Here is a 54370-nt window from a genome sequence, read left to right as displayed (position 1 = left end):
CCGCTCCCACTCCGCATCCGTTAGATCACCCCGCCCCATGCTCGAACCAACGAGCAAGGCAGGCGATAGTCACATGATCGGGCGGACAAGTCCTACACGACCTGGCTGAACATCGTCTTCCTGCTCCTGGCCGGGGCCTTGTCGGTCCGCTTCCTCCGCACCGGCGGCGCCCCGATGCTACGGATGATGGGAGGGAGTCCGGAGGCGGGCGACGACCACCAGTGACGGGCAAGGGGCATGCGCGAGAAGTCGGCTGGGCCGACTTCTCGCGCAGTGGTGTTCAGGTGTCGGGGAGTTCGCCGGTCTTGATGGCGGTGACGATGCTGTGCCCGCAATGGTCGCGGCCCGCACAGGGAAGGTGCCGGGCGATCGCTCCACGGATCGCCCGGCACCTTTCGTTCCGGCCCTGCTCAGTGCTGGTGGCCGCCCGCTTCCTCGGTGTGCTCGGTGGCGGGCGCGGCCGGGGCGGCGGCGGTGGCGGCCGGAGCCGGGAGGCCGTCCGTCGACAGGGTGAAGGCCGCGGTGCGGACGGTGTCCTGGTGCTTGAAGTCCAGGAAGAGCCGGTAGCTGCCGGTGCTCGGGGCGGTGGTGGTGAAGCCGATCTCCGGGCCCGGGGCGGTGGTGTCCGGGTGGACGTGCAGGTAGGCGAGGTCGCCGGCGCGCAGCGCGACGAGGTGGCCGTACGCGCCGAGGTAGGGCTGGAGGTCGGTGACCGGCCGGCCGTCCTTGGCGACGCTCAGGGTGAGCCGGCCGCTGTGCCCGGGGGTGAGGTCGCCGCCCAGGGTGACGGTGTAGCCGTCGACGGTGACGGTCCGTCCGGTCTGCGGGAGCGGGGCGGGCCGCAGGTCGCCCGCGGCGTGGAGGTCGGCGCCGAGGGTGAGGCCCTCGGCGGCGCCTGCCGGGGTGAAGTCCGCGAAGACCCGGTACTCCCCGGCGGTGGGCACGGCGGTCGGGGCGCTCCAGGTGCCGTCGGCGGCCAGCGTCGGGTGCAGGTGCTGGAAGGTCGACAGGTCGCGCGGGGCGACGATCAGGTGCAGGTCCTTCTCGTGCTGCCGCTGGTAGGCGGTGACGGGCTCGCCGTCCGTGCCGAGGATGCGGAAGCGCAGGTCGGTGGGGGAGCCGGCGGTCACGAAGGGGGTGTCGACGCTGAGCGTGTAGCCGCGTTCGGAGATCTGGAGCCCGCCGGGCAGGTGCTCGGCGGGGGCGGCGGAGGTGCCACCGCCCGCGTCGTGCCCCGCGTGCCCCGCGTGCGCGGCGGGCTTGGGGGAGGGCCCGCCGCCGGCGGCGTGGCCGACGCCGAGGGCGAGGCCGAAGGCGGCGGCGAGTCCGGCGGTGAAGGCGGTGATGCGCAGCGGGGTGTTCATGGCGGGTTCTCCTCGGGCGGTGGTACGGACGGAAGCGGGAGGGCTCAGGCCCGCATGAGCCGGGCGATGGCCTGGGAGGCCTCGGCGACCTTGGCGTCGGCCTCGGCGCCGCCGCCCGCGATGGCGTCGTGGACGCAGTGGGCGAGGTGGGAGTCGAGCAGTTGCAGGGCGACGGACTGGAGGGCCTTGGTGGCGGCCGAGACCTGGGTCAGGGTGTCGATGCAGTAGGTGTCGGTGTCGACCATGCGCTGGAGGCCGCGGATCTGGCCCTCGACGCGGCGCAGCCGGCGTAGGAGCTGGTCCTTGTCGGAGTGGTAGCCGGCCATGGGGCCCTCCTCGGGATTCCGGCGGGGAAGTGGGCGGGCGGGGACTGCGCGGCCCCGGCTCGATGCTCCGAGTGAATACCCCTTGGGGGTATAAGTCAAGCGGTGGCCGGCGCCCTGAAAAATACCTCCTGGGGGTACCGCCAATGCTTGCCATCGATACCCCTCGGGGGTATAAATGAGCTCAGCACCGCCTGATACCCCAGCTGGGTATGAGGTAATGAAGGTCCGGGATCACTGGCACGAGGAGCGACGATGACTACGCAGGCACCCGCCTCCGCGGAGGTGGAACTCTCGATCGGCGGAATGACGTGCGCCTCCTGCGCGGCCCGGATCGAGAAGAAGCTCAACCGGATGGACGGCGTCACGGCCAGCGTCAACTACGCCACCGAGAAGGCGAAGGTCTCCTTCGAGGGCGGTGTCGAGGTCGCCGACCTGATCGCCACGGTCGAGGCCACCGGCTACACCGCGGCGCTGCCCAAGCCCCCGGTCACCGAGGGCGCGGGCGGCGAGCACGCCGAGCCGGCCGACGAACTGGCCCCGCTGCGCCAGCGGCTCTTCACGGCGGTGGGGCTCGCGCTGCCGGTGATCGCGATGGCGATGGTGCCGGCCCTCCAGTTCGACAACTGGCAGTGGCTGTCGCTGACCCTCGCTGCGCCGGTCGTCACCTACGCCGCCTGGCCGTTCCACCGGGCCGCGTTCACCAACGCCCGGCACGGCGCCGCGACCATGGACACCCTGGTGTCGCTCGGCACCGGCGCCGCGTTCCTCTGGTCGCTGTGGGCGCTGTTCTTCGGCGACGCCGGGATGCCGGGCATGCGGCACGGCTTCGAGTTCACCATCGCCCGCACCGACGGCTCGTCCAACATCTACCTGGAGGCGGCGGCCGGCGTCACCGCCTTCATCCTGGCCGGCCGCTACTTCGAGGCGCGCTCCAAGCGCACCGCCGGGGCCGCGCTCAAGGCGCTGCTGGAACTGGGCGCCAAGGACGTGACGGTGCTGCGCGGCGGCGCCGAGGTGCGCGTCCCGGTCGCGGACCTCGCCGTGGGCGACCGCTTCGTGGTCCGGCCGGGCGAGAAGATCGCCACCGACGGGGTGGTGGTGGAGGGCGCCTCGGCGGTGGACGCCTCGATGCTGACCGGCGAGTCCGTCCCGGTCGAGGTCGGGGTCGGGGACGGCGTCACCGGCGCCACCGTCAACGCGGGCGGACGCCTGGTGGTCGAGGCCACCCGGGTCGGCGCGGACACCCAGCTGTCCCGGATGGCCAGGCTGGTCGAGGACGCGCAGAACGGCAAGGCCGCCGCGCAGCGCCTCGCGGACCGGATCTCCGCGGTCTTCGTGCCGATCGTGATCACCCTCGCGGTGGCCACCCTCGGCTACTGGCTGGGCACCGGCGAGGGCTGGACCGCCGCCTTCACGGCAGCCGTGGCCGTACTGATCATCGCCTGCCCGTGCGCCCTCGGCCTGGCCACCCCGACCGCCCTGCTGGTCGGCACCGGCCGCGGCGCCCAGCTGGGCGTCCTGATCAAGGGCCCGGAGGTCCTGGAGTCCACCCGCAAGGTCGACACCATCGTCCTGGACAAGACCGGCACCGTCACCACCGGCCAGATGACCCTGCTCGCCGTCCACACCACCGACACCACCACCGAGGCCGAGGTGCTGCGCCTGGCCGGCGCCCTGGAGCACGCCTCCGAGCACCCGATCGCCCGGGCGGTCGCCACCGCCGCCGCCAAGGCCGGCGAACTGCCCGCCGTCGAGGGCTTCGAGAACGTCCCGGGCCTCGGTGTCCAGGGCGTGGTGGACGGCCACGCCGTGGTCGCGGGCCGGGAGGCCCTGCTGAACGAGTGGTCGCAGCAGCTGCCCGAGGCGCTGGCCGAGGCCAAGCGCACCGCCGAGGCGGCCGGCCGCACCGCGATCGCGGTCGGCTGGGACGGCGAGGCCCGGGCCGTGCTGGAGGTCGCCGACGCGGTCAAGCCGACCAGCGCCGAGGCCATCGGCAAGCTGCGCGCCCTGGGCCTGACCCCGGTGCTGCTGACCGGCGACAACCGGCTGGTCGCCGAGGCCGTGGCGGCCGAGGTCGGCATCGGGCCGGAGCACGTGATCGCCGAGGTCATGCCGCAGGACAAGGTCGACACCGTCAAGCGGTTGCAGGCCGAGGGCAGGGTCGTCGCGATGGTCGGCGACGGCGTCAACGACGCGGCCGCGCTCGCCCAGGCCGACCTGGGCCTGGCGATGGGCACCGGCACCGACGCCGCGATCGAGGCCGGCGACCTGACCCTGGTCCGCGGCGACCTGCTGGCCGCCGCCGACGCCATCCGGCTCTCCCGCAGGACGCTGAGCACCATCAAGAGCAACCTGTTCTGGGCCTTCGGCTACAACGTGGCCGCCCTGCCGCTGGCCGCGGCCGGTCTGCTCAACCCGATGATCGCGGGGGCCGCGATGGCCTTCTCCTCGGTCTTCGTGGTCGGCAACAGCCTCCGGCTGCGCCGCTTCCGCTGAGCCACCGCTGCGCCGCTCCGCCGGTCCGCCGCAGGGCCGAGGCCCCGGAACCCCACCGCCAGGGTTCCGGGGCCCCGCCGTGTCCCGGACCGGCGGGAACCGGGGCCCGCTCGCGTACCGGCGGCCCGCAGGCGGACCGGGGCCCGCCGCACCAGGCCGTCGGGGACCCTGGCCGGCCGAGGCGGACCGGCCGGGAGTTAGAGTCCGAACCATGGACGAAGACACCGAGTTCCGGCACCGGATCGCCGGCCTCCTGCCGGACGACGCCGCCCAGGGGGTCGAGGACTGCTGGGCGATCGGGGAGCAGGAGTGCGGGATCGAACTGCTGGTCGAGGGCCTGCTGGCCCGCCAGATCCCGATCGGCGGCACGGACCGGGCACGGATCTCCGTGCTGGCCGAGGAGTGGGGGCAGCGCGAGCGGCTCACCCCCGGCCTCCTGCGCTGCCCGGGCGACGGCGCGCCCTCTCCGGTACGGCTGCTGGACGGCGAGCGCGACGAGGCCGAGACGGTGACGGGCTGGAGCGAGCCGGAGCTGGTCGGCCTGGTGCTGGTGCCGTGGGTCGGCTGCACCCGCTGCGGCCGGACCCTGCTGCGCGCCCACGGCTGGGAGGCCTGGGACGACTACTCGTACCTCGCCGAGCACTACGTGATCAGCACGCCGGCCGGCGACCGGGCCGAGCGGATCCTCCCGCCGGACGCCGCCGCAGCGGCCTTCGCCGAACTGCTCCACGGCTGCCCGGCAGAGACGCGCTAACCCTGCTCCGGCAGCTCCACCGCCTGCCAGCGGTACGCCGCGTCCTCCTGCCACACCTGCAACTCGCCCTCCACCACCGCCGCCAGGCACAGCCGCCAGTCGTCGCCCATGGTCAGCGCCACCCGGGTGGCCGGGCGCAGCGTCGGCCGCCACCAGCGCGGCCGCCGGGAGGCGCCGCCGGCCGGCAGCCGCAGCCGTACGCCGCCCGCGCCGGCCAGCGCCAGCGTCGGGCCGCCGCGGTGGCCGACCATGGCGATGCCGAGCGAGGGCTCGCCGTCGCCGATCTCGGTTCCCGCCCCGGCCGCGCCGAGGGTGTGCAACTGGACCGAGCCGTCCGGCCGCAGCGTGGCGGCCTGCGTCCCGGCGGAGGTGCGGGCCAGCGCCCCGGCGCGCAGCGGGCCGGGCGGGCCCACCGGGAGGGGCCGTCCGGCGCCTCCGGGCCGCCAGCTCAGCACCCGCTCGCGGTGCTCGACCAGCAGCAGCCAGGCGCCGGGCCGTTCCTCCTCGGCGGCGAGCACCCGGTCGGCCGGGCAGCCGGGGTGCTCCTGGCCGGTGAGGGTGCGGCCGGGCGCCCAGCGGTAGGAGCGCAGCGCGCCGCCGGCCGCCGTCCAGACGGTCATCTCCCCGGCCGAACCGACCGCGCCCGCCAGGCCGTTGACCCCGCGTGCCGCCTCCCACCAGCCGCCCGCCGTACCGACCCACAGGGTGCCGCCGCGGTCCTCGGCGCAGACCACCAGCTCGCCCTGCGGCCCGGCCCAGCCGGCCGTCAACTCCCTTACGGAGGACGGGCCCTGGCCGGACGGCAGCCGTCGGCCGAGGTGGCCGGGGCCGGCCAGCGCGGTGCCGTCGGCGCCGCCGGTGACCACCAGCGGCCGCCCGGCCGGGTCGGGCAGCACGGCCAGGCCCGCGGTACGGGCCACCGGCCGGTGGGCGCGCAGCAGTTCACGTCCCCGGGCGGCCCACGGCCCGAGCGGGGAGGGGCGGCGGTCCGGTTCGCGGGCCAGCGGCTCGCAGGCCCAGCGCGCCAACTCCTCGCTGTAGCCGGCCGCCAGCAGCTCGGCGCGGGCCTGCTCGGCGGCCAGCCGGTGGTCCAGCCGGCCGTGGTCGGGCAGCAGCAGGACGCGGACGAGGGTGCCGACCGCGAACAGGTCCTTGGCGGTGGTCGGGAAGCCGCCCACCTGCTCGGCCTCCGGCGGGACGTGCCCGGGGGTGAACACCGCGACGGTCAGGGTGTGGTCCAGCGGGGCGAGGAAGGTCAGGTCGATCAGCTTGACCTGCCCCTGGTCGTCCACCAGGACGTTGGCGGGGGAGATGTCGCGGTGCACCCAGCGCTTGCGGTGCAGTTCGTCGACGATCCGGCAGAGCCGGGTCAGCACTTCGGCGACCGCCGGCGGGCCGCCGCGCTGGCCGCGCGCCCAGGTGTGCAGCGGCGCGCCCTCGACCCAGGGCGAGATCTGGTAGCCCAGCAGCGCGCTGCCGGGCGGGGTGCCGGGCCGGTGCGGGGAGGGGCCGAGCAGGAAGCTGGGCACCACCAGGTCGTTGACGCCCAGTCGGTGCGCGTTGTGCGAGACGTCGTCCCAGCGGCCGAGCCAGCGCCGCACCTCGGCCGGGTCCCGCTCCAGCATGATCTTCGCGGCGACGAGTTCCTTGCGCCCGTTGTGCCCGGTGCGCACCGCCCGCCACACCTCGGCCTCGCCGCCCCGGTGGTGGAACTCCAGGAGCTCGTACTGCTCGGGGTCGAACTCCGGCCCGAACCGGAGGCCGGGCACCCAACGCGACTCGGACACACGACCCCCGACGCTTCTGACCGCTGGTGACGCGCTGTTGGCGCGCTGCTGCTGTGCTGTGGTCCTGCTGTTGATGTGATGTCCAGGATAGTGCTCTCTCCTGTTCGTCCGTCCGACCGAGGGCCTATTCTGATGGCGCTCGAGCAACATCACGACATGACGTCAACTCATGATCGCTCAACGTCAGTTGATCATGAGATGGGTGGTGTCCGAACTCAGGGGGACGGTGCATGGCACTGATAGCGGTGCTGCTGGTCGTGATGGCGCTGGTCGGTGCGGTCGCCGTCGTCCTGGTCCGCCGGCGGGCGCTGGACGCCGCGGCGGTGGCGAAGGCCCTGGCGGCGGCCGCCGAACGGCTCGCCGCCGGACAGGCGGCCCAGGCCCGCCGCCGCTACGCCCGGCTGGCCCGCCGGCTCGCCGACGCACCCGAGGAACTGCGCCCCCAGCGCGGCCTCGCGCTGCTCGGCCAGGCCGAGGCCACCATCCCCACCGGCGACCAGCAGGCCACCCTCGCCCTGCACCGCGAGGCCTACCCGCTGCTCGCCGACCCGGCCCGGCAGCTGCCCCGGTGGAGCCTGCGCCGCCTCGCCGAGGAGCGGATGACGGCCTCCGACGGCGACCTCGGCCCGCTGTTCGCCTTCCTCCAGGCCACCGCCGCCGGCACCGAACCCGGCGAGGAGGCCGAGGCCGCCGCCCGTACCGTCGACTGGTTGCAGCGCCGCTGCCGCGACGGCGCCCCCGACCAGCGCGAGCACGTCACCGCCCGCGCCCTGGCCGCCCTGCCCGGCCGGGACTGGCCGGTGCTCGCCCGGGCCGCCCTGCTGAGCGCCACCGATCGGGCCGCCGAGGCCGAGGCCCTGCTCGCCGCCGCGGCCCCCGCCGGAAGCGGTGAACTCTGGTTCCGCTGGGGCGCCCAGCTCTACACCCTGCACCGCGACGAACCCGCCGTCACCGCCTTCGACGAGGCACTGCGCCGCGGCCCCGGCGACCCCTCCCCGTGGGGGCGCGGCCCGGCCCTGCGCACCGACGGCCTGCTCTTCCGCGGCCTGGCCCGCCAGCGCCTCGGCGCCACCGAGGAGGCCTGGGCCGACCTCGCGGCCGCCACCGGCGAGAGCCCGACCGACCCCCGCCCCCGCTACGCCCTCGGCCGGCTCGCCCTGCTGCTCGGCGCCGACGAGCAGGCCCGGGAGCAGTTCACCGCGGCCCTGACCGTCCAACCCGACTTCGCCCCGGCCCGGTTCGGCCTCGCCCTGGTCCACGAACGGGCCGAGCGCTTCGCCGAGGCCGCCGCCGACTACCGGGCCGGCCTCGGCGGGGCCCCCGCCTGGCGCCCCGCCAGGGTCCGGCTCGGCGCCGCCCTGCTCGCCGCCGGGCAGGCCGAGGAGGCCGAACCGATCCTGCGCGCCGAGGCCGACACCGAACCGGGCACCCGCTGGACCGCCGTCGCCGCCTTCCACCACGGCCTCGCCCTCGCCCGCACCGACGACCCGGCCGGCGCCCTCGCCCGCTGGGAGGCGCTGGACGACGAGGACCTGGACCCGCGCCGGGCCCTGGCCCGCGACCGGCTCGCCCGTACCCGGCTGGCCACCGACCCGACGGCCGCCCGCGAACTCTGGCAGCGGGCCGCCGCCGAGCACCCGGCCGCCCCCGGCTACCGCACCGCGCTGCGCGAGGCCGCCCTGCGCGAGGCCGCCCACCTGCTGGTCGCCGGCCGCGACCACGCCGAGCCGCGCCGCCGGGCCGCCGCCGCGCTCGCCCTCGCCGACACCCTGCCCGGCGCCCTCACCCACCGCCAGGCCCGGCTGCGCGCCGCCCTCGCCCTGACCGAGGGCACCCCGGAGCCGGTCGCCACCCTGCTCGACGCCGGCAGCGGCCTGCGCGACCGCTACCACCTGGCCGCCGTCGCCCTGCTGGCGGGCCGTCCGGCCCGGACGATCGCCCTGCTCGGCCCGCCCGACCCGGCCGGCGACCCGGCGACCGCCCGGCTGCGCGCCCTGCTCGCCGAACGGGCCGGCAACTGGGCCGCCGCCCTGGACTGGTACCGGCACTTCCTGGCCTCCGGTACGGCGGCGGGCACGGCGCCGACCGGCGACTGCGCGCTCTGCGACCGCCCCGCCGCCGCCACCTGCGGCGGCTGCGGCCGCGAGGCGTGCCCCGACCACCAGCACGCCCCCGAGGCCGCCGCCTCGCCCCGCTGCGTCCACTGCGCCGCCCCCGCGCTGCGCGCCGTCCTCGACTGCGCCCGCCGGGCCGGCACCCCCGAGGAAGCCGAACCCGTGCTCGCCCGCTGGGCCGAGGCTTTCGGCGACGGCGCCGCCGGCGCGCCCGTCCGGACCGACCTCGCCCTGCTGCGCGCCGAACTCGGCCGACCGGACGAAGCGCTGGCCGGCCTGCCCGAGGACGCCCGGGAGGCCCGCGCCGCCGTCCTGGTCCGCCGGGCCGGCGCCGCCCTCGCCGCCGACCGGCCCGGCCCGGCCGCCGTCGACCTGCGCGAGGCCCTCCGACTGGCCCCCGGCCAGGAGCGGGCGGCCGGCGCCCTCGTCCTGCTCGCCGAGCACGAGGCCCACCAGGCCGCCCTCGACGGCCGCCACCGGGAGGCCTGGGACGGCTACCGCGCGCTGCTGCTCGACGACCCGGCCCACCCCCGGCTGCTGCACGCGCTCGGCCTGGCCGGCTACCGTCTCGCGGCCGGCGCCGACACCCCCGACGAGGAGGTCTGGGACTGGACGCTCGGCTGCCTGGTCGCCGCCCTGCACCAGCCCGACCTGTGGGCCGAGTCCGCACGGATCACCGGCCGCACCCCCGAACCCCAGCGGCTGGCCGCCGCCCGCACCGGGCTGCTCGACCGGCTCCGCGACGACCTGCGCGCCCTGGACCGGGCCGCCGGGCTCAGCGGCGACGAGGTCACCGCCTGGACGCTGCGCCTCGGCATGGAGACGCACTGCGCGGACGCCTTCGCCCAGGAGGACGTCCGGATCACCCTGCCCGGCCGCCCGGCCCGCCGCCTCGCGCTCGGCCCCGCCCTCGACCGGCTGCTCCGCGCCGAGCCCGGCCCGGCCGGCTGGGCCGAGGCCTTCGAGCAGGCCGTCCGGCCCTGGCGGCGGCCCGCCGGCCTGGAGGCGCCCGCGCCCGTCCGGGCCCTCGGCCTGTTCGGCGACCTCGGGCCGCAGCGCTACCTCCAGCTCCAGGGCCGGCAGGCCGCCGCCGTCGCCGCCCTGGACGCGGTGCCCGAGCAGCGGCGCGGCGAGGACTGGCGGGCGCTGCTCGGCGAGTCCCTGGTCAGCCAGGCCCGCGAGCACCACCGCAACCAGGACTGGCGCGAGGCCCTGGACAGCCTCACCCGAGCCCGCTCCGTCCCCGGCGCCCGGCTGCCCGCCGACGCCGCCGCGATCGCCGCCGAGTCCGGCGTACGGGCTGCCCGCGCCCTGCTCAAGAACAGCCTGGACGACCAGGCCGGCGCCGCCGAACTCCTGGAGAAGGCCCTGGCGTTGGCCCCCGACGACCCCGAGGTGCGGGGCGACCTCGGCGCCACCTACGCGCAGTGGGCACGCAAGATCAACAACGAGGACAAGGACTACCCCCGCGCCCTCGCCCTGCTGGAGAAGAGCATGGAGCTGGCGCCCGGCGACCCGACCGCCCGGCACTTCCTGGAGGCCGCCCTCGGCAACCGGGCCGGCCAGCTCAGCCGCCCCGACGCCACCGACGCGGAACTGGAGGAGGCCGCCGAGGCCTGGCGGGCGCTGATCGACCTCAACCCCGACCCGGACCACCGGCTCGGCCTCGCCTTCGTGCTGCGCCACCTCGCCCGCTCGGCCGCCTTCGCCGACGACCGCCGACGGGCCGTCGAGCGGATGGCCGAGGCGCTGCGCGCCGACCCGGAGTGGGAGGGCGCGGTCGACCAGGAGGCCCCGCGCCGGGTCTCGGTGATGCTCGCCAACCACGTGCTGGACGCCATGCAGGACCAGCCGTTCACCGCCCAGGCCGCGATGCTCCAGAAGGCCAGGTCCTACGACGACTCGGCCGACATCCGCCGGCTGATGGTCAGCGTCTGGCGCGGCGAGGCGATCGGCCACTACGAGGCCCGCCGCTACCCCGAGGCGGTCCGGCTGCTGGAGGAGGCCCTCGGCCTGTCCCGCACCCCGGAGGACACCGGCAAGCTGCACCGCGAACTCGGCATCGTCTACGGCTCGTTCGCCGTCCAGCGGGCCAACGCCCGGCAGCTGCGCGAGGCCCGTGACCTGGCCCGCAAGGCCGTCGAGTACAGCCCGGACGACGCCGAGCTGCGGGCCATGCAGAGGCGGATCAACTCGCTCTACTGACGGCAACCGCACAGCAGTTGGCGTCGTCCTAGACCGTACGTCGCAGTCCGCAGTCCGCAGTCCGCAGTCCCCAGCCCGCAGCCGCAGCCGGAGCCGCGGCCCCGCCGCCACCCGGGGCCGTCCCCGCCACCGTGAGGAGAGAGACCGCCCGCCATGCCACTGCACGAACCGTCGCCGTACGAGGTCCTGGGCATCCCGCTCACGGCCGGCGTGCGCGAGATCAACCTCGCCGTCGGACCGGCGATGCGGGCCGGCCGGTACAGCCGCCAGCAGATCCAGGAGGCCGCCGCGCTGCTGCGCAACCCGGACCGGCGCCTGGAGGCGGACCTCCAGCAGCCCCTTCCGCCGGAGCCGGTCGACCAGGCCGCCGAACTGCTCGCCCCGGCGCTGGCCGAACCGCTGCTGGTGATCGAGCGCCCGCCGCTGCCGCCCGCCGGCCTGTCCGTCCTCCACCGGGCCGAGCTGGCCGCCGACTTCGCCGAGCCCGCCCCCGGCGGCGCCGACCCCGAACCGCCCGTCCCCGCCCGCTACGCGGCCGACCTGTCCGTGCTGCCGCAGATCGAGGTACCCGAATGACCGACGCACCCGCCGACGCGTCCACCGAAGCGCCCACCACAGCCCTGCCCGACGGCCACCGGCCGCTGGAGGTCCCGCCCGGCATCGAGGAGGTCGACCTGGAGCAGGCCTTCGGCCGGCTGCTCTTCCGGGCCTCCCTGCTGGGGAGCAAGCTGACCGAGCAGAAGCAGGCCGCCCGGGCCGAGCAGCGTGAACTGCTGGGCATCCTGGTCGAGGTGGACGACGCGCTCGCCGCCCTCGGCCTGGACCGCGAGCTGGTGGCGCTCGGCCGCGGCGCCGGCCTGGAGGCCACCCGGCGGCGGCTGCTCGGGCAGCTCGCCAAGGCCAAGGTGCGGCCGATGCGGCTGGAGGGCATGACGGCCGACCCGGACCTCACCGAGATCGTGGGCACCGAGCCCCGGTCCGGGGTGGCGCCGGAGACGGTGGTGCGGACGGTGGTGACCGGGTTCTTCTGGGGGGACGAGGTGCTGCGCCGGGCCCAGGTGGTGGTCGCCGCACCGGAGCCGGACCCGGAGCCGGGACCCCGGGAGCCGGTGGGGGACTACGTGCTCCCGGAGCCGGCGGACGCCGCACCGGGGGTGCCGGGGGCCGTCGCCGCCGAACCCGCGGTGCCTGGGACACCCGAGGCACCCGAGATGCCCGAGACACCCGAAGCCGGCGAGGACGACCCGTCCGCCGCCGTCACCGCCGCCGTCACCGCCATCGCCGCGCCGGTCACCCGCGCCCAGCCCAAGGCGGCCCCGCCCCGGGCCCGCCGCCGGGAAAAGGCCGTGGCCAAGCAGGCCAAGCAGGCCAAGCGCAAGAAGTAGCCAGGACCACGAGGGGCAAGAGGGGAACGACATGTACCGCACACTCGGCATCGACCTGGGGACCACCAACTCGGTGGTCGCCCACCTGCGCCGGGGCGAGCCGGAGATCATCTTCAACCGGCAGAACCAGGAGGCCACGCCCTCCGTGGTCGGCAGCGGCCGCAAGGGCGAGCTGCTGGTGGGCTCCACCGCGCGCAGCCGGATCGCCATCGACGGCGCCAACGTGATCCGCTCGGTCAAGCGCTTCATGGGCCGCAAGTTCAAGGACCCGCAGGTCCAGGCGGCCCTGAAGGAGGTGGACTACAAGGTCACCGCGGGCACCGACGGCGACGTCAACGTCTGGTTCAACGGCCGCTCGTACACCCCGATCGAGATCTCCGCGATCATCCTGCACCGCCTCAAGGAGGACGCCGAGCAGCGCTTCGGCGAGCCCTTCCCCCGGGCCGTCATCACCGTTCCCGCGTACTTCGGCGAGCGGCAGGTCGCGGCCACCCAGGAGGCGGGCCGGATGGCCGGCCTGCACGTGCTGCGGATCATCAACGAGCCGACCGCCGCCGCCCTCGCGTACGGCATCACCTCGGAGGCGGGCGACGAGGGCAGGACCGTCCTGGTCTACGACCTGGGCGGCGGCACCTTCGACATCTCGATCCTGCTGCTGGTGCCCGGCTCGGTCTCGGTGCTCGGCATCGAGGGCGACAACCTGCTCGGCGGCGACGACTTCGACCGCGGGATCACCACCGCGCTGCTGGAGGACATCCGCGAGGAGTACGGCTCGGAGTACCAGCCGGACCTGCGCGACCGTCCGAAGATCGCCGCCACCGCCGAGACCATCAAGATCGAGCTCTCCAACCAGGAGTCCTCCGAGGTCATCCTGCCGGGCCTGGGCGCCGGGCAGCTGGTGCTGGAGACGGAGTTCGAGCGGGCCCGCTTCGAGGAGCTGATCGAGTCCCGGATCGAGCGCACCATCGAGCTGACCCACAAGGCCATCATGCAGGCCAACCTGACCGTCGGGGACATCGACGAGGTGGTGCTGGTCGGCGGTTCGACCGCGATCCCGCTGGTCGCCCGCCGGCTCGGCGAGGTCTTCGGCCCCCGCCGGATCCGGCGCGGCGTCAACCCGATGCAGTGCGTGGCGCTCGGCGCGGCCGTGCAGTCGGCGCTGGTCGGCGAGGTGGAGTGCCCCGAGTGCCGGGCCCCCGGCGACCTGTCCGCCTCAAACTGCGCCAACTGCGCCACAAGCCTGCTCGGCGGCGCCCGGGTCTCCTGCCCGACCTGCCACATCCCGGTCGACGCCGACGCCGCCGCCTGCCCCAAGTGCGACCAGGCGCTGGACGGTTCGGGCGGCGGCGCGACGATCCCGCGGCAGACCGGCACCACCGCCGTGGTGCACGGCGGCAACTGCCCGCGCTGCGGCACCCCGGCCGCCCCCGGCGTCACCGCCTGCGAACTGTGCGGCGAGGCGCTCAACTCGGCCGCCCCCGGACACACCAAGGTGGCCACCACCGCCGCCGAGGACGTCGGCCTGCGCTGCGCGTCCTGCGGTGTGGTCAACCCGCCCGGCTGCGAGGTCTGCCCGGGCTGCGGCGAGCTGGCGCAGGTCACCAACCCGTTCGACATCACCCCGAAGAACCTCGGCATCGAGCTGAACGACGGCCGGCTCGCCGTCATCATCCCCAAGAACACCAGCTACCCGACGAGTTCACCGGTCAGCCGGGAGTTCGTGGTCTCCGGCAGCGGCCGGCAGCGGCTGGAGGTCGCGGTCTACGAGGGCGAGCACGAGATCGCCCAGCAGAACGAGCTGATCGGCCACCTCACCCTGCGGCTGCCCGAGGGCCTGGGCGGCCGCACCCCGGTGGAGGTCTCCTTCGGCCTCGACCGGGACCGCACCATCACCCTGTCGGTGCGGATCCAGGGTGGCGCCGAGAAGACCGTCAAGCTGGAGCGGGTCACCCTCGACCCCGAGCTGAAGGTGCAGGTCGAGGAGCAGCAGCGGCAGATCGAGACCTTCACCGACCGCTGGGGCGGCGAGCTGACCGAGGCCGAGATGCGCGAGGCCCAGCGGCTGATGGACACCCTGGACGACCTGGCGGCCGGGCAGACCCGCGGCCAGTCCGTGGACGCCGCGCTGGAGCGGGCCCAGCAGCAGCTCAAGGCCCAGCGCTGGGTGCGCGGTTCCGAGGCGTACCTGAGCCTGTTCATCCACTACTGCGAGAAGCACCTCGACCCGAGCGACCTGGACCGGCTGCGGTCGGTGGCCGCCGAGCTGCGGCTGCGCCGCGAGGCCGCCGACTGGGAGGGCGCGGTGCGCGCGGCCCAGAAGGCGGACGAGCTGTGCGACGCGCTCGGGCACACCATGCGGATGCTCACCATGTGCAACGTCTACGTGACGCAGAACATGGTCTCGCCCGCGCTGGCCCAGCTGATCATGGCCGAGCTGCGCGGGCTGGACGCGGCTGTGGAGGCGCCGAACATGGCGGACGTCAACACCCACATGTCGAACCTGCTGGCCCTCTACGCGCAGGCGCAGCGGGAGCTGGGCAGCGAGCCGGCCCAGGAGTCGCTCGGCCCGGTCCGGCCGGAGGAGGCGGGGCCGCGATGAGCGCCGTGGAAGCCGTGGAAGCCGGGGAAGGCGTGGAGGCCGGGGAAGCCGTGGGAGGCGTGGAAGCAGTGGAGGCCCCGCAGCCCCTGGGGGCGCCCGAGGTGCCCTGTCCGCTGTGCAGGGTGCCCGCGGACCCGGGGACCCTGCGCTGCCCGTCCTGCCGGGAGGACCTGTCGGTGCTGTTCCGGCTGCGTTACGCCGGACGGATCGACTACAACCGGGCGCTGGAGGCCCTGACGGCCGGTGACGGGGCGCTCGCCCTCGGGCTGCTGCACCGTGCGGTGGCCGCCGAGCCGGGGCTGCGTCCGGCCCGGGAGCTGCTGGGATCACTGAGCGTCGCCGCTCCGGCGGTCCCGGCGCCGGAGGGCCGGGAGGGCGGTCGGGAGGGCGACACTCCCTAGGACGGGCCAATCCGGCGTGCGGCGGACCGGATCGCTTGTGATCGTAAGCGAGTGTGATCGTCACACTTCGAACCGCCCTGCTCACAAGGAGCGACGCAATGCGTATGCGTACCACCCTCGCCGCCACCGCCCTGACCGCGGCGGCGGTCCTCGCCGGAACCGGGACCGCCTTCGCCGGCAGCGCCACCGCCAACGGTGCCGCCATCGGCTCGCCCGGCATCCTGTCCGGCAACGTGATCCAGGTCCCGATCAACCTGGAGGCCAACGTCTGCGGGAACTCGATCAACGTCATCGGGCTCCTCAACCCGGCGTTCGGCAACATCTGCATCAACCAGTGACCCCGCGCGCCGGGGCCGTCCGTCGAACCCGACGGGCGGCCCCGGCGCCGTGTCGGTACCCCCGTTCGGGGGTGGCGGAGCGGGGCACGGGCCGCGACCATGGTCCCTGTCCCGCACCGCCGTCCCCAGGAGCCAGCCCGTGCCGACCACGCCGATCCCGCGCAGCTACGCCTCCGGCACCTCGGACGTCCCGCTGCTCGGCGACACCATCGGGGAGAACCTCGACCGCGCGGTGCGCGCCTTCCCGGACCGCGACGCCCTGGTCGACCGGGCCACCGCCCGCCGCTGGACGTACGCCGAACTCGCCTCCGACGTCGACGCGTTGGCCCTCGGCCTGCTGGAGCTCGGGATCGCCAAGGGCGACCGGGTCGGCATCTGGGCCCCCAACTGCGCGGAGTGGACGCTCACCCAGTACGCCACCGCCAAGCTCGGCGCGATCCTGGTCACGGTCAACCCGGCCTACCGCGCCCACGAGTTGGAGTACGTGCTGAACCAGGCCGGGATCCGGCTGCTGGTCGCCGCCGAGCGCTTCAAGACCTCCGACTACGCCGGGATGATCGAGGAAGTGCGGCCCCGCTGCCCGGAGTTGGAGCGCTTCCTGCTGCTCGGCAGCCCCGACTGGGACGCCGTGACCGCCGCCGGGAGGCGGGCCGACCCGGCCCGACTCGCCGAGCGCCAGGGCGAGTTGTCCCCGGACGACCCGATCAACATCCAGTACACCTCCGGGACGACCGGCTTCCCCAAGGGCGCGACCCTCTCGCACCACAACATCCTCAACAACGGCTACTTCGTGGGCGAGTTGCTCGACTACACCGAGCAGGACCGGATCTGCGTCCCGGTGCCGTTCTACCACTGCTTCGGCATGGTGATGGGCAACCTGGCGGCCATCTCGCACGGCGCCTGCACGGTCATCCCGGCCCCCTCCTTCGAGCCCGGCGCCACCCTGGCCGCCGTCGCCGCCGAGCGCTGCACCTCGCTCTACGGCGTACCGACCATGTTCATCGCCGAACTGGCCGACCCGGACTTCGACCGCTACGACCTCGGCAGCCTGCGCACCGGCATCATGGCCGGCTCGCCCTGCCCCAGCGAGGTGATGAAGGAGGTCATCGGGCGGATGGGCATGACACAGGTCTCCATCTGCTACGGCATGACCGAGACCTCGCCGGTCTCCACCCAGACCCGGGTCGACGACCCGGTCGAGCGGCGGGTCGCCACGGTGGGCCGGGTCGGCCCGCACCTGGAGGTCAAGGTCGTCGACCCGGCCACCGGCCGGACCGTCCCGCGCGGCGAACCCGGCGAGCTGTGCACCCGCGGCTACTCCGTCATGCTCGGCTACTGGGGCGAGCCCGAGCGCACCGCCGAGGCCGTCGACGCCGCCCGCTGGATGCACACCGGGGACCTCGCGGTGATGGACGAGGACGGCTACCTCGCCATCACCGGCCGGATCAAGGACATGGTGATCCGCGGCGGCGAGAACCTCTACCCGCGCGAGATCGAGGAGTTCCTCCACGCCCACCCGGACATCCTCGACGTCCAGGTGATCGGCGTCCCGGACGCGAAGTACGGCGAGGAGCTGATGGCCTGGATCCGGATGCGGGAGGGCGCCGAGCCGCTCACCGCCGAGACCGTCCGCGCGTACTGCGCCGGCCGGCTCGCCCACGTCAAGGTCCCGCGCTACGTGCACGTGGTCGAGGAGTTCCCGATGACGGTCACCGGGAAGATCCGCAAGGTCGAGATGCGGGCGGAGGCGCAGCGGATCCTGGGGCTCTGACGGGCCCCCGGGGCCCTGGCAGGTCCCCGGAGGCCGTACCGGTTCGCTCGTTCGGCCCTCGGCACGGGTGCGTCCGGGGAGCGCGGTGGTCCGCCCGGCGGGAGAGTGTGATCATGCCCCTCGACGTCACAGTGGAACGCCTGATCCCCCTCCCGCCCGCCACGGTCGCCGGCTACGCGATGGACTGGCGCCACGACGCCGCGTGGACCCGGGGCATCCGCGACGCCACCCTCACCCGGGAGGCCGACAGCGGCGGCTTCGGCGTGGGCGCGGAGGTCACCCGGACCGCGCACTTCCTGGGCAGGTCCTTCTCGTACGTGCTGCGGGTGACGCGCCACGATCCGCCGACGGTGCTCGACATGGTCTCCGTCGCCGGGCCGATGCCGATGCGGGTCACCTACACCTTCGAGCCCACCCGCAGCGGCACCTTCGCCCGCATCCGCGTGCGCGGCGGCTTCCGCCTGGCCGGCCCGCTGGCGTCCCGCCGGGTCCGGGCCGCGCTCACGGCGGACCTGCGCGCCCTGGAGGAGCGGCTCGGCCGCTGACCGCGTCCGCCCGCGCCGCCCGCCCTCCCTCCGGCGCCCGCCGTTTCCCTTCCTCCGGTAGGGTGCGCCGACGTCGAAGCCGGACCGGGAGAGGTGTGGGGCATGAGTTCGTCGCCGAGGGCGGCCGGTCCGGGGGAGCTGCGGCGGCACCTGGGGGTGTTCGACGCCGTGGTGATCGGGCTGGGCTCGATGATCGGCGCGGGCGTCTTCGCCGCGCTGGCGCCCGCCGCCGGGGCCGCCGGCTCCGGGCTGCTGGCCGGGCTGGCGCTGGCCGGTGCGGTGGCGTACTGCAACGCGACCTCCTCGGCCCGGCTGGCCGCCCGCTACCCGCAGTCCGGGGGCACCTACGTCTACGGCCGGGAGCGGCTCGGCGACTTCTGGGGGTACCTGGCCGGCTGGGGCTTCGTGGTCGGCAAGACCGCCTCCTGCGCCGCGATGGCCCTCACCGCCGGTTCCTACGTCTGGCCCTCCCAGGCCCACGCCGTCGCGGTCGCCGCCGTGGTGGCGCTGACCGCCGTCGACTACGTCGGGGTGCAGAAGGCCGCCTGGCTGACCAGGGCGATCGTGGCCGTCGTCCTGGCGGTGCTGGCCGCCGTCGTCACCGCCTGCCTGACGAGCGGTGAGGCCGGCACCGGCCGCTGGGCCCTCGGCGCGGACGCCGGCCTCCACGGCGTGCTCCAGGCCGCCGGCCTGCTGTTCTTCGCCTTCGCCGGGTACGCCCGGATCGCCACCCTCGGCGAGGAGGTCCGCGACCCGCGGCGCACCATCCCCCGGGCGATCCCGCTGGCCCTCGGCATCACCCTGGTGGTCTACGCCGCCGTGGCCCTCGCCGTCCTGGCCGTCCTCGGCCCCGACCGGCTCGCCCACAGCGCCGCGCCACTGGCCGACGCCGTACGGGCCGCCGGAGCCCCCGCCCTCGCCCCGGTGGTGCGCGCCGGTGCGGCGGTCGCCGCCCTCGGCTCGCTGCTCGCCCTGATCCTCGGCGTCTCCCGCACCACCCTGGCGATGGCCCGCGACCGCCACCTCCCGCACGCCCTCGCCGCCGTCCACCCCCGCTTCGGCGTCCCGCACCGCGCCGAACTGGCCGTCGGCGCGGTGGTCGCGGTGGCCGCCGCCCTCGGCGACGTCCGCGGCGCGATCGGCTTCTCCTCCTTCGGCGTCCTCGCCTACTACGCCGTCGCCAACGCCGCCGCCTGGACCCTCACCCCCGCCGAGGGCCGCCCCCCGCGCGCCGTTCCCGTCCTCGGCGCCGCCGGCTGCCTCGTCCTCGCCTTCGCCCTCCCCGCCGCCTCCGTCGTCCAGGGCGCCGCCGTCCTCGCCCTCGGCGCCGCCGCCTACCTCGCACGCAGGGCCCTCACCCGGGCCTGAACGCCGGGGCGCCGGGGGACCGAGGGAACCGGGGACCTGGTGAACGCCGACGGCCGGCGAGGGCTTCCGCCCTGCGCCGGCCGTCGCGGTCGGTACGGGTTACCGTGCGCCCCATTCCCGGTCGGTCGGCACGATCTCGCGGCCGAGCGGCATCAGCGAGATCGGGATCATCTTCAGGTTCGCCCACCCGAAGGGGATCCCGATGACGGACAGGAACAGCGGAATGCTGGTGATGAGATGCCCGAGCGCCAGCCACCACCCCGCGAAGACCAGCCAGATCACATTGCCGACACAGGACGCCGCCCCGGCATCCGGTCGCTCCACCGCCGTCCGCCCGAACGGCCACAGGATGAAGCCGGCAATGCGAAACGAGGCAATGCCGAACGGGATGGTAATGACGAGTACGCAGCAGATGATTCCGGCGAGCACATAGGCGAGAGCCATCCAAATGCCGCAGAAAAGCAGCCAGATGACGTTGAGGACGAATTTCAGGGCGCTCATGCTCGGTACCTTCTCACGGCTGATGGCGTTGCACTACGACCTGCCATGCCCGCCCGCGAACACGTCTACGCCCTTAGGGGTCGATCCTCAGGGACCGGTCGGGGTGGGCCGGCGAGCGCGGGGTCCGTCCATGGGGCAGGCGGGACGTCCCACGTGACCTCGGCGTGCCCGGCGGGACGTGATGGGCGGACCGTCTCGTGTCGACCCGGTCGGGCGGGGAGTCGGGAGAATGCCGAAAAGGGGCGGACACACGTCGTGTGTCCGCCCCTTTTCGGCATTCGTGGTAGCGGGGACAGGATTTGAACCTGCGACCTCTGGGTTATGAGCCCAGCGAGCTACCGAGCTGCTCCACCCCGCGTCGGTGGACCTGACTGTACGGCATCGGCCGGTGATCACAAACTCGGGGCCGGACGGCGGTGGCCTGGGGGTCCCGTGGGTGGGTTGTCCGTGACGGTCGCGGAGGGTTGCGGGACCTCGCCGAAGCCTTCGTCGTCGCACAGGACCCTGGGATCACCCGCGCCTGCCGGTCCGCCGGGTCGCGGGCTCCGGAGCGGATGGGCGATCCTGGTCGCGCCGCTCCGGTCGGCCGTGGGACCCGGCAGGCGGGCCCGGCCCCCGGACGAGGAGTCGACATGGAGACACGACCAGTCGGGGCGAGAAGTTGCCTGGTGACCGGGGCGAGCGGCTACATCGGCGGCCGCCTGGTGCCCGAGCTGCTCGCCCGCGGACACCGCGTCCGCTGCCTGGTGCGCAATCCCGGCCGGCTGCGGGACCAGCCGTGGCGGGCGGACGTCGACATCGTCCCCGGGGACGTGAGCCGACCCGAGACCCTCGCAGCGGCCTTCGACGGCGTCGACGTGGCCTACTACCTGGTGCACTCCCTCGGCGCCGGACCGGCCTTCGAGGCCACCGACCGCGCGGCCGCCCGCGCCTTCGGAGCCGCCGCCGCGGCCGCCGGCGTCACCCGGATCGTCTACCTCGGCGGTCTCGTCCCCACCGGGGTGCCCGAAGCGGACCTCTCGCCCCATCTGCGCTCGCGTTCCGAGGTCGGCCGGATCCTGCGCGGCAGCGGTGTGCCCACGGCCGAGCTGCGCGCGGCCGTGATCATCGGCTCCGGCAGCGCCTCGTTCGAAATGCTCCGCTACCTCACCGAACGCCTGCCCGCGATGGTCACGCCGCACTGGGTCTCCACCCGGATCCAGCCGATCGCCGTCCGGGACGTCCTGCGCTACCTGGCCGGTGCCGCCGGTCTGCCGCCGGACGTGAACCGCACCTTCGACATCGGCGGCCCGGACGTCCTGACGTACGCGCAGATGATGCACCGCTACGCCCGGCTCGCCGGACTGCGCCGACGCCTCATCGTCCCTGTGCCGGTCCTCACCCCCCGACTCTCCAGCCTCTGGGTCGGCCTCGTGACCCCGGTGCCCGGCTCCATCGCCCGTCCGCTCGTCGAGTCCCTGCGCCACGAGGTCGTCTGTGGCGAACACGACATCGCCCGGTGGGTGCCCGACCCACCGGAGGGCCTGACCGGCTTCGACCGGGCCGTGTCCCTCGCCCTGCGCCGGATCAAGGACGCCGACGTCGCCACCCGCTGGTCATCCGCCTCCCTGCCCGGCGCCCCCAGCGACCCGCTGCCCACCGACCCCGACTGGGCCGGCGGCAGCCTCTACCAGGACCTCCGGGAACGCACGGTGGACGCCTCGCCCGACGCCGTCTGGCGGGTGGTCGAAGGCATCGGCGGCGACAACGGCTGGTACTCCTTTCCGCTCGCCTGGGCCCTGCGTGGGTGGCTCGACCGCCTGGTCGGCGGCGTCGGCCTGCGCCGCGGCCGCCGCGACCCGGCCCGGCTGCGGGTCGGGGACTCCCTCGACTTCTGGCGGGTCGAGGAGATCGAACCGGGCCGGCTCCTGCGCCTGCGCGCCGAGATGCGGCTGCCCGGCCTGGCCTGGCTCGAACTGTCCGTCACACCGGACGGCGAGCACCGCACGCGCTACCGCCAGCGGGCGCTCTTCCACCCGCACGGCCTGGCCGGCCAGGCCTACTGGTGGTCGGTCGCGCCGTTCCACGCGGTGGTGTTCGGAGGCATGGCCCGCAACATCACCGAACGCGCCCGCCAGGAGCCGTGACGCCGCCCGCGCCCGGTGTCCCACAGGGCCTGGCAGGGGAGCACCTTGAAAACCGGGTCAACCGCCTCGCAGTGACGGGCGGTTGACTTCGCGCGGTCCGGTCCGGGGCGGGTTCCGCGGCGCGGCCTCAGCCGAGCGGACCGGCGGGTCCGTCCGGGCTCTTGTCGAGCGACAGCGGTGGTCGCGGGACCGCCCCGGCGGCCTGCGGCGGCTCCGGGTCGCTCTGCTCGATGCGGCTCAGCAGCCGGGCGACGGAGTCGGTGCGTTCCCGTAGGAGGGCGACCCGGGCCGCGTCGGTCGGCTCGGCGAGTTCGTCGACGGGCAGGACCGGGATGCCCCGGCTGCGCGCGGTGGCGATCAGGCTCTCGCCGGCCCGGTCGGCGACGACGAGCGCCGCGGCGGCGAACGCGCCCGCGTCCAGGGTCTTCTGCCGGCCGAGCAGGCCGCGGTGGACGATGCGGGCCGGGACGGTCAGTTCGTCCAGGCGCTGGTCGTCCGAGGCGCGTTCGAGGGCGGCGAGGACAACGGTGGTCAGCGCCTCGCCGGCCCGGGTGACGACCCACTTGCGGCCGGGCACCGGCGGGAGGAACTCGCGGATCCGGTCCACCTCGTGCTCCAGCGCGGTGGTGGTCAGCACCTCGAAGGCGTTGCTGGTGCGGATCTCGACGACCTTGTCCCAGTCGATCTCCTCGCCGTCGAAGCCGACCTGCGACGGCCCCAGGTGGACGGCGCCGAGGCCGTCCAGGAGCCCGAGCAGCTTGTGCACCACGGCCGGGGTCAGCGGGTGGCGGCCGATCAGGGTGCCCACGGACAGCTTCCACGGCGCGGTGGCGGGCACCTGCGGCGGTGCGACGGAGGTGAGCGCCGTGTGCGCCCACCGGCCGCCCGCCGCCGCTCCCCGTCCGCCCCGCTGGACGGCCTGCCGCCCGGCCTCGCCCAACCCGGCCGCCGCCCCCGCGGCCGCCTCGGCGGCCGCTCCGACCAGCCGTCCCAGACCGCCCACCAACTCGCCCCCGCGCACGCCCCGTTCCTCTCCTCGTACCGCTGTCCCCGAAGGTGGCCATGCTACGGGCCCGCGCTCCGTGCCCGGTCAGGCCGTCCCCGGTGACATCCGTCATGACCTTCCGGCCACAAAGCTCACTGACACCGGGGCGGCCCGGTGCGGCAGGCTCGAACCACGGGAGCCCGCACGGCGGGACGAACGCGGGACGAACGCGGGACGGACAGGGGAGCGGACATGAAGGTACTGGTGGCCGGGGCCGGACTCGGCGGGCTCTGCCTCGCGCACGGGCTGCTGCGGGCGGGCGTGGACGTCCGGGTCCACGAGCGGGAGGACGGCCCGCACAGCCGCTACCAGGGTTTCCGGATCGCCCTGAACGCCCATGGCCTCGCCGCTCTGCACGCGTGCCTGCCGGAGCGGTTGCACGCCCTGCTGGCGGCCGTCTCCGGTCCGATGGCGGGTGAGCGGCGGGTCGTGGACCAGCGACTGCGGGAGATCCGCCGGCTCGGCGTCGCGGACGAGGGCACGGCCGTCGACCGCCACGTGCTGCGTCAACTGCTGCTGGCCGGGCTCGGCGACCGGGTGGAGTTCGGCAGGCCGGTGACCGGTTACACCGAGCGGGCGGACGGCACGGTCGAGGCGCACTTCGGCGACGGCGGCAGCGCGGTCGGCGACCTGCTCGTCGGCGCGGACGGCGTGGGCTCCGCGGTGCGCCGCCAACTGCTGCCCGGGGCACGGGTGGTGACCCTCCCCGGCAGCGCCGTCCTCGGGCGCACCCCGCTCACCGAGCGGTCCGCCGCCCTCGTCCCCGGCTTCGGCACCGTCGTCCAGGGCGCCGGGGCCCACGGCACCCGGGTGAGCATGCTGCTCGGCCGGATGGAGTTCCGCCGCCCGCCGCGGCTCGCGGCCGCCGAACTGGCCCCCGACGTCCGGCTGCCCGACACCGAGAGCTATCTGCGCTGGGTGGTGATGCCGGCCGAGCCCCTCCCCGCCGGGCCGAGGGACTGGGCGGCGGTCAGGGGCGATCTGCTCGACCTGCTCGACGGCTGGCACCCGGACCTCGTCGACCTCGTCCACCGGGCCGACGTCGTCAACAGCGCACCGCTGAGTGCCCGTTACGCCGAGCCCGTGCCGCACTGGGCCGGCAGCCGCCGGGTCACCCTGCTCGGGGACGCGATCCACACCATGCCGCCGAGCGGCGGCCAGGGGGCCAACTCGGCCCTGCGCGACGCCGCCCTGCTGGCCCGTACGCTCACCGCCGTCCAGCGGGGGAGGGCCGAACTCCCGGACGCCGTCGGGCGGTACGAGCGGCGGATGCTCGAGTACGGCTTCGCCGCCGTCGCCGACAGCGTGGAGCGCCTGCCGGACTTCACTCCGGCGCGCTGAACACCGCCCGGGTGACCGGGCGGCGCGGGGGATGCGCGGGCCGCCGCGCCCACCGGGGTCACCAGAGGCGGCGCTCGGCGGGGGAGCCGTGGCCGGTGCGGAGCCGGCGGACGAGGGCGCGGCGCAGCTCGCGGTCGTGGTCGGTCTCGACGGGGAGGTCGAGTTGGACGATGTCCACGCCCGCGGAGCGGAGCAGCCCGATACGGGCGGCGACGGTGGCGGGCGAGCCGGTGTAGGCGGCGGTGAGGGAGCGGCGGACGTAGGCGGCGACCTGCTCGTCGCCGTGGGCCGGGTCGGAGCGGCCGCGTTCGCGGTCGCGGTCGAGTTGGACGGCCTCCCGCCAGCGGCCGGCGGCGCCGCCGGAGGTGAGGCGCAGGGCCTCGCGGCGCAGCCGGCGGACGCGGTCGCGGGCCTGCTCGTCGGTGTCGGCGAGCACGACGGTGAGGTGCCGCCAGATCCGCAGGGTCCGGCCGTGGGCGGCGGCCGCGGCGCGGGCCTGGGCGATCCGGCGCCGGGTGTCGGGAAGCGGCAGCGGGCTGACGGCGTAGACCTCGGCGTAGCGGGCGGCGAGGTCGAGGCCCTGCGGGGACGAGCCGCCGAAGGAGAGCAGCTCGCCGCCCGGTCTCGGGTGCAGGCCGGGGCGGGCGGCGGTCACGGTGTAGAACTCGCCCTTGTGGTCGATGTCCCGGTCGGTGTGCAGGTAGCGGGTGAACAGGTCGAGGTACTCCTCGGCCCGGCGGTAGCGCTCCGCCTTGTCGAGGTGGTCGCCGTCGCGGGCGGTGTCGAGGTCGCTGGAGCCGATGATGACGTGGGCCGCCGCCCGCCCGCCGGAGAGGCGGTCCAGGGTCGCCAGGGAGCGGGCGGCGACGGTGGGCGCGGTGGTGCCGATCCGGTGGGCGACGGCGACGCGCAGCCGGGTGGTGGCGGCCAGCGCCCAGGAGGCCACCAGCCAAGGGTCGGGCCAGGAGCTGGACTGCACCACCAGGGCGCTGTCCAGCCCGTCCTCCTCGTTCTCGCGCGCGGTGCGGGCGACGTACGCGGGGTCGGCGGTGCGGTCGCGGCCGTCGGGGGCCCAGCGCAGGGCCTGGCGCTCCTGCGGGGTGTCGCCGGGGACGGGTGCGGCGCGGACCCCGCCGCGGATCTCCAGGGGCACGGGCTCTCCTCGGTGGAAGGGGCGGGGCGGGTCAGCGGGCGGCCGGGCCGAGCCGGGCGAGGGTGTCGAGCAGCTTGGCCCGGCTGACGAACACCTCGGGCGGCAGCGACACGTACAGCTGGATGGTGGTGACGCCCGGGCGGTGGTAGGCGAGGATGCGCTCGCGGCACTCCTCGGGGGAGCCGCTGACGAAGAGCCCGTCGACGACCTCGTCGGGCAGCGCCTTCTGGGCGCCCTCCGGGTCCCCCTCGGCCCAGCGGCGGTGGGTCTCGGCGAGCAACTCGCCGTGGCCCAGCCACTCGTGGAACTTCCGGTACGGCTCGCGGTTGAGGATCCAGGCGAGGAAGGGCCGGGTGGCGCGGTGGGCGTAGTCGGTGTCCTCGGTGGGGCAGACGAAGACCTTGACCACCAGTTCCTTGCCGGGCGGCTGCGGGCCGACGGTCTCCAGGATCTTCGGCACGTCGTGCGGGAACAGCAGGTTGGTGATGGCGCCGTCCCCCTCGGTGAAGCCGAGCCGGAGCATGTTGGGCCGCAGCGCGCCCAGGATCACCTTGACCGGCTCGGCCGGCGGGTGCGGCAGCCGGTAGCCGGTGATGTCGAAGGTGTCGAAGCCGCCGGTGACGTACTCGCCGCGCAGGGCCCGGGTGACGAAGCGCAGGACGTCCCGGGTGCGCTTGAAGGGCTCGTCGAAGGGGATGCCGTTGATGTCGGTGACGTGGGCGGGGACGGAGGCGCCGATGCCCAGCAGGACCCGTCCGGGGGCGAGTTGGGCGAGCGTCGCGGCGGTCTGGGCGAGCACGGCCGGGCCGCGGGTGTGCACCGGGACGATGCCGGTGGCGATCCGCAGCGACGGGGACCACGCGGCGGTGGCGGCCAGCGGGGTGAAGGCGTCGGTGCCGCCGCCCTCGGCGCTCCACACGTCGGTGTAGCCGAGCTCGGGCAGCCGCTCGACCAGGAAGCGGTGCCGGTCGATGGTCAGGCCCGGCAGGGGCAGGGTGATGCCCCACTTGGGCGGTTCGGCCTCGGGGTGGTGGTGCGGCGGGTGCGGGGTGGTCATCGGGGTGGGTGTCCGTTCTGTGGGACTCGGGGGCGGGGAAGCCGGATTCAGCGGACCCACACCGTGGTGAGGTCGAGGAACCAGGACTGCGGCTGCACGAGCCCGTGGACCTTCGGCGAAAGCGCCCGCGGATTGCGGTCGTTGACGACGAAGAGCCAGGGCGCGTCCTGGGTGACGAGGGCGAGGGCCCGGCGGTAGCCGGCCTGCCGGGCGCTCTGGTCGGGGTCGGCGGCCGAGGCGGCGAGCAGTTCGTCGACCTGCGGGTTCGCGTAGTGGCCGGTCCAGAACGGGCTTCTGGAGCCGACGAACAGCGGCAGCAGCGCCTCGGACTGGAACAGCGTGGTGGACTGGGCGACGGCGTCGGAGCCGAGCGCCACCTGGCCCTTGGCCTCGGCGCCGATCAGGGTGGTCCAGTCGGTGGTGCGCAGCTCGGCCCTGATGCCGACGGCGGCGAGGTCGCGCTGGATCGCCTCGGCGATCGGTACCGGGAGCAGGTTGCCGCTGCCGCCGGTGGGGACGGTGACGGAGGTGGTGAAGCCGTTCGGGACGCCGGCCTCGGTGAGCAACTTCCGTGCCTGGGCCGGGTCGTAGGAGTAGGTGTCCCCGGCGGGGTCGTAGGCGGCGGTGGCGCGCGGCGCGGCCTGGTAGGCCGGGTCGGCGGTGCCGTGCAGCAGGGTGTCGGCGATCGCCCTGCGGTCGATGGCGTAGTTGGCGGCCCTGCGCACCAGCGGGTTGTTCCAGGGGGCCTTGGAGGTGTCCAGGATCCAGTACCAGAGGTGGTCGTAGCTGTTGGTGGCGACCGTGACGCCGTCGGCCCGGAGGCTGTCGAGGTCGTCGGGGTTCGGGTACTCGATCCAGTTCGCGCCGCCGGAGCGCAGGGCGGCGGTGCGGGCGGCGGCGTCCGGCAGCGCCTTGACCACGAGCCGGTCCAGCCTGGGGGCGCCGCGCCAGTAGTCCTTGTTGGCGGCGAGCTCGATCTGCTGGCCCTCGGTCTGCGAGACGAAGGCGAACGGGCCGGTGCCGACCGGGTGTTGGGCGAAGTTCGCGGTGCCGGCCCTGCGGACGGCGGTGGGGCTGGCGATCAGGACGTGGGCGAGGTCCTCCGGGAAGTGGCCGTTGGGCCGCTCGGTGACGAGTTCGACGTGGTCGGCGTCGGTCTTGCGGTAGGACACGATGTCGCCCGCGTACTCCGCGGCGGCGGCGCCGAGGGCGTCGGTGTACTCGGGGCTGCCCTTGTCGAGGTAGCGCGCCAGGTTGAAGACCACGGCGTCGGCGTCGAAGGGGGTGCCGTCCTGGAACCTGACGCCCTTGCGGAGGGTGAACGTCCAGGTCCTGCGGTCGGCCGCGACTTGCCAGTCGGTGGCCAGGGCGCCGGTGACGACCGGCGGTCTGTCGGTGCCCTGGAGCAGCTCGTAGCGGGTGAGGCCCTCGTAGAGCTGGAAGGAGACCAGGCGCTTGCCCTCGAAGCCCGCGCCGCCGATCACGGTGTCGGTGTTGGGCAGCTTGCCGGTGGCGCCGATGACCAGCGTCCCGCCGCGGCCGTCGCCGCCGCCCGCCCCGGTGCCGCCGCCGTCGGTTCCGGCGCAGCCGGTGGCCGCGGCGAGCAGGGCGACGGCGGCCGGCAGGGCGACGGCTCTGGAGCGGGTACGGGCGGTGCGCGTCATGGCGGGTCCTCGTCGGTTCGGTGGTTCGGTGGATCGTGGTTCGGCGTGCGGGGAGGCGGCGGTCAGGTCGAGGGCCGGGTGGTGCCGGTGGCGGCTTCCAGCAGGGCGCGGGTGTACGGGTGCGCGGGCGAGTCCCAGAGGCGGTCGGCGGGGCCCTCCTCGACCACCCGGCCGTGCCGCAGCACCAGCACCCGGTGGGCGAGCCGGCGTACGACGGCGAGGTCGTGGGAGATGAACAGGTAGGCCAGGCCGGTGCGTTCGCGCAGCTCGGTGAGCAGGTCGAGCAGCCGGGCCTGCACGCTGCGGTCCAGGGCGGAGGTCGGTTCGTCGCAGACCAGCAGTTCGGGCCCGGTGGCCAGGGCCCGGGCGACGGCCACCCGCTGGAGTTGCCCGCCGGAGAGCTCACGCGGGTAGCGGTCGGCGAGCGCGGGCTCCAGGCCGACCCGGTCGAAGAGCCGGGCGACGGCCGCGGCGCGCTCGGCGCGCGGGGTGCCGTGCAGCCGCAGCGCGAAGGCGACCGCCTCGCCGGCCCGCAGGCCGGGGTTGAGCGAGCCGCGCGGGTGCTGCGGGACGTACTGCAGTCGGCCCCGCAGCGCGCGGTCGGCGCGCCCGCGCAGCCGGTACGGGTCCCGGCCGGCGAAGCGGACGGTGCCGGAGTCGGCGGCGAGCAGGCCGAGGGCGAGGCGGGCCAGGGTGGACTTGCCGGAGCCGGACTCGCCGACCAGGCCGACGGTCTCGCCGGGCGCGACGGCGAGGCTGACGCGGTCCAGGGCGGTCCGGTCGCCGTAGCGCTTGCCGACGGCGTCGAGGGTGAGCAGGGCGGGCGGGGCCGGGTTCATCGGCGTACTCCCGGGTCGGCGGCCACCAGGGCGGCGGTGAAGGCGTGGCCGGGCTCGCCGAGCACCCGCTCGGCGGGCCCGAGTTCGACGACCCGGCCGGCCCGCATGACCGCCACCGTGCCGCCGGTCCGGCGGGCGGCGGAGAGGTCGTGGGTGACCAGCAGCAGCGCGATGCCGCAGTCGGCGCGCAGGGTGGCGAACAGGTCCAGGATCCGGCCGCGGACCAGGGCGTCCAGCGCGGTGGTCGGCTCGTCGGCGATCAGCAGCTCCGGGCCGCAGCAGATCGCGAGGGCGATCGCGGCGCGCTGGCGCAGCCCGCCGGAGAGCTCGTGGGGGTACGCCCGGGCGACCCGCTCCGGGTCCGGGACGCCTGCGGTGGCGAGCAGCCCGGGGACGGCGGCGCGGGCGGCCCGGCGGCCGTCGGCGACCCCGTGCCGGCGCAGCACCTCGGCGAGCTGCGGGCCGACCCGGCGCAGCGGGTCGAGCGAGGCGCTCGGGTCCTGCGGCACGTAGCCGATCCGCCGGCCGCGGACGTCCGAGAGCGCCCGTTCGCCGAGCGCCCGCAGGTCCGTTCCGGCCAGCCGGACGCCCCCGGTGACGGCGGCGCCCCGACCGGGCAGGCCGAGCACCGTCCGGGCGACGGTGGTCTTGCCGCTGCCGGACTCGCCGAGCAGCACCAGGGCGCCGCCGGGCCGCAGGGTGAGGGAGACCCCGTCGACGGCCCGGACGCCTCCGGGGTAGTCGACGGTCAGGGCGTCGACCTCCAGCAGCTCTCTCATGCGCCCACCTGCTTCGCGGCTCGTCGCGGTGGCGTCGGGACGGCCCGCGGCAGGTGGGCGGCGGCGTCGCCGATGCGGGTGCGCAGCGCCTCGCCGAGGGTGTTGAAGACGACCGAGACCGCGAGGATGACGAGGGCCGGCAGCACCGCCACCCAGGGGTGGGTGAGCAGCGCGGGCCGCAGCTCGTCCAGCATCGCGCCCCACTCGGCGGCGGGCGGGGCGACCCCGAGCCCGAGGAAGGACAGCCCGGCGGCGTACACGACGGCCAGCCCGACCAGCGAGGAGGCGTACACCAGCACCACCGGCGCCACCACGGGCGCGACCTGGCGGAGCACCAGCGCACCCCAGCCGGCGCCGCTGACCCGGGCGGCCTCCAGGTACTCGGCGGACCGGATCCGCCGGGTCTCGGTGAACGCGACCCGGGCGACCGCGGGGGTGAGCACCACGGACAGCGCGAGCACGGTCGCACCCAGGCCGGGGGTGAGCAGGGAGGCGACGGCGATCGCCAGCAGCACGCCCGGGAAGGCGTACAGCACGTCCAGCGTGCGCAGCAGGGCCTGTTCGGTGAAGCGGCCGCCGAGGCCGGCCGCGATGCCGAGCAGCGTGCCGGCGAGGGTGGCGACGGTGACCGGCACGAGTGCGCCGATGAGCGAGGCGCGCCCGGCCCAGATCAGCCGGCTCAGCAGGTCGCGGCCCTGGCCGTCGGTGCCGAGCGGGTGGCCGGGGCTGCCGGGGTCGAGCAGCCGGTCCGCGAGCCGTCCGGCGGCCGGGTCGTACGGGGCGACCAGCGGCGCGGCGAGGGCGAGCAGGACGAGCAGGACGGCGAGGGCGGCGGGGACGACCAGGCCGAGGTGGCGTCCGACGAGCGGGTGCGACGTCATGTCAGGTCCTCACCCGGGGGTCGATCGCCGCGTGCGCCGCGTCCACCAGGAGGTTGACGCCGACGAACGCGACCGCCACCACCAGCACCCCGCCCTGCACCAGCGGCAGGTCCCGGGCGGAGAGCGCGTCGTACAGCAGCCGGCCGACGCCGGGCCAGGTGAACAGGGTCTCCACGAAGACCACTCCCTCCAGCAGGTAGGCGAGTTGCAGGCCGCCGATGGTCAGCAGCGCGGGGGAGGCGTTGTGCACGCAGTGCCGCAGCACGGCGGCCGGGCGCAGGCCGCGGGCGCGCAGCGAGTCGGCCAGCTCACCGGCCAGGACGGTGCCCAGTGCGGCCCGGAACACCCGCGCGGTGAGTCCGAGCGGCACCAGTGCGGCGGCGACCGCCGGGAGGACCAGGTGACGGGCGAGGTCGCCCGGGCCGCCGGAGCCGAACGCGTCGTGGGTGCCGCCGGCCGGGAGCCAGCGCAGCCCGACCGCGAAGACGGCGATCAGCAGCAGCGCCACCGAGTACTGCGGGGCGGACACGGCGAGGGTGGAGAGCGCGCCGGAGATCCGCCCGCCGGGGCCGCGCGGGCGCAGCGCGCCGACGGCGCCGAGCGCCACCCCGCCGGCCAGGACCAGGGCGAACGCGGCCGCGGTCAGGGTGAGCGTCTGGCCGAGGGCGGGCAGCAGCAGGTCGGAGACCGGGCGCTGGCCGGAGACGGAGGTGCCGAGGTCGCCGGTGAGCGCGTGGCCGAGCCAGTCGGCGTAGCGGACCGGCAACGGCTGGTCCAGGCCGAGCCGTTCGGTGAGCCGGCGACGGGCCTCGGGCGGAGCGCCCGGGCCGAGGAAGGCGGCGACCGGGTCGCCGGGGACGAGTGCGACGGTTGCGAAGACGACGGCGGTGACGCCGAGCAGGGTGGGGACGGCCAGCAGGAGCCGGCGCAGCAGGAACCGGGTCACCCGTCGGCCCTCCGGGGCGGGGCGCCGGACGGGCCGGCGGCGGGCCGGTGGGGCGGGGCGGGCATGGCGCTGCTGCTCCTTCGGGACTTCGGGACTTCGGGACTTCGACTTCGTGACTTCGTGACTTCGGGAGTCCTCGGACCGGCGGCGGGGACGGTGGTGCCGCCACCTCCGCTTCGGCGAACGGGAGTTCGGCACGGGCGCGGCGGCCGGCGCCGGGCGCCGGGGCGACGCTGCGAGGGCCGCGGCCGCTGGGAGGAGCGTTGCGGACGCACGGCCCGGACAGCCAGTCAGCTCCTGATGCTGTTACTCCGGCTCACAGCATCCGGGGTGGCCCGCAGCGCCGCTGCCCGGGCCGCGCAGGCCCGGTCCCGTCCTTGACCTGCACAAGGAACCGGACCTAGGGTTCCCGCATGGCTATTCGGCGGACCGACTTCACCTTGGTCGGGATCGGCGGCTCGTGGCACCGCAGGTGCTTCGACGAGCTCTGTCGACCGCGCGCGACGCGCTGACCGCCCTGCTCCGCACCCGCCGCGGTCAGCGCCCTCTCCTCACCCGGATCCACACCCGACGCCCGTCCGCGTCGCCGGCCGATCCCTGTCGCAGCGTGCCGCTCCGCACGCGACGTCCGGCAGCGGACCGCGTCGCGCACCGCGTCGCACCCGCGTTCACGGGGGCCGACCGGCCACCAGCTAGGGGGACCGCAGAGCCATGCCCAACCACAGACGTCCTGCCTCCGTTCCCGGAGGTACCCGATGGCAGCAGTGAGCACCTTCGCCGCCCCGGCCGGCCCGCGCGGCCGCCGGTACCCCGCCCGCCGCGGCGCCTGCGGCGGCACCGGCCCGGGAGACGCCCCCGTCACGGGAGCGCCCCCGCTGCACGCCGAGATCGACAATCCGCTCGACCTGATCGCCGGCCACCAGCTGCTGGCCGAACCGGCACCGCCCGGCGCCGGCCGCGCCGGTGCCGGGTGCGGCTGCGGCCACCCGATGTGCGTGGACGAGGACCGCGACCGCACCGCGCTCGCCCGGGTCTTCTTGGTCGAGCGGCACTCGGTGACCAGCGCCGGACTGCGCAGCCTGCTGGCCACCGCGCCCGGACTGACGGTGGTCGGCTCCGCCGGGGACCCGCTGCGCGCCGTGCCGGCCGTGCACCGCACCGCCCCCGACGTCATCCTGCTCGGCCGCGGCGCGAGCCTGGAGGAGGACCTCGCGGCCGTGGTGGCGCTGCGCGGGCCGGACGGGGCGCCCGACGCCCGGGTCCTGCTGCTGCGCCGCGCCGAGTCGACCGCCGAGGCGAGCCGGATGCTGCTGGCCGGGGCGGGCGGCTGCTTCCCGCTCGACCTGGCGGGGGAGCGGATCATCGGCGCGGTCCAACTCGCGGCCGCCGGCGGGTCGGTGTTCCTGCCGGCTCCGCCGTCGGCCCGGATCCACGCGGCGGCTCCGGCGCGGCACGTGGGTGAACTGCCGCCGCAGCAGGCCGGGTTGACCGAACGCGAGCGGGAGGTTCTGGTCAAGCTCGGACAGGGGCTGAGCAACGCCGAGATCGGGCGCGAACTCGCCCTGGCCGAGGCCACCGTGAAGAAGCACCTCACCCAGGCGATGCGCAAGATCGGGCAGCCGGACCGGCTGCGTGCCGCCCTGTACGCCCACCGGCACGGGCTCGCCGGGTAGTTCCCACCTCCGTCACGCACACCGCCCGAGGGCGGGTCCCGCCGGTCCGCGGGGCCCGCCCTCGGGCGTGTCCGGCCGCCGTCGTGTCCGGCCGCCGTCGGGTCCGCTCTCGGTCGTGTCCGCCTGCGTCGCGTCCGGCCGTCCGCTCGCCGCGGGGCGACCTTCGGAGCATCCGCACGGCGACGATCGGCGCCCCGGCCGGCGCCGTTCGGGGCTACCGGGGCGCCCGGGCCGCTTCGTAGCGTGGCGGGAACGACGACGACACGACGGTCCGAAGGATCGTTCAGCCGAAGGGAGATGGCCCGATGGGCGGTGTGTCCGACGGGACCGGCGGTCCGACCGGCGCCGGTGACGGGGCGGGTGTCGAGGCCGGTCCGGTCACGGCGGTGCTGGCCGCCGCGTCGATCCGACGAGCCGGCCCCGGTGCGGAGCAGCCGAGGTCCCCGTACCGCACGATGACGGACGCCGAGCGGTCCGCGCTCTGGCGGCAGCGCCTGCACGAGGCCGAGGCCGGGCTGACCCGGTACCTGGTGTCGCGCGGGAACGAACCGCACCTCACCGACTGGTTCGTGCTGCAGTCCGAGCTCTTCGCCGACCTGCCCGAGCCGGACGCCCCGGCCGTCGAGTGGCAGCGGGTGTTCTTCCGCGACCAGGCCCTGATGGAGCGCTTCCTCGTCCTGCGCTACGGCGAGGAGGTCCTCGGCCACTGGGCCCGGTCCAACGCCGAGGTGCACCGCGAGGTCGAGCCCGACCTCGGCCGGGGCGCCGCCGACCCGATCCACCGGATCGCCCGGCAGGCCGAACTGTACGGTTCCGACTACGAGTTCGACGACGACGCGCCACCCGGGCGCGAGCACGCGGCGCTCACCATCACGCACTGCGCGATCTGGGACTACCGCGAGAAGGCCCGGCGCTCGGGTGTCCGGCTGACCCTCGCCTCGCCCTGCACCTACTGCACCGAGGCGCTGTCCGCCAACATCCGCGCCAAGGGCTACCGGCCCGCGCACCGGCTGACCCACGGCCCGACCGGCCACGGCTGCCGCTGGGAGTCCACCGCCACCACCCAGTCCACCGGCACCACCGAGCCCGCCGCCACCGCTGAGCACGTCACCGTCGAGCCCGCCGAAGCCGCCGGGCCCACCGAAGCCACCGAGCCCGCCACCATCGCCGATCCCACTGCCACCGACGACCCCGGGGAGTCCTGACATGTGCGGTATCACCGGCTGGATCGACTGGGACACCGACCTGCTCCACCAGGCCCGGACCGTCCGGGAGATGACCGCCACGCTGGCCTGCCGCGGCCCGGACGCCGACGGCGTCTGGCTCTCCCGGCACGCCGCCCTCGGCCACCGCCGGCTCTCCGTGATCGACCCGGACGGCGGCGCCCAGCCGCTCGCCGACCGCCCCGGACCGGACGCCGCGGCCGTCCTCACCTACAACGGCGAGCTGTACAACCACCGCGAGCTGCGCACCGAGCTGGAGGCCCTCGGACACGTCTTCCGGACGCGCTCGGACACCGAGGTGGTCCTGCGCGCCCACCTCCAGTGGGGAAGGGAGGCGCCGACCAGGTTCAACGGCATCTTCGCCTACGCCCTGTGGGACGCCCGGCGCGAGGAGCTGCTGCTGGTCCGCGACCACCTCGGCATCAAGCCGCTCTACTGGCACGCCCACCGCGGCGGCGTGCTGTTCGGCTCCGAGCCGAAGGCCGTCCTCGCCAACCCGCTGTTCCGCGCCGAACTGGACGCCGAGGGCGTCGCCGAACTGTTTGCCCTGCCCGCCGCGCCGAGCGCGGGCCACGGGATCTTCCGCGGCCTGCACGAGGTCCGGCCCGGCCACCTGGTGGTCGTCACCCGCGCCGCCACCCGCGAGGTCCGGTACTGGCGGCTGGAGTCCGCCGAGCACCGGGACGACGCCGCGACCACCCGGGCGACCGTCCGCGAGCTGCTCGCCGACGCCGTCGAGCGCCAGCTGGTCAGCGACGTGCCGCTGTGCACCCTGCTCTCCGGCGGCGTCGACTCCAGCGCCGTCACCGCCCTGGCCGCCGCCGCCCGCGAACGCGCCGGGCAGGGGAAGATCACCAGCTTCTCGGTCGACTTCCCCGGCAGCGCCGACCGCACCCCCGACGCCTGGCGGACCACCCTGGACGCCCCCTACGTGGCGGCCGCCGCCGAGCACATCGGCACCCTGCACACCACCGTCCTGGTGCCCGACGACGACCTGCTGGACGCCCGCGACGCCGTCCTGCGCGCCCGCGACCGCCCCGGCTGGGGCGAGATGGACGCCTCCCTGCACCTGCTCTTCCGCGAGGTGCGGCGGCGCTCCACCGTCGCCCTCTCCGGCGAGGCCGCGGACGAGATCTTCGGCGGCTACCCGTACTTCCACGACGCCGACGCGCTCGCCGCCCCGACCTTCCCGTGGCTGCACGGCAGGGCGACCCCGGCGGACCTGCTGCGCCCGGACGTCCGGGCCGAGGTGCGCCCCGAGGAGTACACCGCCGCCGCGTACCGGCGCTCGCTCGGCGAAGTGCCGCGCCTGCCCGGCGAGCCGGCCGCCGACGCGCGCACCCGCGAGGTCTTCCACCTCGCGCTCACCCGCTGGCTGCCCCCGCTGCTGGACCGGGTGGACCGGGTGTCGATGTCGGTCGGCCTGGAGGTACGGGTGCCGTTCTGCGACCACCGCCTGGTGGAGTACCTGTGGAACGTCCCGTGGGCGCTCAAGGCGCCGGAGCGGCGGGCCAAGGGGCTGCTGCGCGACGCCGTCCGGGACCTCCTTCCGCCGCAGGTCGCCGACCGGCCCAAGAGCGGCTACCCGTCCACCCCGGCCGTCCGCTACGCCGAGGTGCTCACGGCCCGGGCTCGGGAGCTGCTGGCCGACCCGAACGCGCCGGTCTTCGAGCTGGTGGACCGCGACGTGGTCCGCCGGCTGCTCGCCGAGGGCCGTCCGCTGCCCAGCCCGCGCACCGCGCCGAACCCGGTCGGCGGCCTCGACCACCTGGTCCAGGTCGACGAGTGGCTGCGCGCCTACCGGGTGGGGCTGCGATGAGCGGCGCCCTCACCCGGGCCGCCCGGCAGGCCGCCCAAGCCGGCGCCCGGCACGGCGCCGAGCCCGCCGCCCCGCACGTCACCGAGGAGGACTTCCGCACCGCCTCCCGGGGCTGGACCAGCGGGGTCGCGGTGGTCACCACCCGCGCGGGCGAGGAGGTCTTCGCCAAGACGGTCTCCTCCTTCAGTACCCTCTCCCTCGACCCGCCGCTGGTCACCGTCGCGGTCGGCCGGCACAGCCCGCTGGTGGCGGCAGTCCGGACCACCGGACGGTTCGGCCTGTCGATTATGACGGTCCGTCAGGAATGGGTCGCCCGACGGTTCGCCACCCCCGGAGCCGGTCGCGCGCTCGGTGACTTCACCGCCACGGGCGCCTTCCCCGCCGTGCCGACGAGGACCGCCGCCACCGGCGCCCCGCTCGTCGAGTCCGCCCTCGCCTGGTTCGACTGCCGGCTGCACGCCGCCCTGCCCGGCGGCGACCACACCATCCTGGTCGGCCTGGTCGCCGAGGCGGCCCGCGGCGCCGGCGCACCCCTGCTCCACCACGACACCCGGTACCGCGCACTGGCACCGACACCCCTGGACACCAACGGAGTTGGCGCATGACACTGCTGGAAACCGCCCCCGGCCGCGGCGCGCCCGCCACCGCCCGAGGCCTGCTCACCGGCGACCGCTACCGGGCCGAACTCGACGACGGACGCGAGCTCTACCTGGACGGTCGGCGGATCGCGAACCCCGCCGAACACCCCGCGTTCCGCCCGGCCGTGGACGAGCTGGCCCGCCTGCTCGACCTCCAGCACCACCCCGACCACCGCGACCTGCTCACCTGGCAGGACCCGGACAGCGGCCTGCGCCTCGCCCGCGCCTACCAGCCCCCGCGCACCCTCGACGAGCTCCGGCTCCAGCGCCGCAGCGCCGAGTTCTGGCACGCCGAGGCCCTCGGGCAGCAGGGCCGCTCACCCGCCTTCATGGCCTCCATCGCCGTCGGCGTCTACGACTTCCGGCACCGGCTGGCCGCCGCCGACCCGCGCTTCGGCGCCAACGCCGAAGCCTGGTACCGCCACTGCGCCACCAACGACCTCGTCCTCTCGCACGCTCTCGGCGACCCGCAGATCGACCGCTCCGCCGACCCGGTCGACGACCCGGACCTCGCCCTGCGCGTCGTCGAGGAGAACGACCGGGGCATCGTGGTGCGCGGCGCCAAGCAGCTCACCACCCTCGCCCCGCTCGCCCACGAGGTGCTGGTCTACCTCTCGGCCTCCTTCACCGAGGGCCGCGGCGAGCAGTTCGTCAGCTGGTTCGCCCTGCCGCTGAACACCCCCGGCCTGGTCACGCTCGCCCGCGAGCCGCTCGGCAGCGCCCCCTGGGGCCACGCCCACCCGCTGGGCGCGCGGTACGACGAGCAGGACGCGATGCTCTTCTTCGACGACGTCCTGGTGCCCTGGGACCGCGTCTTCCTGCTGCGCGACGCCGGCCTCGCCCGGCTCGGCCTCGGCCGGATCAACGCCTGGAGCGCCTACGTCGGCCACATCCGCTACCGCGAGCGGCTGCGCACCCTGCTCGCCACCGCCACCCTCGTCGCCGAGTCGATCGGGGTGGACGGCTTCCGCAACATCCAGGAGGACCTCGGGCGCCTGGCCGGCTACGCCGAGCTGACCGAGTACTTCCTGGACGCCGCCGAGGCCCGCGGCGGCCCCACCGACGGCGGCCTGTTCGCCCCCGGCGACACCGCCGCCTCCCGGGTCTGGTCCGCCGAGGTGGCCGGCAGCGCCGTCGAGATCGTCCGCCGGATCGGCGCCTCCGGGCTGCTCGTCCAGCCCACCGCCGCCGACCTCGCCCACCCCCGGCTGCGCCCGCACCTGGACCGCTACATGCGCGGGCGCGGCATCGACGCCGAGCGCAAGTCCCGGCTGTTCCGGATCGCCTGGGAGCTCACCGGCGACGGCTTCGGCCAGCGCCAGGACCTCTACGAGTACGTCCACCGGGGCGACCTGACCCGCAACCGGATCAACATCTACAAGCGGTACGACCAGAGCGGGGCCCGCGAGCGCCTGCTGCAACTGGTCGACCGGCCCGCAGGCACCGAGGAGGACCAGAAGTGAGCCCGTCCGCCGTCGAGATCCAGTCCCGCACCCTCGCCGGGTACGCCGACGCCAGCCGACTGCGCCAGGTCCAGGACCGCGACTGGGTGCTCGACCGGATCACCGGCGCCCCCGAGTCCCTGATCGACCTCGGCAGCGGGATCGGCCAGCTGCTTCAGGCCGCGCTGGAACGGTTCCCCACCCTGCGGCGCGCCGTCGGCCTGGAACGCTCCGAACACCGCCTCGCCGAGGCCGCCGACCGGCTGCGCCCGTACGGCGAGCGCGTCGCCCTGCACCGGGCCGACCTCACCGCGCCCGAGCCGCTGCCGTTCCGGGCCGACGTGATCACCCAGACCTCGGTGCTGCACTGGCTCCACCCGGACGAGGAGCGCGTCCTCGCCTGGGCCGCCGCCCACCTCGCCCCCGGCGGCAGGTTCCTGCTCACCACCTACCACCCCGCCCGGGACGAGCACGGCCTCGGCGGCGAGGACGAGCTGGTCCGTGACGCCCTGGTGGCCCTCGGCACCCCCCACCAGGAGGTGCCCGGCGTGTTCGCGCGCCACGGGGTGCTGCCGATCGCGACCCGCACCAGGACCGTCGAGGACCTCGCGGCGCTGATCGGCCCGCACCTCCGGGTGGTGGAGCGGCTGGAGCGCGACGCCGTCGTCACCGTCGACAGCGCCGAGCGCTACGAGCACTTCCACGCCGCCACCTTCGGCGACTACTACAGCCGCCTGGTGCCGCAGGAGCGGCGGGCCGCGTTCTTCCGCGCCGTCGGTGAGAGCGCCTGGCGCCGGCAGCGCGAGCACGGACACGTCAGCCACATGCCCGTCCTGCTCTGGACGCTCACCTCTCGTTAACAGCGTGTGTAGCCCGCCGCTCATCCCTGGGACGAGCGGCGGGCCGCGCCTACGCTGGGGTTCGTCACGAACCCCGCACCACCGGACCAGGCCGAGGAGCCCCACCGTGTCAACTCCCCCCACCGGACGGGAACTCGGCGCCTTCCTGCGCGCCCACCGCGAGCTCCTCAAGCCCGCCGACGTCGGCCTCACCGCCACCACCCGCCGCCGCACCCCCGGCCTGCGCCGCGAGGAGGTCGCCTCCCTCTCCGGTGTCGGGCTCGCCTGGTACACCTGGGTCGAGCAGGGCAGGGTCGCCGCCTCCCGGCAGGTGCTGGAGGCGATCGCCCGGGTGCTGAAGCTGGACGACGCCGGCCTGCGGCACGCCCTGCGCCTGGCCGGCTTCCACGAGCCCGCGCCGGACGCCGGCCCGGAGGGCACCGACCGCATCACCGAGGCCATCCAGCCCGTCCTGGACTCCTGGCCCACCAGCCCGGCCGTCCTGCTGGACCGCCACTTCGACCTGCGCGGCTGGAACGCGGCGTGGGCGGCGCTCTGGGGCTCGCCCGAGTTCGTGCCCGCCGACCGGCGCAACCTGATGTGGGTGATGGCCGCCGACCGCCGGGTCCGCGCGGTGCTGCGCGACTGGGAACCGCTCGCGATGAACGTCTTCCAGCACTTCCGGGCCCAGGCGGGCGCCGCCCTGGCCGAGGCCCGCACCGGCGAGGTCTACCGCCACCTGGACGAGGACGCGCCGGAGCTCCGCCACTGGTGGGGGTGCCACTCGGTGGCGGAGCTGACGGTCCGCACCGTCACCGTCGAGCCGGCCGGGCTCGGCCCCGTCCGGCTGACCCTGTCCTCGTTCCACCCGGTGGACGATCCCTCGGCGACGGTGCTGCTGTTCACCCCGAGCGCCGCCGCCGACCGGGCGCGGATGTCCGAACTCGTCGAACACCCGTTGCGCGCGGTCGGCGGCGTGGAGGGGGAGCGCCGGGTGGGCTGAGCTCGGACCTCAGGCCTTCCGCCGGGCGGCCCGGCGCAGCCCCAGGCTGACCGCCAGGCCGCCGAGCGCGGCCGGCAGCGCGAGCCCCGCGCCGATCAGCAGCGTGCCGTCCGCGACGTCGCCGAAGGTGCCCACCGCCCAGGCGCCGACCCCGGTGCCCGCGTACATGGTCGAGGTCAGCCAGGCGCTGGAGGTCGCGCGCAGCTCCGGGGCGATGGTGCCCGCGAGCGTCTGCTGGTCCGTCACGAAGCCGCCCGAGGCCACGAACCACACCGTCACTCCGGCCAGGGCGAGCACCAGGCCCGGCCCCTTGGCCGCCACCGCGATGCCCACCGCCAGCAGGACGCCCCACAGCGGCAGCAGCGGCAGGTCGGAGCGCCCGGCGGTCCTGGCCCGGTCACCGAGCCGCCCGCCCAGCAGCGAGCCGGCCACGCTGCCCGCGCCGACCAGCACGCCCACCAGGCCGAGCGCCTCCACCGACAGGTCGAAGCGCTGCACCAGCAGCGCGCCGAGGAAGGTGTAGGCGCCCAGGTTGGCCGTGTTGAAGACGGTGTTGACCAGCAGGGCGCGGCGCAGTGTGGGATCGGCCCAGCCCGCCAGGATCGCCCGGACGGCGCCCACCCGCGGCGCGGCCGCCTGCTCCTCCGTACGGCTGCGGCCCTGGACCTGGCGCAGCAGCAGCGGCACGGCCGCGGCGGTGCCGACGGCCAGCGCCCAGAACGCGGAGCGCCAGCCGGCCAGCCCGGCCAGGAAGCCGCCCAGCGGCACACCGATCACCTGGCCGCAGGAGAACAGCGCCATGCCGAGGCCCAGTGCGCGCCCGCGCACCGCCTCCGGCGCGCTCTCGGCGATGTGCGCCCAGATGGCCGGACCGGCCGCGGCCGCCGCCAGCCCGGCCACCGCGCGGGAGACCACCAGCAGGGTCAGTCCGGTGGACAGGGCCGCCGCCGCGTTCGACAGGACGAACAGCAGGGTGCCCGCGACCAGGGTGCGGCGGCGGCCCAGGCGGTCGCTCAGCAGCCCGAGGAAGGGCGCCGCGACGGCGTACACCAGGACGTAGGCGGTGACGCTGGAGGCGGCGGCGGCCTCGCTGGTGTGGACCGAGTCCGCGATGGTCGGCAGCAGCGGCGAGACCAGGAAGGTCTCGGTGCCGAACAGGAACAGCAGGAGGAACACCCCGGCGTACCGCCACCGGTCGAAGGCCCGCGCCGACGCGGGCAGTTGGGGGACGTCCTCGGCCTGGTCGGACGGCCGGGGAGGGTCGGAGATGCTGCTCACGGCGAAGTACCACCTTCTCGTACGGGGGCGCGGCCGGGCCCTCGGACGGCAGGCGGAAGCGGCCGCGCGACGGCTGACAGGAGGTCCGATGCGGCCATCCTGCGGACCGGCGCGGCGCCCAGCCAGACAGGCGGTGATCCTGTGAGTCCAGGTCACAGGCTGGGCGCCGCCCTCGTGGGAGGCGCTCCTACGCCGTCAGCCGGCCCGCAGGGCCTCCGCGGCGGCCGCCGCGACGACCTCGGCGACGGTCGAGAGGGCGGGCGAGTCCAGTTTCCACTGCTGCCAGTACAGGGGGACGTCCATGGGCCGGCCCGGTGCCAGTGCCACCAGCCGACCGGAGCGCAGCAGCGGCTCGGCCTGCGGTTCGGGCACCAGGCCCCAGCCGAGACCGGCGGCCACCGCGTCCCGGAACCCGTCCGAGGCCGGCACCATGTGGCGGATCCGTCCGGCGCCGGACCGGCCCCGGGTGAGGGAGCGGACGAACGCGTCCTGGAGCTCGTCGCGCCGGTCGAAGACCACGGTGGGGGCCTCGCGCAGGTCCTCGGCCACGTCGCCGGTGAGGTGGCGGGCGGCGAACTCCGGGGTGGCCGCGGCCAGGTAGCGGGCCAGGCCGAGCCGCCGCACGGTGCAGCCGGCCACCGGGTCGGGCGAGGAGGTGACGGCCGCCATCACCTGCCCCTCGCGCAGCAGGGCGGTGGTGTGGGCCTCGTCCTCCCGGTGGAGCTCGAAGCAGATCGGCGGGTCCTGCGGCACCCGGGTGAGCGCGGGCAGGAACCAGGTGGCGAGGGAGTCGGCGTTGACCGCGATCGGCACCCGGGCCGGGCCCTGCTCGGCCGCCAGGCCCAGTTCGGCGCGGGCGTCCCGCTCCAGGCGGGCCAGTTGGCGGGCGAACCGGACCACCACCTCGCCGGACCCGGTGAGCCGTACCGGCTTGGTGCGCATCAGCAGGACCCGCCCGGTGCGCTGTTCCAGGGCCTTGACGCGCTGGCTGACGGCGGAGGGGGTCACGTGCAGGGCGGCGGCCGCGGCGTCGAAGGTGCCCTCGTCGACCACCGCGAGCAGGGTCCGGACCTGGTCCAGGGGGAGTTCGTCCATAAGTACAGCTAAGGATACGTAAAAATTCTTAGCTGTACTCACGGCTGGGTGATCCCTACGGTCGAAGCCATGAACAGCAGCACCATCGCCGCCGTGGCCGCCGGTTTCGGCACCGGGCTCTCCCTCATCGTGGCCATCGGGGCCCAGAACGCCTTCGTCCTGCGCCAGGGCGCCCGCCGGCAGGCCGTCCTCGCGGTGGTCGCCATCTGCGCGGTCTCGGACGCGGTCCTGATCACCCTCGGCGTGACCGGGGTGGGCGCGGTGGTCACGGCCTGGCCGGCGGCGCTCACCGCGGTGGGGCTGGCGGGCGGGGCGTTCCTGCTCTGCTACGGCGTCCTGGCGGCCCGGAGGGTGCTGCGCCCGGACCCGGCGGCCGCGCTCACCGACGGCGAGCCGGGGGCGGGGTCCGTCCGGCGGGCGGTCCTGACCTGCCTGGCGATGACCTGGCTGAACCCCCACGTCTACCTCGACACCGTGGTCCTGCTGGGCTCGCTCGCCTCCGGCCGCGGCGACCTGCGCTGGGCCTTCGGCGCGGGCGCGGCGCTGGCCAGCCTGGGCTGGTTCGCCGCCCTGGGCTTCGGCGCCCGGCTGCTGAGCGGCGTGCTGTCCCGGCCGAAGGCCTGGCGGGTCCTGGACGCACTGGTCGCGGCGACCATGCTGGCGATGGGCGGAATGCTGGTCGCCGGGGCCTGAGGGGCGTTCCGCGGGGGCCGGTCGAGCCGTGAACGAGGGGGGCGTGGCATGCAGCGGCGGCGCCCGGCGCGGGGATTGCGGTCCGACGGCCATGGCCGCGAAGGGAATTCCGGCGAGCGGGTCGGCGGGTGCCGTCCGAATGCCGGGGAAAAGCGACCGGATGACGTCGCGGACGGATTTCGTCGCCGTCCTGACCCGGCCCGGCACGGGCGCGACGGGGGAGCCGTCGCCGGGCGGGCGGCGCGGGTGCCGGGCCGGCGCGGCGGGAACGGGCCGCGACTGAACGGAGCCCGGCCCGGGGATGGCCGGACGGCGGGCATCCGAGGAAGCTTGGTCTAGACCTGATCGGCGAGCTGGCTTAGCCTCCCTGAAGAATCGGGCGGGATCAGGCGGGGGAACGCTGTGCTTGAAGTTCTGGGCATCGAACCATCGGCCGAGGCGGTGTACCGGCTGCTCGTCGACGAGCCGGGATTCCGGATCGGCGACATGGCCGAGCGGCTGGGGTGGAGCGAGGAGCGGGTGCGCTCCGCGTTGAACCAGCTGGCCGAGCTCGACCTGGTGAACCTGGAGGACGGCTGCCTGGACGCGGTGCCGTTCAACCCGGACATCGGCTTCGGGTTCCTGCTCTCGCGCGCCACCGCCGACCTCAGCCGGCGCCAGCGGCAGATCGAGTCCGCCGAGCAGGCGGTGACCGCGCTGAGCGCCCGGTTCAACGCCAACCGGCCCTCCCGGCACGAGATCATCCACCGGCTGGAGGGGCTGGACACGGTCCGCGAGCGCCTGGAGGACCTGGCCTCCACCGCCGAGCGCGAGTGCCTCTCGCTGCTGCCCGGCGGCGCCCAGCTGCCGGACACCATGGACGCCAGCGAACCGCTGGACCGGCAGGCGCTGGAACGCGGGGTGCGGATCAGGAGCGTCTACCAGGAGAGCTTCCGCAACGACCCGCCGACGCTGGAGTACGTCCGCTGGTTCACCCGGCTCGGCGGGGAGGCCCGCACGGTGCCCCTGCTGCCGATGCTGCTGGTGGTGGTGGACCGGGAGACGGCCCTGGTGCCGATCGACCCGCAGGACGGCCGTGCCGGCGCGCTGGAGGTCCGGACCCCGGGGGTGGTGGACGCGCTGGCCCTGCTGTTCGAGCAGTTCTGGGCGGCGGGCACGCCGTTCGGCCAGGACCCGCGTCGCAACGAGCACGATCTGACGCCCCAGGAACGGGAGTTGCTGCTCCTGCTGAGCATCGGCTGCACCGACGAGGTGGCCTCGCGGCGGCTCGGACTGTCGCTGCGCACGGTGCGCCGGATGAGCTCCCAGCTGATGAACCGGCTGGGCGCGCGCAGCCGCTTCGAGGCGGGGGTGCGCGCGGCGAAGGAGGGCTGGCTCTGACCCGGCCGGTGAATTCCGGTGCCCGGTCGGCGCGGGCGGAAAGTTCGTGGGTGAAACGTGATAACAGCGGCGAGATCAGGCTCCGCCACGCGCGTGATCGCGCCGTTTTCCGTGCGGCGAGGCGGTTCGTGCCGTAACCGGGTGAGGATCCGACGGGGGGAGACGGTCACGGTATTCCTGTGGTGGACATTCCTGCGGTGAACAGGAAGAAGGGGATGGGATCAGATGCTCCTGGAGCGCGACGAGGTGCTGGGGGCGGCAGCGGCGGCCGCCGCTGCCGCGCGGGCGGGCAGCGGACGCTGGGTCCTGCTCTCGGCGCCGGTGGCGGGCATGGGGCGCAGCGCCGCCCTGGAGGCGATCGTCCGGCAGCAGGCGGACGGCGACGCGATGCGGGTCGGCCGCGCGCGCGGCGTGCCGGAGGAGACGGCGTTCCCGTTCGGGCTCGTCCGGCAGCTCTTCGCGGACGACGAGTCCGTCCCCTTCTCGGCGCCGGCCGGGCCGGACGAACAGCGGCTGTTCCACCGGCTGACGACACGGCTGACCCGCTCGGCCGCCGAGCGGCCGACGCTGCTCGCGGTGGACGACCTCCACCACGCCGACGAGCCGTCCCGGCGCTGGATCGGCTACCTCGCCCGCCGGATCGGCGGGATCCCCGTCCTGCTGGTGGCCACCGAGCGCGCCGACCCGTGCGGTCCGGCCCCCTTCCCGGACCCCACGGGCGTGTCCGTCGCCCTCCGCCCCCTCAGCGCGTCCGCGGTCGTCCGGATCGCCCGGGCCGCCGGCCTGGACCAGGGGTCCACCGTGACCTGCGTCGAGGCGAGTGCCGGGAACCCGGCCCTGGTACGGGCGCTCGCCGCCGACCTCGGCGACGGACGGATCCCCCGCCCACCGTCCGCCCGGTCCCGCAGCCGCTACCGCGACACGATCGCCGACTGGCTGAAGGCGGCCGATCCGTGCTTACGCCACGCCTGCCTCGCGCTCGCCGCCGCGGCCGAGGAGGGGATGCCGGCCGGCCCCGGCCTGCTCCACCGGCTCTCCGGCCGCCGCCCGTCGTGGCGTTCCCCGGGCGAGCGGCCGGTGCGTCGCCTGAGCAGACTGCTGAGCCACCCCCTCGCGCGGGAGGCCGTCCTCGCGGCCGCCGAGCCGGAGGAGATCGCCGCACTGCGCGCCCGCATCGCGGAACTGCTCGACGAGAGCGGTGCGCCCGCGAGGGCGGTGGCCGCCCGGCTCCTGCGGGTGGACCGGCCCGGCGAGGTGTGGATGGCCCGTTCACTGGCCGAGGCCGCCGAGGAGGCGATGCGCGCCGGCCACGTCGCGGAGTCCGCCGCGTACCTGCGCCACGCCCTGAGCGGCCCGCTCGCCCCGGAGCGGCGCGCCGCCCTCACCATGCGCCTCGGCGCGCTGGAACTCCCGAACAACGCGACCGCCGGCATCCGCAGGCTCCACACCGGACTGGACCTGCACACCGATCTCCGGGACCGGGCGACCGCGGCGACGGCCCTGAGCGCGGCCCTCGTCGCCGGCCGGGAGCCGGAGACCGCCCTGCGGATCCTCCACCAGGCCGGCCGGGGCGCCACCGACGACGAACTCGTCCAGGTGTTGCAGACCCTCGGCGCGCTGGTCTCCTCGCACGACAGCGACGCGTGGCGCGGCGCCGTCGCGGGCCTGCGCGCGCTCGCCCCGACGGCACCCCCGGCCATCGAGCCGCTGGTGTGCGGACTGATCACCGAGTACGAGGCCGGAGCCGGCCTCTGCTCGGCGGCCGAGGCGCTCGCCCGGATCCGGCCGCGGCTGGCGGCGCCGGTGGACCCGCGGCTGCGGACCGCCTGGCTCGGCAGCGCGGCCACCCTGTTGCAGTGGGCGGACCGGCTGACGGAGGCGCGCGAGCTGACCGGCCTCTGCCTGCCCGCCCCGCCCGTCCCGCCGGATCTGACGGATTTCGGTCTCCAGTGCCTGCTCAGCGTCCGGGCCGAAGCGGCGCTCTGGGCGGGGGAGTTCGAGCGGGTCGTCGCCGAGAACGCCCCCCTGGTGGAGGCGACCGCCGGGCAGGGCGTCCGGCTGCCGCACCTGGCGGCCATGGTGGCGACCGCCCGGTGCGAGGCCGGGCGGCGCGCCGGGGCGTGGGAGGCCGTGGACCTCGCCGGCCCCTCCGTCAGCGACAGTTCCTGGGAGTGGAACGAACTCAGCCACGCCCGGGCCCTGTTGCACGCGGCGGACGGCGACTGGCAGGCGGCGCTCGACGACCACCTGCGCTGCGGAGCCGGCCAGAGCGCCCGTGACTTCGTCAGCCCGGTCGCCACGCCGTGGCGTTCCGGGGCGGCGCTCGCCCTGACGCGGCTCGGGCGGCGGGAGGAGGCCCGGGAACTCGCCGAGGAGGAGCTGCGCCACGCCCGGACCTGGGGGACCGCGCGAGCCGTCGGCCGGGCGCTGCGGGCCTTCGCCGCGACCGTGGGCGGCCGGCCGGCCCTGTGTTCGCTGACGGAGGGCGCCGAGCTGCTCAGGCCGGCTTGCGCGCCGGTGGAACTCGTGGAGGTCCTGGTCGACCTGGGCCGGGCCCAGATCGGGGCGGGCAACGGCCGCAAGGGCCGCGACACGCTGCGCGAGGCGCACGCCGTGGCGCTGCGGCTGGCCGGGCCCGCCGCGGAGAACGGGGCGCCGGCCACCGGCCGACTGCTAGACCTGACGGCGCAGGCGCTGCGCGAGGGCGGGGTGCGCAACCGGAGCGGTGGCCACGAACTGACCCCCGCCGAGCGGCGGGTGGCCGAACTGGCGGCGGCGGGGCACACCAACAACCAGATCTCCGCCGCGCTCTGCCTCACCCGCCGCACGGTGGAGACGCACCTCACCAACGCCTACCGCAAGCTGCGGATCGCCCGGCGAACCCAACTGGTCGCGGTGCTGGGGCAGTAGGAGCCACGCCGCCCCGCCCGGGTGCGGACGCACCCGGGCGGGGCGGCTCAGGTCAGGCCGGCGCGATCAGGACTTCGACAGGGTGAAGGAGACCGCGGCGTTGTCGCCGCCGCCACCCTGCCAGGTGCACTTGTACCCCCAGGGGGCGTCGCAGCTGTAGCTGTTGCTGCCCGCGTAGGGGTTGTTCCAGTGCACCTTCACCTTGCCCTGCTCGCCGAGCAGGTCGAAGGTGACGTCGCCCTCGGTGCCGGTCATGAAGCCGTCCGACTCGCTCTCCCACTTCGCGGTGACGCCGGACTGGATCATGGACGGCGGCATCCCGTTGTCGGACCAGATCCCCCACTGCAGGCTCGCGCCGGAACGGGTGAGCAGCTTGCCGGAGTTGTTGGTGAAGTTGACGGAGGTGCTGCGGGCGGCGCTGGTGAGGGCGGGGGCCTCCGCGGCGGCCGGGGACGCGGCGGCGAAGGACGCGCGTCCGATGGAGAACGTGACCGAGGTGTTGTCCCCGCTGCCGCCGCTCCGGGAACAGGTGTAGCCGTACGGGACGGAACAGCTGTAGTCGTTGGAGCCCCAGTAGGGGTTGTTCCAGTGCAGCTTGACCTCGCCGCCGTCGGAGAGCGTGTAGGTGATGCTCCCCTCCGTCCCGGTCGCGAACCCGCAGGACTCGCTCTGCCAGGTGGCGGACTTCGAGTTGGGGACGTAGTCGGGCGGCAGCATGTCGTTCGTCCAGCAGCCGTGGTCGAGCTTCTCCCAGGTCTTGGTCAGGCCGGACCCGCTGTTGTTGGAGACGGTGACCTTCGTGGAACGGTCCGCGGTGATCCGCGGCACGCTCGCCGCCTCGCTCTCGGCGACCGGGCGCTGCGCCGCGGAGGCCTGGGGCGCGGCCGGTACGGCGGCCTGCGCGGACGGGGCGAGGGAGACCGCTCCGGCCGCCATCAGCAGGGCGGTCAGGGCGCCGGCGGCCGTGCGGCCCAGGGCGGTGGTGGACGTCGTACGCTGCATGGGGTGACCAACTCTCTTCGTGGCGGGGCGAGCGGATGCGGCACGCTCGCCGTGGTCGGATCCGGGGGCGTCGCGGCTCGGGGCCGGCGCCGGGGGCTCGCTGGATGTGGCCGGGGACCTACTGGATGTAGAGCTCCCACCGGTACGCGCCGTCGACCCAGACCTGCTCGATCCTCTGCTTGACGGCGCTCCCGAGGCCGTACAGCACCCAGTACGCAGCCTCCGCCGCGACGTACGTGTCGTACCGGCCGGCCCACCGCCAGATGTCGATGGCCTGCGCCGAGGTGCCCTCCTGGACGGCGGTCGGCGCGTCGGCGGGCGCCACGGCGGCGTGCGGCCGGGCGGGGGCGGCCGAGGAGGAGGCGGCGTACGCCTGGGCGGTGCCGCCGACGAGGACCGCGGCGGCGAGGGCGGCGCAGAGCGAGGCCGCACAAATTCGCCTGTTCATGACAAGTAATCCCTTCTGGACGTTCCACGCGACAGCCGGTCACCCGTGGCGGATCGGCCCGCCCCGGCTGCGGGGTGCGGTGGTGGTCACAGACTGGCAGCGACCACCGCACCCGGGCATCGTGGAAAACCGCGAACTTGGCGCGGTGCGCGTCCCAGGGTTGTGCGTCCCGGAAGTGCGCGTTCCCGAAGTTCGCGCGTCCCAGGGGTACCGGGGCCTGTCCCGCACGACAGGCCCCGGCGGCCGGCCGCCGGGTCAGGCCGCGGCGTCCAGTCGCCGGCGCTGCTCCTCGTCCAGGACGAGGTCCAACGCGCCCAGGCTCTCCTCCAGTTGGGCGACGGAGCTGGCGCCGACGACCGGCACGGTCGGCACGGGGTGGCCGAGCAGCCAGGCGAGCACGACCTGGTTGACGGTGGCGCCGGTCTCCTCGGCCACCTCCGCGAGCACGGCCGACTGGGCCTTCGCCGTGGGCCATTCGTACTGCTCGCGCAGTGGGCGGTCGGATCGGCAGTACGAGCCGCCGAGCAGCGGGGAGTAGGCGAGCAGCGTCATCGACGGCCGCGGCGCGAGGTACGCGAGCAGGGCGTCGTCGGCGTGCTTCTGGATGCCGAAGTCCGCGTCGGGCCGCGGCCGCAGGTAGCTGTGGCGCTGTTGGACGCACCGGTAGCCGGGCCAACTCCGTTCCGTGGCCAGCTCGTTGGCGGCGGCCAGCTCGGCGGCGCTGTGGTTGCTGCACCCGAGGGCGGTGACCTTGCCGTCGGCGACCAGGGCGGCGAAGGCGCCCATGGTCTCCTCGACCGGCGTGGCCGGGTCGGTCACGTGGGCGTAGTACAGGTCCAGCCGGTCGGTGCCGAGCCGGCGCAGGCTGCCCTCGGCGGCCTCGCGCACCGCGCGGGCGGACAGGCCCTCGATGCGCTCGGGGAAGGGCAGTCCGGGCACCGGGCGGGCGCCGACCTTGGTGGCGAGCACCAGGTCGTCGCGGTTGCCGCGGCGGGCCGTCCAGCGGCCGAGCAGTTCCTCGCTCTCGTGGCCGTTCGCGCCGGGCGCCCAGAAGGCGTAGTTGTTCGAGGTGTCGATGAACGTCCCGCCGGCTTCGGTGAACCGGTCGAGGATCGCCGTCGCGGTCTCCTCGTCGACGGTGGTGCCGAAGGTCATCGCGCCGAGACAGAGCACGCTGGCCGACTGTCCGTCAACGCCGAGGCTGCGGTACCGCATCAGTCATCCCTCCAGGGGGTCGTCGGTGGTGTAGCCGGTCGCGGACGGGGGTGTGCCCCGCCGGGACCGGGTCACCAGAATCATTACCCCGGCGGTGCCCAGTTCGGCCACCGTGCAGACCAGCCGGGAGACGATCGCGGCGGCGCCCGCCGTGGAGACCGGGACGACCGTCGACAGCGACAGCACCAGGACCATCTCCCGGGCGCCCAGGCCGTCCGGGAGGACGATCGTCAGCGTCCCGGCGACGGTGGCGAGCGCGAAGCCGCCGACGCAGGCCGACAGCGAGCGGGCGGGCGGCCCGTCCAGGGCGACCACGATCAGCCACAGGTGCAGCCCGGCCGAGAACCAGGACAGCAGCGCCAGGGCGAGCGAGACCCGCACCGCGCGCGGCGAGTTGCGCCCGGACGGCGGAGGTCGGCGGAACAGCCGGGCGCCGCGCTCCACCGACGCGCCGATCAGCCCCGGGCGGACCACGAAGCAGAGCAGGACGAGCACCGGCAGGGCCAGCCACCAGGTGTTCCCGCCGAGCACGGCGGGGGCGATGCCGAGCGCGGCGAGGCAGGCGGTCAGCATGGTGATGCCCAGGCTGACCACGTAGGTGGTGACCATCCGTCCGGCCGTGGCCCCGTACTCGGCGCCGAGCTGGATGTGCGCGAGCAGCCCGAAGACCGGGGTCGGGAGGAACTTGCCGAGCAGCCCGCAGAAGAAGATCCGGGCGCTGCCGAACAGCCCGACGGGCGGGCCGAGGTCGTCGAGGACGGCCCGCCAGGACAGCAGGCCGAGCAGCAGCCCGCCGACGTTCGTCAGCACGGACAGCGCCAGCAGGGCCAGGAAGCGCCCGTCGGCCATCCTGGTCACCAGGCTCCAGGCGTCGTTGCGGGCCACCGCGACCAGGCCCGCGACGCCGGCCAGCAGCAGGACGGCGGTGAGCAGCCGGTGCCGGCCCCTGGGCCGACCCGCCGCCGCGGCGCCTGCCGCGGCCGGGCCTGCCGCCGCGTCGCCGGCGGGCGCGTCGCCGGCCGGTGTGGACCCCACCGCCGGCGCCGCGGCCGGACGCCCCCCGGACGCGCCGGTCATGACGCCCGGTGCCGCGGCCGCCGGAAGCCGCGCTCGGTGAGCGCCCGCACCGCGCCCCGGGCGACGCCCGCCACCAGCGCGGTGTGCAGCAGGAAGTGGTAGCCGACGAAGACCGGGTAGTACCGCAGCCCCTGGTCCCGGACAACGAACCGGGCCAGCCCCGGGTCCGCCACCGCGAACCAGGCCACCCCCAGCGCCGGGAGGACGGCCGCCCGTGGCGTCAGGAGCAGCAGCGGCAGGCTCCCCCAGGTGGCGGCGGTGGCCAGCACGCCCGGCATCCGGTTGGCCTTGAGCGCCCCCGGGCTGAACCGGTGGGCGCCGGCGAACACCACCAGCAGCTGCGAGCGCCGGTACTGCTCGCCGAGCAGCGCGCCCAGCCGGTCCACGTCGTCGTGCCGGCCGGTGATCCGCTCGGTCAGCAGGACCGGATACTTCGCCGACAGCCGCTCGCTGTACTCGACGTCCTCGGACTCCCGCAGGGTCTCGTCCAGCGGGCCGATCTCCTCGTACACCGTCCGCCGGATCGCGCACATGGCGAAGAAGACGGTGCGGACCCGGCCGGTGGCGCGCCGGCGCCACCAGTACTCGTGCAGGACGCGGTAGCGCTCGACCGGCCCGTCGTCGAACAGCGCCCGCTTGCCGACCACCCCGTGGACGCAGCCGAGGTCGGGCTGTTCCTCCAGCAGGGCCACCGCGTTCCCGACCGCGTCCGGGTCCAGCGCGATGTCGGAGTCCAGGAAGAACAGGATCTCGCCGGTGCTCTCGGCCGCGCCCCGGTTGCGGGCGACGGACACCCCGCCGTTGCGCTGGGTGATCAGCCGGACCGGGTAGCGCCGGACGATCTCCGGGGAGCGGTCCGAGCTGCCGTCGTCGACGACCAGCACCTCGTGCACGGGGTAGGTCTGCGCGAGGGCGGACTCGACGACCGCCGCGATGGTCTTCTCGTAGTTGTAGTTGGGGATGATCACCGACACCGTGGGTCGTGCGTCAGCCATGCGTGCCTCCCGATGCCGGCCCGGAGATCCAGGCGTCCTGGCGGAGATGGTCGGATGTGCCCTCGGGGCTGCTCAGCGAGTAGCGGTGGGTCCGGGCACCGTGCGCGGTGAACGCCCAGTCGAAGCGCCACCAGTCGTGCCAGCTGCCGGCGTCCCAGGACGTCGGCAGGATCGTGTCGCCCGCGTCCGCGGCGTCCTGGGTCAGGTCGCGCAGCCCGTTGAGGTCGCCCATGCCGGCGTTGGTGTTGAAGTCGCCGGCGACGAACAGCGGGTTGGCGTTGTCCCGGACGTCCCGGACCAGCCCGTCGAACTGCTGCCGGCGCTCCCGCTGCCGGCGGTGCACGTCGGCCGGGAAGTCCTGCGGGGGCATCCCGTGGGCGACCGGCACGAGCATGTGGACGTTGTAGAAGGAGACCACCGACCCGTTCACCGCGAGGTCGGTGCGCAGCACCTTGGCCCCGGCGAAGACCCGCGACCAGTCGCCCTCCCCGCTCGCCCGCAGCTCCCGGTCCGGGCCGACCGGCGGCTGCGCCACCACGGGGAACCGGGAGAGGGTCACCAACTCGCCCCGGGTGACCAGCTGGTAGCCGGGGAACTCGCGTTTCAGCCGGGCGGTGTCGTCCACCTCGCGGGCGCCGTCCGCGCCGGCCGAGTCGTCCCAGTGCAGGTACTCCTGGAGCAGGTAGACGTCGGCGTCCTGGGCCCTGAGGTACGCGTAGAACCGGTCCGGGTCGACGTCGGAGCCCCAGTACTCGGTGTTCTGCGCGACGACGTGGATCGCGCCGGGCGGCACGGTCCGGTCGGCCGTCGCCGCGGCCAGGGTCAGCCCCGACTGGTCCAGGCCGACGGCGAGCGAGAGCACGCCCATGGCGGCCGGCCAGCGCACCCGGCTGGGGCTGCGGCGCAGCCGGACGGCCAGCGCGGCCAGCAGCACCAGCAGCGGGACGCCGAGCAGCACCGGCGGGGGCGCGGAGCCGGGGACCACCCAGAACCAGACCCGGCCGGTCAGCGCCTCCTGGAGCGCGCAGAACAGCAGCCACGCCGCGCTCGCCCCGGTCAGCAGCCGGACCGGCCAGGTGGCGGCCCGGTCGGCGAGGAACCAGGAGCGCCGGGGCCGGGGGAGCGTACGGCGGCCGGGCCCGGGGAGCGCGGAGCGGGCGGGCCCGGGGGGCGTCACCACGCCTGCACCACCAGCAGGAGGCCGAAGCCGGCCAGCCACAGCCCGCCGACCGCGAGCATGGTCCGGTCCGTGAAGAGCGTCCGGGTCGGTTCGCCGCCGCCCTCGCTGACCAGCAGGATCTGCAGGTAGCGGGCGATCGCGAAGACCGCCAGCGGTGTGGAGAGCAGGATCCGCAGCTGGCGCATGCCGCCGGCCGCGGCGTCGCTCTGCAGGAAGGACACGTAGGCGAGCACGGTCACCGACGCGGCGAAGGTGACCATGCTGTTCAGGAACGGGACGGAGTAGGCGCGCAGGGCCGGCCGGTGCAGCTCGGAGGGCCCGCCCTGGACCGAGGTCAGCTCGTGCCGGCGCTTGCCGAAGCCCAGCAGGATGCAGACTGAGAAGACGCAGAGCAGGAACCAGGAGGAGATCGAGACGGAGGCCGCCATGGCGCCGGCGCAGACCCGCAGCACGAAGCCGGTGGCGATGACGAAGACGTCGACCACCGAGACGTGCTTGAGGACGAAGCTGTAGAGGATGTTGGTGACCGCGTAGACGAGCACGGGGACCGCGGCGGCCCCCGCGGTCGCCGATCCGGCCAGCAGGGCGAGGTAGAGGACGACGCCGAGCGCGACGGCGGCCGGGACCGGGACGGCCCCGGAGGCGATCGGGCGGCGGCGCTTGACCGGGTGGCGG

The 54370-nt window shown here is 75.3% G+C and carries 44 protein-coding genes, 1 tRNA gene and 1 pseudogene (1 of these 46 only partly in view); 24 read left to right on the top strand and 22 right to left on the bottom strand.

Annotation, left to right across the window (positions count from 1 at the left end; translation table 11 throughout):
* Positions 1–90: 90 nt before the first annotated feature.
* Positions 91–225, top strand: a pseudogene (locus ACZ7RU_RS26230) (permease); the annotation flags it as partial.
* A 185-nt stretch (positions 226–410) separates the two neighbouring features.
* Here ACZ7RU_RS26230 and ACZ7RU_RS26225 read toward each other — a convergent pair.
* Both ACZ7RU_RS26225 and ACZ7RU_RS26220 read right to left on the bottom strand, forming a co-directional pair.
* Positions 411–1364, bottom strand: a complete 954-nt coding sequence (locus ACZ7RU_RS26225) for a hypothetical protein (protein ID WP_470343415.1) — start codon at positions 1362–1364, stop codon at positions 411–413.
* A 44-nt stretch (positions 1365–1408) separates the two neighbouring features.
* Positions 1409–1690 carry a metal-sensitive transcriptional regulator gene (locus ACZ7RU_RS26220; RefSeq protein WP_470343414.1) on the bottom strand — a complete coding sequence of 94 codons (282 nt, stop codon included), beginning with the start codon at positions 1688–1690 and terminating at the stop codon, positions 1409–1411.
* A 252-nt stretch (positions 1691–1942) separates the two neighbouring features.
* Here ACZ7RU_RS26220 and ACZ7RU_RS26215 point away from each other — a divergent pair, with 252 nt between their 5' ends.
* Positions 1943–4186 (top strand): heavy metal translocating P-type ATPase, encoded by a 2244-nt coding sequence (locus ACZ7RU_RS26215; RefSeq protein WP_470343413.1) that lies wholly within the window; start codon positions 1943–1945, stop codon positions 4184–4186.
* Between the two features lie 211 nt (positions 4187–4397).
* On the top strand, positions 4398–4940 hold the full coding sequence (locus tag ACZ7RU_RS26210) for a hypothetical protein (RefSeq protein ID WP_470343412.1): 543 nt from the start codon (positions 4398–4400) through the stop codon (positions 4938–4940).
* On the opposite strand, the gene ACZ7RU_RS26205 is transcribed toward ACZ7RU_RS26210, so the two are convergent.
* Positions 4937–6727, bottom strand: a complete 1791-nt coding sequence (locus ACZ7RU_RS26205; protein ID WP_470343411.1) for a serine/threonine protein kinase — start codon at positions 6725–6727, stop codon at positions 4937–4939. The genes ACZ7RU_RS26210 and ACZ7RU_RS26205 overlap by 4 nt on opposite strands.
* 230 nt (positions 6728–6957) lie before the next feature.
* Here ACZ7RU_RS26205 and ACZ7RU_RS26200 point away from each other — a divergent pair, with 230 nt between their 5' ends.
* The 9 genes from ACZ7RU_RS26200 (at position 6958) to ACZ7RU_RS26160 (ending at position 19453) form a co-directional block, all read left to right on the top strand.
* A complete protein-coding gene (locus tag ACZ7RU_RS26200; RefSeq protein ID WP_470343410.1) occupies positions 6958–11046 on the top strand; it encodes a hypothetical protein in 4089 nt (1362 codons plus the stop codon).
* Between the two features lie 153 nt (positions 11047–11199).
* Entirely contained in the window at positions 11200–11622 is a 423-nt protein-coding gene (locus ACZ7RU_RS26195; protein ID WP_470343409.1) for a hypothetical protein, read from the top strand.
* Positions 11619–12431 carry a nucleotide exchange factor GrpE gene (locus ACZ7RU_RS26190; RefSeq protein ID WP_470343408.1) on the top strand — a complete coding sequence of 271 codons (813 nt, stop codon included), beginning with the start codon at positions 11619–11621 and terminating at the stop codon, positions 12429–12431. The genes ACZ7RU_RS26195 and ACZ7RU_RS26190 overlap by 4 nt, the downstream gene beginning before the upstream one ends.
* Positions 12432–12462: 31 nt before the next feature.
* Positions 12463–15030: an Hsp70 family protein gene (locus tag ACZ7RU_RS26185; protein ID WP_470343407.1), complete on the top strand. Its 2568-nt coding sequence runs from the start codon at positions 12463–12465 to the stop codon at positions 15028–15030.
* Positions 15027–15431 carry a hypothetical protein gene (locus ACZ7RU_RS26180; protein ID WP_470343406.1) on the top strand — a complete coding sequence of 135 codons (405 nt, stop codon included), beginning with the start codon at positions 15027–15029 and terminating at the stop codon, positions 15429–15431. Before ACZ7RU_RS26185 ends, ACZ7RU_RS26180 begins: the two co-directional genes overlap by 4 nt.
* Before the next feature lie 98 nt (positions 15432–15529).
* On the top strand, positions 15530–15769 hold the full coding sequence (locus ACZ7RU_RS26175; protein ID WP_470343405.1) for a chaplin: 240 nt from the start codon (positions 15530–15532) through the stop codon (positions 15767–15769).
* Between the two features lie 139 nt (positions 15770–15908).
* Positions 15909–17540 carry an AMP-binding protein gene (locus ACZ7RU_RS26170; RefSeq protein ID WP_470343404.1) on the top strand — a complete coding sequence of 544 codons (1632 nt, stop codon included), beginning with the start codon at positions 15909–15911 and terminating at the stop codon, positions 17538–17540.
* A gap of 113 nt (positions 17541–17653) precedes the next feature.
* Entirely contained in the window at positions 17654–18085 is a 432-nt protein-coding gene (locus ACZ7RU_RS26165; protein ID WP_470343403.1) for an SRPBCC family protein, read from the top strand.
* A gap of 102 nt (positions 18086–18187) precedes the next feature.
* The gene (locus ACZ7RU_RS26160; RefSeq protein WP_470343402.1) at positions 18188–19453 is read left to right on the top strand and encodes an APC family permease; all 1266 of its coding nucleotides are present in this window, start codon (positions 18188–18190) and stop codon (positions 19451–19453) included.
* Between the two features lie 99 nt (positions 19454–19552).
* On the opposite strand, the gene ACZ7RU_RS26155 is transcribed toward ACZ7RU_RS26160, so the two are convergent.
* Both ACZ7RU_RS26155 and ACZ7RU_RS26150 read right to left on the bottom strand, forming a co-directional pair.
* A complete protein-coding gene (locus ACZ7RU_RS26155; RefSeq protein ID WP_470343401.1) occupies positions 19553–19954 on the bottom strand; it encodes a YccF domain-containing protein in 402 nt (133 codons plus the stop codon).
* Between the two features lie 281 nt (positions 19955–20235).
* A tRNA-Met gene (locus tag ACZ7RU_RS26150) sits at positions 20236–20312 on the bottom strand.
* Positions 20313–20586: 274 nt separating this feature from the next.
* Here ACZ7RU_RS26150 and ACZ7RU_RS26145 point away from each other — a divergent pair.
* Positions 20587–22080, top strand: coding sequence for an SDR family oxidoreductase (locus ACZ7RU_RS26145; protein WP_470343400.1), 1494 nt, complete (start codon positions 20587–20589; stop codon positions 22078–22080).
* Positions 22081–22207: 127 nt separating this feature from the next.
* Here ACZ7RU_RS26145 and ACZ7RU_RS26140 read toward each other — a convergent pair whose 3' ends face one another.
* Entirely contained in the window at positions 22208–23101 is an 894-nt protein-coding gene (locus tag ACZ7RU_RS26140; RefSeq protein ID WP_470343399.1) for a hypothetical protein, read from the bottom strand.
* Between the two features lie 216 nt (positions 23102–23317).
* Here ACZ7RU_RS26140 and ACZ7RU_RS26135 point away from each other — a divergent pair, with 216 nt between their 5' ends.
* Entirely contained in the window at positions 23318–24466 is a 1149-nt protein-coding gene (locus ACZ7RU_RS26135) for an FAD-dependent oxidoreductase (protein WP_470343398.1), read from the top strand.
* Positions 24467–24524: 58 nt separating this feature from the next.
* Here ACZ7RU_RS26135 and ACZ7RU_RS26130 read toward each other — a convergent pair whose 3' ends face one another.
* The 7 genes from ACZ7RU_RS26130 to ACZ7RU_RS26100 form a co-directional block, all read right to left on the bottom strand.
* Positions 24525–25619, bottom strand: coding sequence for an LLM class flavin-dependent oxidoreductase (locus ACZ7RU_RS26130; protein WP_470343397.1), 1095 nt, complete (start codon positions 25617–25619; stop codon positions 24525–24527).
* 31 nt (positions 25620–25650) lie between these two features.
* Complete coding sequence (locus ACZ7RU_RS26125; RefSeq protein WP_387751437.1) at positions 25651–26676, bottom strand: LLM class F420-dependent oxidoreductase; 1026 nt, start codon at positions 26674–26676, stop codon at positions 25651–25653.
* A 47-nt stretch (positions 26677–26723) separates the two neighbouring features.
* Complete coding sequence (locus tag ACZ7RU_RS26120; RefSeq protein WP_470343396.1) at positions 26724–28340, bottom strand: ABC transporter substrate-binding protein; 1617 nt, start codon at positions 28338–28340, stop codon at positions 26724–26726.
* A gap of 62 nt (positions 28341–28402) precedes the next feature.
* Positions 28403–29179 (bottom strand): ABC transporter ATP-binding protein, encoded by a 777-nt coding sequence (locus ACZ7RU_RS26115; protein ID WP_470343395.1) that lies wholly within the window; start codon positions 29177–29179, stop codon positions 28403–28405.
* Entirely contained in the window at positions 29176–29958 is a 783-nt protein-coding gene (locus tag ACZ7RU_RS26110) for an ABC transporter ATP-binding protein (protein WP_470343394.1), read from the bottom strand. Before ACZ7RU_RS26110 ends, ACZ7RU_RS26115 begins: the two co-directional genes overlap by 4 nt.
* Complete coding sequence (locus tag ACZ7RU_RS26105; protein WP_470343393.1) at positions 29955–30839, bottom strand: ABC transporter permease; 885 nt, start codon at positions 30837–30839, stop codon at positions 29955–29957. Before ACZ7RU_RS26105 ends, ACZ7RU_RS26110 begins: the two co-directional genes overlap by 4 nt.
* 1 nt (position 30840) lies before the next feature.
* Positions 30841–31785, bottom strand: a complete 945-nt coding sequence (locus ACZ7RU_RS26100; protein ID WP_470343392.1) for an ABC transporter permease — start codon at positions 31783–31785, stop codon at positions 30841–30843.
* 755 nt (positions 31786–32540) lie between these two features.
* Between ACZ7RU_RS26100 and ACZ7RU_RS26095 the strand changes: the two genes are divergently transcribed.
* From ACZ7RU_RS26095 to ACZ7RU_RS26065, 7 genes are all read left to right on the top strand, one after another.
* A complete protein-coding gene (locus ACZ7RU_RS26095) occupies positions 32541–33458 on the top strand; it encodes a LuxR C-terminal-related transcriptional regulator (protein WP_470343391.1) in 918 nt (305 codons plus the stop codon).
* 305 nt (positions 33459–33763) lie between these two features.
* Entirely contained in the window at positions 33764–34663 is a 900-nt protein-coding gene (locus ACZ7RU_RS26090) for a hypothetical protein (RefSeq protein ID WP_470343390.1), read from the top strand.
* Position 34664: 1 nt separating this feature from the next.
* Positions 34665–36500: an asparagine synthase (glutamine-hydrolyzing) gene (gene asnB / locus ACZ7RU_RS26085; RefSeq protein WP_470343389.1), complete on the top strand. Its 1836-nt coding sequence runs from the start codon at positions 34665–34667 to the stop codon at positions 36498–36500.
* Positions 36497–37105: a flavin reductase family protein gene (locus ACZ7RU_RS26080; protein WP_470343388.1), complete on the top strand. Its 609-nt coding sequence runs from the start codon at positions 36497–36499 to the stop codon at positions 37103–37105. Before asnB ends, ACZ7RU_RS26080 begins: the two co-directional genes overlap by 4 nt.
* Positions 37102–38601: a 4-hydroxyphenylacetate 3-hydroxylase family protein gene (locus ACZ7RU_RS26075; protein ID WP_470343387.1), complete on the top strand. Its 1500-nt coding sequence runs from the start codon at positions 37102–37104 to the stop codon at positions 38599–38601. The genes ACZ7RU_RS26080 and ACZ7RU_RS26075 overlap by 4 nt, the downstream gene beginning before the upstream one ends.
* Positions 38598–39440: a class I SAM-dependent methyltransferase gene (locus tag ACZ7RU_RS26070; RefSeq protein ID WP_470343386.1), complete on the top strand. Its 843-nt coding sequence runs from the start codon at positions 38598–38600 to the stop codon at positions 39438–39440. Before ACZ7RU_RS26075 ends, ACZ7RU_RS26070 begins: the two co-directional genes overlap by 4 nt.
* Before the next feature lie 106 nt (positions 39441–39546).
* Positions 39547–40422 carry a helix-turn-helix transcriptional regulator gene (locus tag ACZ7RU_RS26065; RefSeq protein ID WP_470343385.1) on the top strand — a complete coding sequence of 292 codons (876 nt, stop codon included), beginning with the start codon at positions 39547–39549 and terminating at the stop codon, positions 40420–40422.
* Positions 40423–40431: 9 nt separating this feature from the next.
* Here the strand turns inward: ACZ7RU_RS26065 and ACZ7RU_RS26060 are convergent, their stop codons facing one another.
* Complete coding sequence (locus ACZ7RU_RS26060; protein ID WP_470343384.1) at positions 40432–41700, bottom strand: MFS transporter; 1269 nt, start codon at positions 41698–41700, stop codon at positions 40432–40434.
* Between the two features lie 195 nt (positions 41701–41895).
* Complete coding sequence (locus ACZ7RU_RS26055; RefSeq protein ID WP_470343383.1) at positions 41896–42795, bottom strand: LysR family transcriptional regulator ArgP; 900 nt, start codon at positions 42793–42795, stop codon at positions 41896–41898.
* A gap of 69 nt (positions 42796–42864) precedes the next feature.
* On the opposite strand from ACZ7RU_RS26055, the gene ACZ7RU_RS26050 reads away from it, so the two are divergent.
* From ACZ7RU_RS26050 to ACZ7RU_RS26040, 3 genes are all read left to right on the top strand, one after another.
* A complete protein-coding gene (locus ACZ7RU_RS26050; RefSeq protein WP_470343382.1) occupies positions 42865–43488 on the top strand; it encodes a LysE/ArgO family amino acid transporter in 624 nt (207 codons plus the stop codon).
* Between the two features lie 402 nt (positions 43489–43890).
* Positions 43891–44868, top strand: coding sequence for a LuxR C-terminal-related transcriptional regulator (locus ACZ7RU_RS26045; protein ID WP_470343381.1), 978 nt, complete (start codon positions 43891–43893; stop codon positions 44866–44868).
* A gap of 225 nt (positions 44869–45093) precedes the next feature.
* Positions 45094–47778 carry a helix-turn-helix transcriptional regulator gene (locus ACZ7RU_RS26040; protein WP_470343380.1) on the top strand — a complete coding sequence of 895 codons (2685 nt, stop codon included), beginning with the start codon at positions 45094–45096 and terminating at the stop codon, positions 47776–47778.
* A 66-nt stretch (positions 47779–47844) separates the two neighbouring features.
* Here the strand turns inward: ACZ7RU_RS26040 and ACZ7RU_RS26035 are convergent, their stop codons facing one another.
* From ACZ7RU_RS26035 to ACZ7RU_RS26005, 7 genes are all read right to left on the bottom strand, one after another.
* Positions 47845–48780 carry an aegerolysin family protein gene (locus ACZ7RU_RS26035; RefSeq protein ID WP_470343379.1) on the bottom strand — a complete coding sequence of 312 codons (936 nt, stop codon included), beginning with the start codon at positions 48778–48780 and terminating at the stop codon, positions 47845–47847.
* A 118-nt stretch (positions 48781–48898) separates the two neighbouring features.
* Positions 48899–49228, bottom strand: coding sequence for a hypothetical protein (locus tag ACZ7RU_RS26030; RefSeq protein ID WP_470343378.1), 330 nt, complete (start codon positions 49226–49228; stop codon positions 48899–48901).
* 255 nt (positions 49229–49483) lie between these two features.
* Positions 49484–50443: an aldo/keto reductase gene (locus ACZ7RU_RS26025; protein ID WP_470343377.1), complete on the bottom strand. Its 960-nt coding sequence runs from the start codon at positions 50441–50443 to the stop codon at positions 49484–49486.
* 3 nt (positions 50444–50446) lie between these two features.
* Positions 50447–51478: a lysylphosphatidylglycerol synthase domain-containing protein gene (locus ACZ7RU_RS26020; RefSeq protein ID WP_470343376.1), complete on the bottom strand. Its 1032-nt coding sequence runs from the start codon at positions 51476–51478 to the stop codon at positions 50447–50449.
* Positions 51479–51516: 38 nt separating this feature from the next.
* Complete coding sequence (locus tag ACZ7RU_RS26015) at positions 51517–52515, bottom strand: glycosyltransferase family 2 protein (RefSeq protein WP_470343375.1); 999 nt, start codon at positions 52513–52515, stop codon at positions 51517–51519.
* Positions 52508–53695: an endonuclease/exonuclease/phosphatase family protein gene (locus ACZ7RU_RS26010; protein ID WP_470343374.1), complete on the bottom strand. Its 1188-nt coding sequence runs from the start codon at positions 53693–53695 to the stop codon at positions 52508–52510. Before ACZ7RU_RS26010 ends, ACZ7RU_RS26015 begins: the two co-directional genes overlap by 8 nt.
* On the bottom strand, positions 53689–54370 hold the 3' portion of the coding sequence (locus ACZ7RU_RS26005; protein ID WP_470343373.1) for a decaprenyl-phosphate phosphoribosyltransferase. Its footprint extends 332 nt past the window's final position; the window shows 682 of its 1014 coding nt (coding positions 333–1014); its start codon lies beyond the right edge, outside the window — the gene reads right to left on this strand; the stop codon is at positions 53689–53691. Before ACZ7RU_RS26005 ends, ACZ7RU_RS26010 begins: the two co-directional genes overlap by 7 nt.

This window comes from Kitasatospora sp. NPDC114501, from assembly GCF_055633695.1.
This window is presented reverse-complemented; position numbering and strand designations above follow the sequence as displayed.

Excerpts from the sequence above, each read along its gene's own strand:
- ACZ7RU_RS26225 (WP_470343415.1), bottom strand. The coding sequence starts at position 1,364 with ATGAACACCCCGCTGCGCATCACCGCCTTCACCGCCGGACTCGCCGCC.
- ACZ7RU_RS26220 (WP_470343414.1), bottom strand. The coding sequence starts at position 1,690 with ATGGCCGGCTACCACTCCGACAAGGACCAGCTCCTACGCCGGCTGCGC.
- ACZ7RU_RS26215 (WP_470343413.1), top strand. The coding sequence starts at position 1,943 with ATGACTACGCAGGCACCCGCCTCCGCGGAGGTGGAACTCTCGATCGGC.
- ACZ7RU_RS26210 (WP_470343412.1), top strand. The coding sequence starts at position 4,398 with ATGGACGAAGACACCGAGTTCCGGCACCGGATCGCCGGCCTCCTGCCG.
- ACZ7RU_RS26200 (WP_470343410.1), top strand. The coding sequence starts at position 6,958 with ATGGCACTGATAGCGGTGCTGCTGGTCGTGATGGCGCTGGTCGGTGCG.
- ACZ7RU_RS26195 (WP_470343409.1), top strand. The coding sequence starts at position 11,200 with ATGCCACTGCACGAACCGTCGCCGTACGAGGTCCTGGGCATCCCGCTC.
- ACZ7RU_RS26190 (WP_470343408.1), top strand. The coding sequence starts at position 11,619 with ATGACCGACGCACCCGCCGACGCGTCCACCGAAGCGCCCACCACAGCC.
- ACZ7RU_RS26185 (WP_470343407.1), top strand. The coding sequence starts at position 12,463 with ATGTACCGCACACTCGGCATCGACCTGGGGACCACCAACTCGGTGGTC.
- ACZ7RU_RS26180 (WP_470343406.1), top strand. The coding sequence starts at position 15,027 with ATGAGCGCCGTGGAAGCCGTGGAAGCCGGGGAAGGCGTGGAGGCCGGG.
- ACZ7RU_RS26175 (WP_470343405.1), top strand. The coding sequence starts at position 15,530 with ATGCGTATGCGTACCACCCTCGCCGCCACCGCCCTGACCGCGGCGGCG.
- ACZ7RU_RS26165 (WP_470343403.1), top strand. The coding sequence starts at position 17,654 with ATGCCCCTCGACGTCACAGTGGAACGCCTGATCCCCCTCCCGCCCGCC.
- ACZ7RU_RS26160 (WP_470343402.1), top strand. The coding sequence starts at position 18,188 with ATGAGTTCGTCGCCGAGGGCGGCCGGTCCGGGGGAGCTGCGGCGGCAC.
- ACZ7RU_RS26155 (WP_470343401.1), bottom strand. The coding sequence starts at position 19,954 with ATGAGCGCCCTGAAATTCGTCCTCAACGTCATCTGGCTGCTTTTCTGC.
- ACZ7RU_RS26145 (WP_470343400.1), top strand. The coding sequence starts at position 20,587 with ATGGAGACACGACCAGTCGGGGCGAGAAGTTGCCTGGTGACCGGGGCG.
- ACZ7RU_RS26135 (WP_470343398.1), top strand. The coding sequence starts at position 23,318 with ATGAAGGTACTGGTGGCCGGGGCCGGACTCGGCGGGCTCTGCCTCGCG.
- ACZ7RU_RS26125 (WP_387751437.1), bottom strand. The coding sequence starts at position 26,676 with ATGACCACCCCGCACCCGCCGCACCACCACCCCGAGGCCGAACCGCCC.
- ACZ7RU_RS26120 (WP_470343396.1), bottom strand. The coding sequence starts at position 28,340 with ATGACGCGCACCGCCCGTACCCGCTCCAGAGCCGTCGCCCTGCCGGCC.
- ACZ7RU_RS26115 (WP_470343395.1), bottom strand. The coding sequence starts at position 29,179 with ATGAACCCGGCCCCGCCCGCCCTGCTCACCCTCGACGCCGTCGGCAAG.
- ACZ7RU_RS26110 (WP_470343394.1), bottom strand. The coding sequence starts at position 29,958 with ATGAGAGAGCTGCTGGAGGTCGACGCCCTGACCGTCGACTACCCCGGA.
- ACZ7RU_RS26105 (WP_470343393.1), bottom strand. The coding sequence starts at position 30,839 with ATGACGTCGCACCCGCTCGTCGGACGCCACCTCGGCCTGGTCGTCCCC.
- ACZ7RU_RS26095 (WP_470343391.1), top strand. The coding sequence starts at position 32,541 with ATGGCAGCAGTGAGCACCTTCGCCGCCCCGGCCGGCCCGCGCGGCCGC.
- ACZ7RU_RS26090 (WP_470343390.1), top strand. The coding sequence starts at position 33,764 with ATGGGCGGTGTGTCCGACGGGACCGGCGGTCCGACCGGCGCCGGTGAC.
- asnB (WP_470343389.1), top strand. The coding sequence starts at position 34,665 with ATGTGCGGTATCACCGGCTGGATCGACTGGGACACCGACCTGCTCCAC.
- ACZ7RU_RS26080 (WP_470343388.1), top strand. The coding sequence starts at position 36,497 with ATGAGCGGCGCCCTCACCCGGGCCGCCCGGCAGGCCGCCCAAGCCGGC.
- ACZ7RU_RS26075 (WP_470343387.1), top strand. The coding sequence starts at position 37,102 with ATGACACTGCTGGAAACCGCCCCCGGCCGCGGCGCGCCCGCCACCGCC.
- ACZ7RU_RS26055 (WP_470343383.1), bottom strand. The coding sequence starts at position 42,795 with ATGGACGAACTCCCCCTGGACCAGGTCCGGACCCTGCTCGCGGTGGTC.
- ACZ7RU_RS26050 (WP_470343382.1), top strand. The coding sequence starts at position 42,865 with ATGAACAGCAGCACCATCGCCGCCGTGGCCGCCGGTTTCGGCACCGGG.
- ACZ7RU_RS26040 (WP_470343380.1), top strand. The coding sequence starts at position 45,094 with ATGCTCCTGGAGCGCGACGAGGTGCTGGGGGCGGCAGCGGCGGCCGCC.
- ACZ7RU_RS26035 (WP_470343379.1), bottom strand. The coding sequence starts at position 48,780 with ATGCAGCGTACGACGTCCACCACCGCCCTGGGCCGCACGGCCGCCGGC.
- ACZ7RU_RS26030 (WP_470343378.1), bottom strand. The coding sequence starts at position 49,228 with ATGAACAGGCGAATTTGTGCGGCCTCGCTCTGCGCCGCCCTCGCCGCC.
- ACZ7RU_RS26025 (WP_470343377.1), bottom strand. The coding sequence starts at position 50,443 with ATGCGGTACCGCAGCCTCGGCGTTGACGGACAGTCGGCCAGCGTGCTC.
- ACZ7RU_RS26015 (WP_470343375.1), bottom strand. The coding sequence starts at position 52,515 with ATGGCTGACGCACGACCCACGGTGTCGGTGATCATCCCCAACTACAAC.